Here is a 40,436-nt window from a genome sequence, read left to right on the forward strand (position 1 = left end):
ACGCCGTCGGCGCCGCCTTGACCAAGATCCGCAAGTGAGCTGATGGGGACTTACCGCGCGTGTCATGCGCTGAAAGTCCCCTTCGTCGCGTCCGGTGAGAGGAAAGTCCCCTTCAGCTCAGGCCGAGGTCGTCCTTGCCGAGGACGTAGCGGTATTCGAGGCCTTCCTTCTCGACGGCCTCACGCGCGCCGGTGTCCCGGTCGACGACGGTCGCCACCCCGACGACGGTCGCGCCCGCCTCGCGCAGCGCCTCGACGGCGGTGAGCACGCTGCCGCCGGTCGTGGAGGTGTCCTCGACGGCCAGCACCCGCTGGCCACGCACCTCGACGCCTTCGACGCGGCGCTGCATGCCGTGCTCCTTGACGGCCTTGCGGACGACGAACGCGTCGAGCACGACGTCGTCGTTCGCGGCCGAATGCAGCATCGCCAGCGCGACCGGGTCGGCGCCCAGCGTCAGGCCGCCCGCCGCGACGAAGTCCCAGTCGGCGGTGAGCTGCCGCAGCAGCTTGCCGATCAGCGGGGCGGCGGCGTGGTGCAGGGTCGCCCGGCGCAGATCGACGTAGTAGTCGGCTTCCTTGCCGGACGCCAGGGTCACTTTTCCGTGCACTACGGCCAGTTCGGTGACCAGTCTGGCCAGTTCGAGTTTCGCTGCCTTGTCCAACGCGGGAATCGCCACGGCCGAGAGTCTTACACACGCCGGAGCGTGGCCCGGCCGTCACTCACCGATGGCCGTGGCCTCGGCCGGACGGCCGCGCGTGGCGAACCAGGCCGGGACGAACGTCGCGGCCAGTGCCAGCGCGGCGGCCAGCCCGATCACCACGAGGTAGATCGACACCGGACCGGACGGCACCAGCGAATCGCTCGCCACCAGGCAGAACGGCACGATCGAGCCGGCCGCGACGATGCTCCCGAGCACGATCCCGATGAGCGCGGTCAGCCCGCCCTCGATGCCCGCCATGCGCAGCACCTGCGCCCTGGTGAACCCGGACAGCCGCTGCAGGCCGAACTCGCGGCGCCGCCGCATGGTCGCCATCACGAGCGTGTTCACGACGGAGATCACGGTGTAGGCCATGATCATCCCGACGAGCAGGTAGTTGATCCACGCGCCGACCTCGTTGCCCTTCGCGTGCGCGGCGATCAGCGCGTCGCGGTCGCCGACCCGCACTGGGAAACCCGCGGTCGCTTCCCGCAAGCGCGTGGTCAGCGTGGTCGTGTCGACGCCGGGATCGGCGCGGACAAGCAACTGCGGCGCAAGGCCCGCGGTGGTGTGCGGAGCGACCAGTTCCGCGGGTAGCACGAAGTTCTCGAAGCCCGGCCGCTGCGTCAGCAGGGCCACGATCCGGACGTCGGCGCGGGCGCCGTCGCCCAGCCGCAACGTCATGCTGTCGCCGACACCCCGGCCGAGGTCCGCGGCGAGCTTCGCGGGCACCGCGACGGTGTTGCCCGACAACGCGTCGAGGCTGCCCGCCGTCACTTGCGCCGCGGTGGTCTGCGCGGCGCCCTTCGCGGTCAGTCCGACGACCGGCCAGCCCTCGTCGTGCTGCCCGGACTCGTACGGCTTCTCGACGTACACCGAACTCGTCACGTACTCCGAAGCGCCCGCCACACCGGGGACTTGCTGGACACGCCGCACCAGCTCCGGCGCGACGCCGCCGGGGCCGCTGACGACGGCGTCGGCACGCAGATCCTCGGTGAACGCCTGGTTCGACACGGCTTCCTGCGTGGTCTGCAGGTAGATGTTGGCGGTGGCGATGCCGACCGCGAGCATGATCGGGGTGACCGCGCCGGACACGCGCAGCGCGCCGACGCGGGTGTTGCGCAGCGCCATCCAGCCGTTGACACCGCTGAGCAGCTTCACCGGCGCGTGCAGCAGCGCGGCCGTCACCTTCGTGACGCCGGGGCTGATCATCGCCACCCCGATCGCCCACAACATCACCGCCGGACCGGCCGTGCTCGCCGCCACCGGACCGCTCATCACGGCCACGGTGACGATCGCCAGCGCGGTACCGCCCGCGAAGCACAACGCGCCGAGGATGACGCGCATCGGCGTGACCCACCTGGTCTTCACGGCCGACTCGGCGAGCGCCTCGGTCGGCCGGATCCGGCCCGCCCGGTACCCGGCGACGACCGACGCGAGCACCACCGCCAGCAATGCCGCGCCCGACGCCACGACAGCGGGCAGCCAGCCCTGGTGGAACGCCACCACGGACGGCACGACGTCGTTCGCCACGAGTTGCTCGAACAACTGCCCGCCGGCGAGCGGGCCGAGCACCGCGGCGAGCGCGGTGGCCAGCAGGCCGACGACCAGTGCCTCGCCGAGCACCATCCGCCGCAGCTGACGCGGTGTCGTGCCGATGGCACGCAACAAGGCGAGTTCGCGCTGCCGCTGCTGGGTGGACAGCGCCAACGTGCTCGCGACGACGAAGATAGCGACCGTCACCGACAATCCGCCGGTCACCGCGGAAAGCACGATCAGCTTCTCGCCGCTCGCGTTCGCCTCGGGGAACTCGATCTGGCCGCGGTCGACACCGGTCAGCACCACCGCGTTCGCGTTCCGGACGACGTCGTTGACGCGCGCTGCCACGGCATCGATGTCACCGGTCGCGAACACACCGATCGCGTCGGCACGGCCAGGATGTCCGGAAAGCCGTTCGGCGTCGGTAGGCGCGAAGAACAACGCGGACTGCGTCATCGCACGCGGCGCCGCGGCGATCCCGGCGACCCGGTATCCGCTCGCGCTGCCGTGCGCGGCGATGTCGACACGGTCCCCAATGGACAGTCCCGCGTTGCGTGCCAGACCGGCGTCGAGGACGACCTCGCCGGGTGCGGGCGCATTGCCGGATGTCAGCGCGTACGGGGTGAGCGCGGCGGAATTCCAAGCGTGGCCAAGGACATCGGCCGCCTTGGCGACTGTGACAGGAAAGGAGACCTCGCCGACCGCACCGGTCACGCCGGGGACGGATCGGACGCGGTCGACGAGCCCAGCGTCGAGCCGGACGCGCTCCGGCAGCGTGCCGGTCCGGGTCTTCAGGTCCTTGCCTTTGGTGGCGTCGTACTCGGCGGGGTCCTCACGGGCGATGTCGATGCTCTGCTGCCCGCCGATGACGATCGGCGCGCCAGCGAGACGTTGCGGCTGCGCCTCCGAGCGGATCCCGGTCTCCATCAGCCCGGCACACGCGGAAACCAGCACCGCGCCGAAGAACACCGCGACGAACGTCGCGAGAAAACCACCCTTACGCAGGCGGAGCGTGCGAACTGCGATCCGCAGCATCAGACCTCCACCGCCGCCCAGGCGCCCAGGTGCGTCATGCGCTCGGCAACGGCGTCCGCGGTCGGCCTCGTCAGTTCGCCGGCGATCCGGCCGTCCGCAAGGAAAATCACGCGGTCGGCGTAGGACGCGGCGACCGGGTCGTGCGTCACCATGATCACCGTCTGGTCGCTGGCCTGAACGGATTCCCTCAGCAGCGCAAGGACTTCCGCGGCCGTTCGGGTGTCGAGCGCACCGGTCGGCTCGTCGGCGAACACCACCGCGGGATCGGTGACGAGCGCGCGGGCGATCGCGACCCGCTGCTGCTGACCGCCGGAAAGCTGACCGGGCAAGTGCCTGCGCCGCTCGGCGAGCCCGACGCGCTCCAGGATGTGAGTCACCAGCCTGCGGTCCGGGCGGCGGCCCGCGAGTTGCTGCGGCAGCACGACATTCTGCTCGACCGTGAGCGCCGGGAGCAGGTTGAACGCCTGGAAGACGAACCCGACGCGGTCGCGGCGCAGCTTCGTCAGCCGCGTCTCGCTGAGCCTGCCGAGGTCCTGGCCGTCGAGCGTCACCGTGCCGGAGGTCGGCCGGTCGAGCCCCGCGGCACAGTGCAGGAACGTGCTCTTGCCCGAGCCCGAAGGCCCCATGACCGCGGTGAATTCACCACGCGGGAAGGCGAGGCTGACCCCGCCGAGCGCGACGACACCATTGCCGTAGTCCTTGCGGACGGCCTCCAGCCGCACCGCGTCGCCCGCCTCGTTCCACCCAGTTCTCATGGCTGAAACGCTAGAGACCGCGGTGGGGTTTGACCCTGGTGCCAGCGCGCCTTCGCGGGGTAGGGACGTCCCTACCTCAGGTACGTCCCTTGCCGCCGAAACCGCCGCTGACCCGGCGCAGCACCGCACGCGGCAACAGCCCGCCGATCGCGACGAGGGCCTTGTACTGCAGGCTCGGCACCGAGATCACCTTGCCGCGCCGCAGGTCGGCGAGTGCCTCCGTGACGACCTGCTCGACGTCGAGCCAGAACGCCTTCGGCCCCGGCTTGCCGATCCCGGCACGCTCGTGGAACTCGGTGTTCGTGAAGCCGGGGCACAACGCGATCATGCGTACCCCTGGCGGCAGCGACGCCGCGATACCCTCGGTGAACGACGTGACCCAGTTCTTGCTCGCGGTGTACGTCGAGCCGCGGCCACTGAAGAACCCGGCGACGCTGCTGACGTTGATCACATCCCCGTGGCCGCGCTCGATCATCCCGGGCAGCACGGCCCTGGTCAGCCTGAGCACGGCCGTGACGTTGACGTCGAGCTGGCGTTGCAGCGCGTCCGGCGGAATGGTCCAGAAATCCCCGTTGAGCCCGAACCCGGCGTTGTTGACGAGCAGGTCGACCGGCCCCGTCAGCCGCTCCTCGACCTTCGCCCGTCCGTCCACTTCGGACAGATCGGCGGGCAGGACCTCGACGTTCACGCCGTAGTGTTCGGTGATTTCCCCGGCGAACGCGGTGAGGCGCTCGGCGTCGCGGGCGACGAGCACCAGGTCGTATTTCTCGGCGGCGAGCGTGCGCGCGAACTGCGCGCCGATGCCGGCGGTGGCTCCGGTGATCATGGCGATGGTGGTCATGTGGGTGAACATACCCCCAGGTCAGGCCATAAGGTGCGGGCTTCGGCGTGGCGTCGTATGGTCCGCGCATGGGTAAGCACACCAAGCGGAAAGCGCCCTATCTGCCCAAGGTCGCTGCCGGTGCCGCACCACTCGCTCTCCTGTTCGCAGCCCCGGCCACCACCGCGCTCGTCGCCCCCGCCGAGGCCGCAACCCTTCCCCTCGATCTCCTGCCGTTTCCGCTGGACCACCAGCACGACGGCAGCGTCACCCGCGACCTGAAGTCGAATTCCGACGCCGGGACTTCGGCGTCCCACGGCTCGGTCGACGTCGTCCGCCATGACGTGTACCGCAAGCAGATCGGCGCCGCGAGCATCGTCTCGGACGTCCGGCACGCTGCGGGTAGCAGTCACGAAGACCGCGACACGACCGTCGCCGACCCTCGCGGCGCGCCCGGCACGTCGCGGACTACCGACGACAGCCAGGGCTTCCGGCAGGCCCAGGCCCATACGGCGCGACTCGGCGGACTCGTGACGTCGACGGGCAACGACCAATGGCTGCGCAAAACGGAAACCCGCGCCGGTGACCTTTCGCTCGATCCCGCCGCCGGTGTCGCACGGACGCACGAAGCGGATCGCCGGTTACTCGGCGCCGGCGAGTCCAGCCGCCATGGCGTCTGGCTCCCGGAAAAAACCGATCTCCTGACAGAAAACGCCGAGCAGCTCGACTCCGGCCTCGCGCGTTCGGCCACGCTCGACGCGGGCCCCGCCGGTGAAGGCCGGTTCGCCGGCGACCTCGGCGGCAGTCTCGACGGCGCCCGTTCGTCCGGCCAGGCCGTCGATTTCGGGGATGTCGCGGCGTTCGGCACGACGTCGGCGCAGCACGGGCACGGCCAGTTCAGCGGCACACTGACCGCCGCGAAGTCCGGCACGCTGTCGCAACGCCTCGCCGGAATCACCGACGGCACCTACGAACAGACACACGTGTTCGGCGGCAATGCCGGGCCGGTGTCGGGCAACGTCAGCGCCACCCAGACGGCGAATCTCGCCAACCGGGCCTCGACCGACGAGACCCCGCCCCGCGTCGACAGCGGCCTGGCCGACTCGATCAGCGGTGACCTCGGCGTCGAACACGTCGTGCGGGTGCAGGGCGGGACGACGACGTCGGTGCGTGGCGTGCTGCCGGATCAACCGCACGCGACGCGGACCCAGTCGCTGAACGTCGGCGTCGCCGATCAACCGCCGGTCGACCTCTCACCGCCCGCATTGACCCTCTAGCCCGCTTCACACCGCTGGGCGCCAAGCGCCCAATGAAGTTTCTCAGTAAGGGGTGGGCGTGCGGCTTCGCTGGGGGCGTTCTCTCGAGGTGGTCGGGTGACGCTGGTGGCTGGCAGGGCGGGTTTGTGATGGTGCCCGGTGTCTCGAACGCTCCGTTGGGGACGGTGAACGTCCCGAACGGCGCGTTCAGGGCAAGAGACCCGGCACTGGAGTGTCGCGAAGGGGACATTGACGGCGTCGGACGTCCCCCATGTGCCCTTCACGACATCTGCTGACCAGCGCGAAGCCCGCAACAGCCGTCGCCCGTGCCGAAAGCAACCGACCGCTACCGAGAAAACCTCGATGTGGCATTCGGTGCTTGAGCCGCGGCAGATTGTCGAGCCGCGGCGTCAGGAGCCGGGGCGGTCCTCCGGCGAGCGTGGTTCGGGGGTCTGGAACTGCCGGGTCGCCGCCGGGGGCACCGAGGCCGGGGCCTGCTGCTGCGGCTGCGAGGGGACCGCCGGCTGCTGGCCGGTGTCACCGGGCTGCCAGTGACGGCCGCCGGAGTTGTCGTAGGCCTCCTCGTCGAACGGATCGACGATGTCGGCGATCTCCCCGAGGTCACGCAGCAGCCGCTCCAGCCGCGACGGGCCCGCGTTCGGCACGACGCTGGCGAGCACCCACTCGTTCTCCAGCCACGCCACGCCGACGTCGCCGCCGAGCTGGTCCGCGGCATCGACGAGGTCCTGGGTGATGACCTGGCGGGCGCCCTCGGCATCGTCGGCGAACGCGTAGCGCTGGCCGATCGGGCCGAGCATCTCGGGCATGTCCGCGCGCTGGAACGGCACGCTGGACAGCCACATCTCTATCGGGATCCGGTGGACCTTGTTGCAGCGCACCGCCACCACGACCGCCGGGATCTGCCCCTCGGACTCGATGTCGAAGATGAACACCGGTCGGCGGCCGTCGGAGGTGAAGGTCGAGCCCGCCACGACGTTGACCGCGGCGTCCGCGCCGAAGTAGCCGATCGCACCGCCGGACCACTGCCGCGGCAACCGCTCGTCCTCCTCGACGAACTGCCAGCCGCGCAGCTGGGCCCAGCGCATCCGCTCCCGGTTGCGCGAGCCCTCCTTCGCCCGGTCGGCGGCGAGCAGCCCCAGACCCGCCATCAACGCGACGGCGGCGATGACGAACCAGATCCACGTAGGAATACCCACGAAGGTCAGGGTATCGCCCTCGGCCCGCGAGAGATGATCGCCCGCGCCGTGTCGCACCGCCCCTTTCGAGCCAATCGGCCTCCGCCGGCGCTCCGGAGCGCCGGGCGCACTGCTCCATCCGGCTGAAAACGGGACGGCAGCTCCGGGCCCGCGGGAGGTGGTGACAACGCTGTCAGCGTCTTGGCGTGAGGTGGTGTCCTGAACGACGCCTCTCGGTGCAGTGCCCGCGCGAGTTCCGTGAAGGACTCCTTACCGGCGCTGGATGCCGGTAAGGAGTCCTTCACGGCACGACACCCCAGCACACCGGCGTGAGTGCGGTGCGGGAGCCCTTCACGGACCAATCGAACGGAGTGCGTCAGACCTTGCTGACGGTCAGCGCGTCGGACGCTTCCATGTCCGGCAGGTCGACACGCACGGTGTCGCCGTCCCGGATCTCGCCGGAGAGCAGCTTCCTGGCCAGCTGGTCACCGATCGCCGACTGCACCAGCCGCCGCAGCGGCCGCGCACCGTAGATCGGGTCGAAACCGTTGAGCGCCAGCCATTCGCGGGCCCCGTCGGTGACCTCCAGATGCAGCCGCCGCTGCGCCAGGCGCGACGCCAGCCGCGCGATCTGGATGTCCACAATGGACGTCAGTTGCTCGGTGCCGAGCGCGTGGAACACGACGATGTCGTCCAGCCGGTTCAGGAACTCCGGCTTGAACTGCCGCTGCACCACCGAAAGCACGGCGTCCCGCCGCTGCCGCTCGTCGAGCGACGCGTCGGCGATGGCCTGCGAGCCGAGGTTCGAGGTCAGCACGAGGATCGTGTTGCGGAAGTCCACCGTGCGGCCCTGGCCGTCGGTCAGCCTGCCGTCGTCGAGCACCTGCAGCAGCACGTCGAACACGTCCGGGTGCGCCTTCTCGACCTCGTCGAGCAGAACCACCGAGTACGGACGGCGGCGGACGGACTCGGTCAGCTGCCCGCCCTGGTCGTAGCCGACGTACCCGGGCGGCGCGCCGACGAGCCGGGCCACCGAGTGCTTCTCGGCGTACTCGCTCATGTCGATCCGCAGCATCGCGCGCTCGTCGTCGAACAGGAACTCCGCCAGCGCCTTCGCCAGCTCGGTCTTGCCGACGCCGGTCGGGCCGAGGAACAGGAACGAACCGGTCGGCCGGTCGGGGTCGGCGACCCCGGCGCGGGCACGGCGCACCGCGTCCGACACCGCTTTCACGGCCTCTTCCTGACCGATCACCCGGTGGCCGAGCTCCTCCTCCATGCGCAGGAGCTTGCCCGTCTCGCCCTCCAGCAGCCGCCCGGCCGGGATGCCGGTCCACGCGCTGACGACATCGGCGACGTCGTCCGCGCCGACCTCCTCTTTAAGCATGACGTTCTGCTGACTGACCTCGCTCGCGGCCGTCGCGGCCTCGAACTCCTTCTCCAGCGCGGGAATCCGGCCGTACCGCAGCTCGGCGGCCTTGCCGAGGTCGCCGTCGCGCTCGGCCCGCTCCGACTCGCCGCGCAGCTGTTCCAGCTGCTCCTTCAGCTCACGGACCTTCTCGATCGAGCCCTTCTCGTTCTGCCAGCGCGCGGTCAGCGCCGTCAACGTCTCGCGTTTCTCGGCCAGCTCGGCACGCAACGCGGCGAGCCGCTCACGGGAGGCGGCATCGTCCTCTTTGGACAGTGCCATCTCCTCGATCTCCATCCGCCGCACGGCGCGCTCGACCTCGTCGATCTCCACCGGCCGCGAGTCGATCTCCATGCGCAGCTTCGACGCCGCCTCGTCCACGAGGTCGATCGCCTTGTCCGGCAGGAACCGCGCGGTGATGTAGCGGTCGGACAGCGTCGCGGCCGACACCAGCGCGGCGTCGGTGATCCGGACACCGTGGTGCACCTCGTACCGCTCCTTGAGGCCACGCAGGATGCCGATGGTGTCCTCGACCGACGGCTCGCCGACGAGCACCTGCTGGAACCGCCGCTCCAGCGCGGGGTCCTTCTCGATGTGCTCGCGGTATTCGTCCAGTGTGGTCGCGCCGACCATCCGGAGCTCGCCCCGTGCGAGCATCGGCTTGATCATGTTCCCGGCGTCCATCGCGCCCTCGCCGGTCGCCCCGGCGCCGACGATGGTGTGCAGCTCGTCGATGAACGTGATGACCTCGCCCGCGGAGTCGGTGATCTCCTTGAGCACGGCCTTCAGCCGCTCCTCGAACTCACCGCGGTACTTCGCGCCGGCGACCATCGAACCGAGGTCCAGCGCCACGACCCGCTTGCCACGCAACGACTCCGGCACGTCACCGGCGACGATGCGCTGCGCGAGCCCTTCGACGATGGCCGTCTTGCCGACGCCCGGTTCGCCGATCAGCACCGGGTTGTTCTTGGTACGCCGCGAAAGCACCTGCACGACGCGGCGGATCTCGGTGTCCCGGCCGATCACCGGGTCGAGTTCGCCCGCGCGGGCCCGCGCGGTCAGGTCGACGCCGTACTTCTCCAGCGCCTTGAACGTGCCTTCCGGGTCCGGGCTGGTGATCCGCGCGGAACCGCGGACCTTGGCGAACGCCTCGCGCAGCGCGTCCGGCGTCGCACCGTGACGGCGCAGCAGGTCGGCGACCTGCGCGCCCTCGGTGGCCAGCCCGACGAGCAGGTGCTCCGTCGAGACGTACTCGTCGCCGAGTTCGGTCGCGAGCTGCTGCGCGCGGGACAGCGACTTGACGGCGGGCGCGTCGAACTGCGGGGTCGACACCGTCGCCCCGGTCGCCGAAGGCAGCGCGCCGATGATCGGTTCGAGCTCCTTGTGCACCTGCTCCGGGTCGGCCCCGACCGCGGTCAGCAGCGGCGCGGTGAGCCCTTCACCCTGCGCGAGCAGGGCGCCGAGCAGGTGTGCCGCCGAAACGTGCGGGTTGCCTGCCATCGTGGCCGCCTGCGCCGCGGAGGAAATCGCCTGCTGGGTCTTCGTGGTCGGGTTGAAAGCGTCCATCCCTCACCTCGTGCTCGGGTACTGCTTCTTGCGTAGTCTGGTCAAAAGTCCTGGTCACCGCAGATCGCGATGCCTCTCGACAGGTATAACGTCAGGAAACTTGAGTCTGTTCCGCTCAACTCTGAATTGGTTGTACGGCGTGCGCGGGCAACCGGGGGCCGAGCCTGCCGAGCCCGGCGACGGCGAGGCAGGCGCAGATCCCGACCAGCACCCAGGGTAACCACACCGCGACGGAAAAGAGCGCGACGATGGCCGGGGCCAGCACCTGGGCGACGGTGAACGCGTACTGGAACGCGGCCAGGTAGCGGCCCTTGGCCTCGGGCGGCGCCGCGGCCTCGGCCAGCGCCCCGGACCGCGGTCCGAACACGAGATCGCCCGCCGCGAACACCAGCGTCGCCGCCAGCAGGTACGGCACCTCCCAGCCTGAGGGCAGGAGCAGGACACCGAGACTGACGACGCACCAAGCGGCGAACAACGCCGAACCGAGCCGCATCGCCGCGATCCGGCTCAGGCAGCGGGTCAGGCGCAGTGCGTACGTCCCGCCGACGCTGGTCAGCACGGTCAGCAGGGCGAGGATGGCGCCCGGCAGCCAGACCGGCCCGCGCAGCTGTTCGAGCACGAACACCGGCGTGCCCACGAGGAAGAAGTCCAGCGACAGCCCGAACAACCCGCTGAACACGATCAACGCCAGGTAGGGCCGGTTCCGGCAGACCCGCGCGGACATCCGCCGCCGGGTGCACCGCGGCGGGCTCGTGCGTACGAACGCCGCCAGGATCAACGCCGCGATGCCGAAACTGACGGCGTCGGCGGCGACCACGATCCGGTACCCACCCTGCTCGATGCCGGTGAGCAGCCCGGCCGCGGCCACCCCGCCCAGGCCGAACGCGCCCGCCCGCACCATCCCGGCCTCGGCGAACGGCCGGTCCTTCGGCACGTCACCGGCGACCTGCGCGATCAGCGCGTACAGCGAGCTGTAGAACAGCTGCTGACCCGTCGTGAGGAGCACGGCGGCGAGCACGACCATGCCGAAGCCGCCGGCGAACAGGTAGCACAGCAGCCCCGCGGACTGGACGAGCTGAGCGCCGACGACCACCGAGCGTGGCCCGATCCGGTCGACGAGCCGCCCGGCGACCGGCGGTACGAGAAGGCCGACGAGAGTGCCCGCCGTGACAGCCGTCCCGGCCACCGCGAGCGGCAGTTCGACCACCCGTGTCACATAGACGAGCGCCAGGGGGAGGAAAAGTCCCGAGCCGAAATTGTCGATACCCAGCGCGCACAGCAGCGCCGCCCGGCCACCTGTCACGCGCCAAACGCTACTGCCGGAAAACGTCTCGGAGGCAGGTCCGAAAGCCGCCTTTTTCCAGGGTAAATGACACTCCCGGTAGCACTTCACGTGCTACCGGGAATCCCTTTCGTGTTCAGCCCGCGCGGCGTGCTCCGACACGCGGGAGGAGTGCCAGTTCGACGTCGTACCGGGTCCGGCTCCCGGCCCCGACGGTGAACGCCCCGGCGAGCGGCCGGTGCCCCGGTGCGGCCACCGTGAGCGTGTAGGACCCCGGTGTCAGTCCCGAAATCCCGTACCAGCCGTCGCCACCCGCGTGCGTGGAGTCGACGACCGTGCCCTGACGATCCGTCACGGTCACCACCGCGCCCGCGACCGCCGCGTGCCTGCCCGCGGTGCGGACCCTGCCACCGAGCCCGCCGGTGCGTTCCAGCAGGAAGTCGTGCCGCAGCGGGATTTCGTCGAGCCGCACGGTCGAAACCTGCGGCCGGATCGCGCCCGAGGTCGCGAGCAGTACGTGATCGCCGGGGCCCGGCGCCGTCAGCCGGTACTCGCCACCGGGACCGGTGTGCCCGAGGTCGACCTGGCGTCCGGACGCGTCGGTGAGAGTGAGGACGACGCCCTCCATCGGCCGCCCGTTCGCCCCGAACACCCGGCCGTGCAGATGCGAAACCGAAATCGCGACCGAGGTGCCCAGTGGTGTCTCCTCGACAACTTCGTCGACGACCACCGTCTCGACGTCCAGCGAACGTCGCAGCGGGACCTCCTTCATCAGCAACACGGCGACGAGCGTGACCACCGCGACGCAGCCGGCGATGAAGAAGACGTTGCCGATCGCGTCGCCGTACGCGGTGTGCACGACGTCCCGCATCGGCGCGGACAGCGACTTGATGTCGAGCGTGCCTCCGCCCTTCGCCGCCCCCGCCGGGATGCCCAGCTTCGTCAGCGACTCCGCGATGTTCGTGGAGACGTGCGAGGTGAGCACCGCGCCGAGCGCGGAGACCCCGGCCGCACCGCCGAGCGAGCGGAAGAACGTGACCACCGACGAGGCCGACCCCATGTCCTTCATCCCGACGCCGTTCTGCACGACCAGCACCAGGTTCTGCATGAGCAGCCCGACCCCGACGCCGACCAGCGCGAGATAGCCGCCCATGAGCGTCAGGTTCGTGGCGTGGTCGATCGTCGCGAGCAGGAACAGCCCGGCGACGAGCAGGATCGCGCCCGGCACCATGAACTGCTTCGTCCGGCCGGTGCGCGAGATGATCTGCCCCGCGACCGTCGAGGACACCGCCAGCCCGAGCAGCATCGGCATGGTCATGAGTCCCGCGTGCGTCGGCGTGAATCCGCGCGCGAGCTGGTAGTACTGGCCGAGGAAGACCGAGGCGCCGAACATCCCGGTGCCGACCGCGAGCGAACCCAGCACGGCGAGGGTGAACGTCCGGTTCCGGAACAGCCGCAGCGGGACCACCGGCTCGGCGGCCCGCGTCTCGGCGAACACCGCCAGCCCCAGCGCGAGCACCGCGCCTCCGACGTAAGCCAGCGTCGACCACGAAACCCAGGCGAAGTTCTTGCCCGCCAGCGAAATCCACACCAGCAGCAGGGCGACGCCGCCGACGAGCAGGGTCGCGCCGAACCAGTCGATCTTGACCTCGCGCTTGACCACCGGCAGCCGCAGTGTCCTGCCGAGCACGACGAACGCGATCACCGCGATCGGCACGCAGACCCAGAAGCACCAGCGCCAGCCGAGCGGCGAGTCGACGATCAGGCCGCCGACCAGCGGGCCCGCGACGGTCGCGACGGCGATCACCGCGCCGATGTAGCCGGAGTAGCGGCCGCGTTCCCTTGGCGGGATCATCGCGGCGATGACGATCTGGACCAGCGCCTGGAGGCCGCCGAGCCCGATGCCCTGCAGCGCGCGGTAGGCGATCAGCTCCGGCATCGACTGCGCGATGCCGCCGAGGACCGAGCCGATCGTGAAGATCGCGATCGCCAGCTGGTAGAGCAGTTTCTTGCTGAAGAGGTCGGCGAGTTTGCCCCAGATCGGCGTCGTCGCGGTCGAGGTGAGCAGCATCGCGGTGACGACCCACGTGTACTCGCCCTGCGTGCCGTGCAGGTCGGCGAGGATCGTCGGCAGCGCGTTGGACACGATCGTCGACGACAACATCGCCACCAGCAACGCCAGCAGCAGTCCGGAAAAGGCCTTCATGATCCGCCGGTGGGACATCTCCTGCCCACCGGCCTGCGAATCGGTCGTGCTCACTCCTTGCTCACTTTCTCCTTCTCCGCCGCGGCGAAACAGCCTCCGGGAGCACCGAGCGTCGTCCGCAGGGCGTCGTTCAGCTCCGCAAGGCCGGTGGTGAGGGTGGTGATCCGCTCCTCGTCCCACTCGTCCAGCGCGTTCTTCATGAATTCGAGGTAGGTGGCCCGCCAGCCCGCCAGCTCGGCGTGACCGCGTTCGGAGACGCTGATGAGCGTCGCGCGGCCGTCGTCGGGGGCGGGGCGCCGGTCGATCAGCCCGGCCTCGCGCAGCTGCGCGACCTGCCTGCTGATCACCGAGAGGTCGACGAACCGGCGTTTCGCCAGTTCGGACGGCCGCGCCTCACCGACCTTCGAGAGGTCCGAGAGGAGCATGACGGCGGCGGGGTGCAGGTTGGGCTGGGTCTTCCAGGCCTGGATGATCCAGGCGTGCTGGATCAGGGCGGCGGCCCTGAGCTCGCGCACCAGGTCCAGCCGGACGTCCTCGCCCTCGGTCGTGCTGCCCATCGGCGTCTCCCTACGCTCACTTGGTTGCGCCATACAACTATATCTCCAGAAGGTTGCGTAGCACAACTATCGACCCGGTGAGCTGCCCCACGTCCGTGTCCCGGCGATACACCCGTCCGGAGCAACGATGCAGGCAAAGAGCCGCTTGGCGGCTACTCTGCGGACGAGCCACGAACCGCGATCGGTGTGGCCCGGTTCAATCGAAGAGGTGGCGTAGTGGTCGATTCCTCCGGAGGTCCCTTGGCGTTCGAGTACGGCGAGAATTGCCGTCTTCACCCCCGGGCAGTTCGTGAATAATCGCCGCCCCGCTCACCCGCACTCCCGACCAGTGAATACCTGCCCATGACAGCCGACTCGGTCAGCCCGCTCCCGCGCTCCTCCACCCCCCGGGAGGCCCCGCCAGCCGTCACCGCGATGGTGCGGCTCATCCGGGACACCTGGGAGAAGTCCGAACCGTTCATCCCGGAGATCTCGCAGTTCTTCTACGGGATGCTCTTCACGCTCGCGCCTGCCACCCGCGACTTCTTCCCGATCAACATGGAGGTCCAGCGCGGCAGGCTGGTGCGCGCGCTGGTGCACATCGTGCAGATGGTGGACCGGCCGGACGACCTCGTGCCGTTCCTGCGCCAGCTCGGCCGTGACCACCGCAAGTTCGGCGTCATCCCGCGGCACTACGAGGCGGTCGGCACCGCACTGCTCGCTTCGCTCAAGAACCATCTCGGTCCGGAGTGGACCCCGGAGGTCGAGCGCGCCTGGGCCGAGGCGTTCACCATCGTCGCGCGCGCGATGCAGGAGGCGGCCGCGGCCGACGCGAACCCGGCGTCGTGGCACGCCACCGTGCTCGAACACCGGCGGCTCACCTGGGATCTCGCGCTGGTGCGGGTCATGCCCGAGCACCCGGTGCCCTATCTGCCAGGGCAGTACATGAGCGTCGAGGTGCCGCAACGGCCACGGCTGTGGCGCTACCTGTCCCCGGCGAACGCGCCGCGCGAGGACGGCGGCATCGAGTTCCACGTCCGCGCCGTCGACGGCGGCTGGGTCTCCCGCACGATCGTCAGCCACACCCAGCCCGGCGACGTCTGGCGGCTGGGACCACCACTGGGCAGGCTCGCGGTCGACCGGGAAAGCGGGCGCCCCGTGGTGATGGTCGCGGGCGGCACCGGCGTCGCGCCGCTGCGGTCCATTCTCGACCACCTCGCGTTGTGGGGTGAGAACCCGAAGGTGCGGCTGTTCTACGGCGGACCGACCCGCGACTCCCTCTACGACCTCGACGAGCTTCGCGCGCTTTCCTCGACCAACCCGTGGCTGACCATCACGCCGGTGGTCGAACGCGGCGACGACGCGCCGGGCTGCGAGCAGGGCACGCTCGCCGAGGCCGTCACCCGCTACGGCGCGTGGGAGGGCCACGACATCCTGGTCGCGGGGTCGCCCGCGATGATCCGCGCGACCGTGTCGCGGATGCTCGTCGCCGGGAGCGCGCTGGACCAGATCCAGTACGACCCGTTCACCATCGACTGAGTTCGCACCGCACGCAATTCGCCGGTTCTTACCCGGTGAAAACCTTGTCGTGCCAACAAAAAACCTCGAAAGATCGTTTTCACTCAGCGGCATTCGGGGTTGACGAGGCGTGTCGAAATTGCTCCGTTCGAGCGGAAGTACGCCAATTCCGCGTCTTTTCCGGGGAATGGGCATAGGGTCGGGAAAGCTCGGGGGCGGGCACCGCGGATGCGATGCGTTGGATCGCAGGAATGCCTGTCAGAACTGGAGATACCCGTTCCCGATGATTGAGCCGATGACGTATGCCCGAACACCTCTGCCACCGGTTCCGGCAGCCGAAAGCCAGCGGATGGCAAGACTCGTCCGCGACAGTTTCGCCGCGGTCGAGCCGAAAGCCGACGAAGTAGCACGGTACTTCTACGGTGCGCTGTTCACGATCGCGCCGGAGACCAGGGCGCTGTTCCCGATCACCATGACCGTCCAGCGCGACAGACTGCTGCGGGCGCTGGTCTACATCGTCCAGATGGTCGACCGCCCGGACGAGCTGATCACCTTCCTGCGCCAACTGGGCCGCGACCACCGCAAGTTCGGCGTGCTGGAACGTCACTACGACGCCGTCGGGACCGCGCTCATCGCCGCGTTGAAACGTTTCCTCAAAGACCGCTGGACCGCCGAGATCGAGGCCGCGTGGACCACGGCGTACGGGTTGATCGCGAAGACCATGAGGGAGGCCGCCGCCGCCGAAACGGGACCGCCGTGGTGGGCCGCGACGGTGATCGAACACCGCAGAATCACCCGCGACATCGCACTGGTGCGAGCGCGGACCGCCGAGCCGTTGCCCTATCAGGCCGGCGGCTACGTGAGCGTCGAAACCCCACACCGGCCACGGTTGTGGCGTTACCTTTCCCCGGCGACAGCGCCACGCAACGACGGCATCCTGACGTTCCACGTCCGCGCCGTCCCCGGCGGCTGGGTGAGCGGCGCGATCGTGCAGCGCACGCGACCCGGCGAGGTGTGGCGGATCGGACCGGCGATGGGCTCGCTGTCGGTCCAGCCGTCCGCCCGGCCACGACCGCTGCTGATGATCGGCGGCGGCACCGGCATCACCCCGATACTGTCCATTCTCGACGATCTTTCGCGCTGGAAGCACAACCCGCGGGTGCACCTGTTCTTCGGCGGCCGAAGACCAGAGGACCTGTACGCGCTGGGGGACCTGCGCAAGGTGGCGGCCACGGCGAAGTGGCTGACCGTGACCCCGGTGACCGAGACGGGCGCGGTGCCGGGTGGCGACCGGGGATCACTGGCCACCGCGGTGACCCAGCGCGGCGCGTGGAACACCCACGACATCCTGGTCTCCGGGTCGCCGCCGATGATCCGCGGCACGATCGCCCGGCTGCTGGCGGCGGGCACCGACCTCGAGCGGATCTCCTACGACCCGTTCACCCTGGACTGACGCCCGATCGACGGATTTCGGATACCGAGGGTATGGCGAAACCGGTGGTTTCGGCCTAAGGTTCGCGACATGGAGATCAGCGTCCCCGCACCGGGCGGCCCCATCGACGGTTACCTCGCCGAACCGGCGGGCGACGGCCCGCATCCCGCCGTCGTGATCATCCACGACGTGACGGGTCTTTCCCAGGACGCCAGGAACATCACCGACCGGTTCGCCGCGGAGGGCTACCTCGCGCTGAGCCCCAACCTGTACTCGCGCGGCGGCCTCGTCCGTTGCGTGAAAGGTGTTTTCCAGAACCTTTTCGCGCGGCAAGGACGCGCTTTCGAGGATATCGAGGCGTCGCGGCAACTGCTCGCCGCGAGAGCGGATTGCACCGGCAAGGTCGGCGTCGTGGGTTTCTGCATGGGCGGGGGATTCGCGCTGATCGCGGCGACCCGCGAATTCGACGCGTCGGCACCCTATTACGGAATGCTGCCGAAGGACCTCTCCGTCCTGGACGGCGCCTGCCCGGTCGTCGCGAGTTTCGGCAAGAAGGACGTCAGCCTGCGCGGTGCCGCCGCCAAGCTCGAGGCGAAACTGGCCGAAGCCGGGATTCCGCACGACGTCAAGGAATATCCGGACGCCGGGCACAGCTTCGCGAACCAGTTCCGGCTCGGCCCGCTCAACGCGTTGATCAAGGTGGCCGGGTTCGGCTACCACGAGCCCTCCAGCGAGGACGCTTGGCGCCGGGTGATCACGTTCTTCGGCGAGCACCTCGTCCGAACGGAGTGAGCCGTTCGGACCTGCGCGAACGGCCGTTCAGTGGCTCTTCGTTGACCACTGTATGCGTTTACTTCTATGGTCTAGACCACGTCTTCCGCCAAGAGACGGAAACGCTTCGCCCTCTGGAACAGAGCTGTTCGAGGAGCCGATATGACGTGGAAGCACAAACTCGGGGCGGCCGCGGCCGGTGCCGCACTCGCCCCGCTCATCGTGGTGGCCCTGCCGGCGACCATCGCCAGCGCGCACGGCTACGTCTCCTCGCCGCCGAGCAGGCAGGCGATGTGCGCACAGGGCAAGGTGCCGAACTGCGGCGACATCATCTATGAGCCCCAAAGCGTCGAAGGGCCGAAGGGCCTGCGCAGCTGCAGCGGCGGTGTCGGCCGGTTCTCCGAACTCGACGACGAATCCAAGCCGTGGCCGTCGACTTCGGTCGGCAACTCGGTGTCGTTCAACTGGGTGCTGACCGCACGGCACGCGACCAGCACCTGGGAGTACTACATCGGCGGCACGCGGCTCGCGGTGTTCGACGACCACGGCAGGCAGCCGGGCGCGACCGTGCAGCACACCGTGAGCATGGGCTCGTTCACCGGCAGGCAGAAGCTGCTCGCCATCTGGAACATCGCCGACACGGCCAACGCCTTCTACGCGTGCGTCGACCTGCAGATCGGCGGTGGCGGCCCGACGACACCGCCCACCACCCCACCGACCACCACCCCGACGACACCGCCGAGCACCACGCCCACGACGCCGCCCACCGGTGGCACGTGGACCGCGGGCACGGCGTATCAGCCGGGCGCCGAAGTGACCTACAACGGCGCGAAGTACAAATGCCTCCAGGCCCACACCGCGCTGCCCGGCTGGGAGCCGTCGAGCACGCCCGCGCTGTGGCAGAAACTGTGAGGTTCCGGCTTTTCCTGGGTTTGGCTGTCGCGCTTCTGGTGCTCACCGGATGTTCCGGGGGCGCGGCGGCCCCACCACCGGTACGCACGCCGTCGAGCGCGCCGGAGTTCAACGCCGCCGACGTGATGTTCCTGCAGATGATGATCCCGCATCACGAGCAGGGCGTGGAGATCGTCCGGCTGGCACGAGACCATCCGGTGCGCCCGGCGGTCGCCGAACTCGCCGCGGCGATCGAGGCGACACAACGGTCCGAGGCCGAGGACATGAAGGGCTGGTTGCGTGACTGGGGCCAGCCCGCCACGGCCGACGCGGGCGCGCACGCGGCACACGGTGGTATGCGGATGACCGACCCCGATCTGGTCGGCGCGCTGAAAACCGCTCCCGGCGCGGAATTCGAGCGCCGGTTCCTCGACATCCTCGCCGGGCACCAGCACAACGCCGTCGAAATGGCCCAGACCGAAACTTCGGCCGGCAAGAACCCCGCCGCCCGCGATCTGGCCCACCGCATCGTCGAGTCCCGCACCGCCGAGATCAAGCAACTCCTCGGCTACACCACCTGACACCCCCGCCCCACCACCAAGGCACCCCCCACCCGCCCTGGGGGGACGTCCCTGCAACATTCTATCGCCCGGCACCGACAAAACCCGGGCTTCGGCTGCACAGGGCACTGGTTGTCCACAACGGACGGTTCCCGTGGAAACGGCGCGGCACGGGAATCGTGTCCGTGGAGGCCACATTGAGGGACTCTGATTCCCTCAATGTGGCATTCGCGGACTCCGAGGCGCGCGAACGGTCCGTTCACGCGGAGGCGATGTCCCGAAAGACGCGGTAGTCGTACGCGTCAAGGAGGACATCAGGACCGCCTCACAGCCGCTCTAGGCGTCTGTCGCTTCGGGAACGGACGATGTGGATACCTCGTTCTCGGCACGAGGGCCGCGGAAAATGCCCCATCCCACGAGAATCGCGGACAACAGAGTGAGGGCGAGACCGGCGTAGGTGATCGCGTCCCGGAAGTCGACGGTCTGCTGTGCGCTCCACATCGCCTTCGTCAGCGCGCCGGGGAAGATCGCCGCCAGGATGGTGCCGCTGAGGGCGATGCCGATCCCGGTGGTGACTTCGCTGGCGGTATCGACGAGTGCCGCTCCGATGGTGGTGCGGTTCTCCGGCAGGCCCCGCATCACGTTGGTGCCCGCCACGACACCGACCACGCGCATACCCGCCGCGACGAGGACGAGCGCGGCGGCGACCCAGACGTAACCGAGCCTGCCGAGTGCGGTGTAGACGGCGAGTCCGCACACGACCGCACTGGCGCTGAGCCAGGCGGCTTTGGTGAGGCCGACGCGGGTCATCAGGGGACTGATGAGCGCGCCCCCGGCGATCAGGACGACGACCTGGGGCAGCATCCCGATGGCCGCTTGTGCGGGCGTCCAGCCCAGATCGAGCTGGAGCTCCAGTGTCACGAGGTAGCTGAGCCCGGCCGTGGCCAGTCCCGCCGCCGCCTTGAGCGCCAGACCACTGGACACGAGCGGGCGAGCGACGAGTTTCAGGTCGAGCAGGGGGTACCGGGCGGTCTTCTCGCGGATGACGAAGCAGGTTCCGGCGACGAGGGCCGCCGCGGTCGCGATCCAGGGCAGCGCCGAAGAGGTGCCCGCTTCGACGAAGAACGTGGGCGCGAGCAGCGCGAGGACGATCGTCGCGGTTCCCAGGACAGCGCCCACGACGTCGATCGGATCACGGTGCAGGCCGGCGGGGTCGTCGGCGGGAATGCCGGCGCGGATGCCGACGAACGCGAGCGCGGCGACCGGCGCGTTCGCCAGCAGCAGGACCTGCCACGGCGCGAAGGTGAGCACGAACCCGCCGACGGTGGGACCGACGGCGAGGCCGACCAAACCCACCGTCGAGATCAACGTGGTCGCGCGCACGCGCAGTTTGTCGTCGGTGAACAGGCGGAACGCGAGGGCGAGCGATCCCGGCGTCGTCATCGCGGCCGCGACACCCATGAGCACGCGGACGGCGATCAGCTGCCAGGCGGCGGTGACGAACATGGTGGCCAGGCTCGCCACGCCGAGCAGTGTGAGGCCGACGAGCATGACCTTGCGGCGGCCGGCGCGGTCGGCCAGCGCGCCGAACGCCAGCATCAGCCCGCCGAACACCACCGAATACGCCCCGGTCACCCATTGCAGGGTGGTCGTCGAGGCGTCGAGCCGGCGGCCGATGGTCGGCAACGCGACATTGAGGATCGAGTTGTCGAGCATCTCGAACAGGAACACCGCCGAGAGCCCGGCCAGCGCGGGCCACACTTCGGCCAACGACCGAGGCGTCGCGCGGGATTGTCGATGAACTGGGGGACGCATTGCGCACTCCTTCGAGGTGAAGGAGTGACGGATCGCTCGATACCGCGTATGCGCGTGCTCCCGGGGAGCACGTTTCTACCCCGATATCCGGATACTACAACATCACCAACGGGCCATTCACGACCTTTGCGGCGGACATCACGCTTTGGTCGAGGGGCACAGGGCACGAAAGAATGGGGCGCCCGGCCATGAAGACCGGACGCCCCATCCGCGCTGGAAAGCCGGTGCCTACCGGCGTTTCGTTGGTTTCCACACGACCAGCGAGGTCTGGGGCTGGAACGGCACCAGATCCTTCCGGTACGAAGCGTGCACCGCCGCGACGCTGCGCTCCGCCGCGGCGTAGGCGGCCGCGAGTTCTTCGGTCAGTTCGGCGAGCCGGGAGCGGAGCGCGTCGACCTGGTTCTCCAGTTCGATGATGCGCTTGATGCCCGCGAGGTTGACGCCGTCCTCCTGCGAGAGCCGCTGCACCTCGCGCAGCAGCGCGATGTCCCGCATCGAGTAGCGCCGCCCACCGCCGGAGGTCCGGCCGGGGGAGACGAGACCCTGGCGGTCGTAGGACCGCAGGGTCTGCGCGTGCATGCCGGAAAGCTGTGCCGCCACCGAGATGACGAACACCGGCGTGTCCTCGTCGGCGCCGTGGGGCAGTCCGCCGAACATCGCACTCACCTGCCTTCGAGCAGTTTGGTGATCTCCGGCCGGGGATCGTGCCCGGCCATCGCCTCGGCGTACGTCTCCAGCGCCGCACGCGCCTTGTCGTCCAGTTCGGCGGGGACCGCCGCCTGGAGAGTGACCAGCAGGTCGCCCTGTGAACCGTCACGTTTCGCGATGCCCTTGCCGCGCACCCGCAGCACCCGGCCGCTCGCCGTGCCCGGCGGCACCTTCAGCGACACCTTGCCCTCCAGCGTGGGCACGGTGATCGTGGTGCCGAGCGCGAGCTCGGTGAAGTCCACCGGAACCGCCAGCGTCAGGTCCAGTTCCTTGCGCCCGAACAGTTCGTGCGGCGCGACGTGCACGCGGACGTACAGGTCGCCCGCCTGCGCCCCGCCGCGGCCGGGCTCACCCTGACCGGCCAGCCGGATGCGCTGGTTGTCGTCGACACCCGGCGGGATCCGGACCGTCAGCGTCCGTGTCCGGGTGCTGACGCCTTCGCCGCCGCATTCGGGGCAGGGGTCGTCGATGATCGTCCCGCGGCCGCGGCAGTCACGGCACGGCTCGGAGAACGCGAACGCGCCCTGGCTGCGGCTCACCAGCCCGGATCCCTGACAGGTCGGGCAGGTCCGCGGCGAGGTACCGGGCTTGGCGCCCTGGCCACCACACGTCGAACACGTCGCCGGGCTCGACAGCCGCAGCGGCAGGGTCGCGCCCTTGACCGCCTCGACGAAGTCGATCCGGACGTCGGTCTCGACGTCCGCGCCGCGCTGCGGCCGGTTCGCCGTGGCACCGGCCGAACCGCGACGGCCGAACAGCCCGCCGAGGATGTCGCCGAGCCCGCCGAAACCGCCCTGCTGGCCGCCCGCCTGGCCGAAGATGTCGCCGACGTCGAAGCCGCCCGAGCCACCGCCCGGGAAGTTGAACCCGCCCGCGCCGCCGGAGCCGAAGAGACGCCGCGCCTCGTCGTACTCCTTGCGCTTGGCCGGATCCGACAGCACGCCGTAGGCCTCGGAGACCGCCTTGAACTTCTGCTCGGCCTCCGCGTTGCCCGCGTTGGCGTCGGGGTGGTTCTCCTTGGCGAGCTTGCGATAGGACTTCTTGATCTCGTCGGCCGTGGCGTCGGAGGAGACGCCCAGCTCGCGGTAGAAGTCCTTACCGATCCATTCTCGCGCACTCACCGAACGTCTCCTCCTTCCTCACGTGACGACTTACTGCTGGTTCTGCTCATCGAGGCCGTCCAGCGGCAGCTCGCCGCCGACCGGCGGGTCCACCGGCGCGGCGCCCGGTTCGTGGTCGGTGACCGCGACCAGCGCGGCCCGCAGCACCCGCTCCCCGAAGCGGTACCCGCGGCGCATGACCACGGTGACCGTCGGGCCCGCCACGTCGGGCGAGGTGTTGTGCTGCACCGCCTCGTGCACGCTCGGGTCGAAGGGCTCGCCCTCCGCGCCGAACGATTCGAGGCCGGACCGCTGCAACGAGCCGATCAGCTTGTCCGCCACGGCCTTGAACGCGCCGGTGAGGTCGCCGTGCTGCTCGGCCCGCTCGAGGTCGTCGAGCAGCGGCAGCAGGTCGCCGACCACCGACGCCTTCGCGGACTGCGCCACGGCCTCCCGGTCGCGGTCGACCCGCTTGCGGTAGTTCGCGTACTCGGCCTGCAGGCGCTGCAGGTCCGCGGTGCGCTCGGCCAGCTCCTTCTCGACGTCGGAAGCGACCGACACCGCGTCGTCCACTGTGGACTCGCCGAGCGAGGGGCCCGCCGCATGCTTGGGTTCGCGGGCGGGCTCCTCGGCGGGCTGTTCGCTCTCCGGGGCGGGCTGGCGGACCTGACCGGACTGCGGGTCGATCCGCCGCCGGTCCCTTACGACCACCGGTTCGTCCGGGCCCCGGCCCTCGGTTTCGTCGTAGCTGTGGGTCACTTCTTGGTGTCCTTCGGCTCTTCCTCGACGATCTCGGCGTCAACGACGTCATCGGCCTTGGCCTTGGCGCCCGCGTCGGACGCACCGGCGGCGCCACCCTCGGCACCCGCGCCCGCGGCGCCCTCGGCACCGGCCGCGTTCGCGTTGGCGTAGAGCGCGGTGCCCAGCTCCTGCGAAGCGGCGTTCAGCTTCTCGATGGCCTCGCGGATCTTGGTCGAGTCCGTGCCCTTGAGCGCCTCGTTGGCCTCGTCGATCGCGGTCTTGACCTTGCCCTTGAGCTCCTCGGGCAGCTTGTCCTCGTTGTCCTTGACGAACTTCTCGGTCTGGTAGACCAGCGTCTCCGCCTGGTTGCGGGTCTCCGCCTCCTCGCGGCGCTTCTTGTCCTCCTCGGCGTGCGCCTCGGCGTCCTTGACCATGCGCTCGATGTCGTCCTTCGGCAGCGCCGAGCCGCCGGTGATCGTCATCGACTGTTCCTTGTTCGTGCCGAGGTCCTTCGCGAGGACGTGCACGATGCCGTTGGCGTCGATGTCGAAGGTGACCTCGATCTGCGGCACGCCACGCGGGGCCGGGGGCAGCCCGGTCAGCTCGAACATGCCGAGCTTCTTGTTGTGCGCGGCGATCTCGCGCTCACCCTGGAACACCTGGATCTGCACCGACGGCTGGTTGTCGTCCGCGGTGGAGAAGATCTCCGAACGCTTGGTCGGGATCGTGGTGTTGCGCTCGATGAGCTTGGTGAACACGCCACCCTTGGTCTCGATGCCCAGCGACAGCGGGGTCACGTCCAGCAGCAGGACGTCCTTGACCTCGCCCTTGAGCACACCGGCCTGCAGCGCCGCGCCGACCGCGACGACCTCGTCCGGGTTCACGCCCTTGTTCGGCTCGCGGCCGCCGGTCAGCTCCTTGACCAGGTCGGACACCGCGGGCATCCGGGTGGAACCACCGACGAGCACCACGTGGTCGATGTCGCCGACGGCGATACCGGCGTCACGGATGACGTTGTTGAACGGCTGGCGGGTGCGCTCCAGCAGGTCGGAGGTGATCTTCTGGAACTCGGCGCGCGACAGCTGCTCGTCGAGGAACAGCGGGTTCTTGTCCGCGTCCACGGTGATGTAGGGCAGGTTGATGCTGGCCGAGTTCGAGCTGGACAGCTCGATCTTCGCCTTCTCCGCCGCCTCACGGATGCGCTGCAGCGCCATCTTGTCCTTGGTGAGGTCGATGCCGTTGGCGGCCTTGAACTTGTCGACCAGCCAGGTCACGATGCGCTCGTCCCAGTCGTCACCACCGAGGTGGTTGTCACCGGAGGTCGCGCGGACCTCGACGACGCCCTCGCCGATCTCCAGCAGCGAGACGTCGAAGGTGCCGCCACCGAGGTCGAAGACCAGGATGGTCTGTTCCTTCTCGCCCTTGTCCAGGCCGTACGCCAGCGCGGCCGCGGTCGGCTCGTTGACGATGCGGAGCACGTTCAGGCCCGCGATCTGGCCTGCCTCCTTGGTGGCCTGCCGCTGCGCGTCCTCGAAGTACGCCGGGACGGTGATGACCGCGTCGGTGATGGGCTCGCCCAGGTACGCCTCGGCGTCGCGCTTGAGCTTCATCAGCACGCGCGCGCTGATCTCCTGCGAGGTGTAGTTCTTGCCGTCGATCTCGGTCTTCCAGTCGGTACCGATGTGCCGCTTGACCGACCGGATGGTCCGGTCGACGTTCGTCACGGCCTGGTTCTTCGCCGGCTGGCCGGTCAGCACTTCACCGTTCTTGGCGAAGGCGACGATGGACGGGGTGGTGCGGGAACCTTCCGAGTTGGCGATGACCGTCGGCTCGCCGCCCTCAAGGACGGCGACGACCGAGTTGGTCGTGCCGAGGTCGATGCCGACCGCTCGCGCCATGGTGTGATCCTCCTGAGTAACGCAGCTCTACTGCTTGTTGTTCGTGACCTGCCGCTTCGGCGCCGCCGCTGTTCACATTGAGCGGCCCCGAGTCAAGTTCTATCCGGCCTCCGCGCGCCCCGTCAAGCAGACTTGAGTCGGCTGCGCTCAACCTTCGTACTAGGCTAACGGGCAGGTCTCGGCTCTTGTTCCCGAGATCGCCGAAAAACTGAAGGTAACCCGCCTGACCAGGCTTTTCGCCAGCGGTGTCACCTGAAAGCATGATCATGTCGCCCGCGTGCGGGCAGCGGCACGAACGGGACTAACCGCCCATACCGGGTGCCGGCACTCGCTTCACCGTGACGGTCTTCATACCGGCGCCCGGGTCCGCGCTGTCGATCGGCACGCGCAGCGAAGCGCACTCGGCGCCCGGCTCCTGCGCCGTCGCGCACGGCAACCAGACCGGCTCGGACTCGGCGCGCGCGTGCCCCGCGGCGGACGGCAGCAGCAGGGCGGCCGCCACCGCGGCCACCCCGAGCCAGAGCCTCACGCGGCACGCACCTTGACGCTGCCGCTGTCGGTGGTCAGGTCGAGGGTGTGCGGAGCCGACGCGTCGTTCGACACCCCGATGTCCCGGTGCCCGCTGTCGGTGTTCCCGAGGACGCGGTAGGGGCCGCCGGGCACGTCGACCTCGATGCTCCCGCTGTCCGCGTGCACCTTCACGTCGTTCGACGCGGCCATCTTCAGCTCGACGCGGCCGCTGTCGGCCTTGACGTCGACCTTGCCGCGCAGCCCGGAGCCGGTGACCGACCCCGAATCCGACCGCACGGTGACGTCCTGGCCGATGTTCCGCAGCTCGGTCGCCCCGGAGTCGACGGCGAGCTTGACCGGCCCGGCGACGTCGGTGACCTCGGCCCGCCCGGAATCGACGGTGACATCCACGCTGGCCACCCCCGAGATGCGGACGCCGCCGGAGTCGTTCCTGCCGGTGACGGGCACCCCGGCCGGGACGATCACGTCGTAGTCCACCGAGCAGTTCTTCCCGCAGCCTTGGAGCACGAGCGTGTCACCGTCCACCTTGTAGCTGTCGGACGGCTTGCTCCACCGGTAGGAGAACTCCTGGTGGATCCGCACCGGGCCGCTGCCGGTGCGGATCTTCGTCTCCCCCGAACCGTTGTCCAGCCGCACCTTGGTGATCGGCGTCGTGACCTCGGCGTCGGCCCGTGCCTTCGACGGCCACAGAAACCCGAATCCGGCGGCAACCCCCACGCCGATCAACACGATGCCACCTAATGCCAGAAGCGGGCGCGCCATGCTCTTGTCCCCTCAGTTCCCCTCAGTACGACTCGCGTCCCGATGAGGTTAGGAGCGGCGAACCCCCTCCGACATCCGGGAAGCCCCCCAATCATCCCTGAGGACAACCTCAGGCTGCCCCCGCGCCCCGGCACCACTGGTCCTAGCCTGGCAGCGTCGGTTTTCCGTGATCGGGAGGTTCCATGCCGCAGTCAGCCAACCCGTACGACTTCCTGCCCCAGCTTCCGTCGTTCACCCTGCGCAGCAACGATGTCGCGGAGGGTGAGACGCTCGCGACGCCGCATCTGTCCGGCATCTTCGGCGCGGGTGGCGAGGACCGTTCGCCGCACCTGTCCTGGGAGGGCTTCCCCGCCGGGACCAAGAGCTTCGCGGTGACCTGCTACGACCCGGACGCGCCGACCGCGAGCGGCTTCTGGCACTGGGCTGTTTTCAACATCCCGGCGTCGGTCACCGAACTGGCCTCCGGCGCAGGCGACGCGAGCGGGTCCGGACTGCCCGGGGGCGCGGTCACGCTCAAGGGCGACGGTGGCGTCAAGCAGTTCCTCGGCGCCGCGCCGCCGCCGGGACACGGGCCGCACCGCTACATCTTCGCCGTACACGCTGTCGACGTCGAGAAGCTGGAGGTCGGCGAAGACGCGACGCCGGCGTTCCTCGGCTTCAACCTCTTCAGCCACGGCATCGCGCGAGCCACGATCACCCCGGTCTACGAGAACAAGGGCTGAGCTAGCCCGTTCCGACGCGGTCGACGAGCAGTTCGGGTCCGGGCACCCGGATCGAGTTCGCCTGCACCGCTCCCGGCAGGCCGAAGGCAGGCCGGGGCGGTGCGGTCGCCGCGTCCGGCAGGCCCGGTTGCCGAGGCGGCCGGGGCGCGGACTGACCTCGCGGCGCGTCGACCGCGTCGAGTTGCTCGCCGACGGCTTCCTTACCGCCCGCCGGGCACGGCATCACGAGGTCGCGCGGGACAGTGGTCGCCAGCTGGTTGTCCGCGAGGCAGTTCGCACCACCGGGTTGCTGGCCGGAAGCCGTGTAGGCGACGTCGACACGGTTGCCGCTCAGGAAGTTGCCGACGATCCGGTTGCCCACCGGTCCCAGATTCTCGGTGGAGTCGAGCACGATGCCGGCGGCCGGATTGCCGGTGACCCGGTTGTTCGTGACCAGGTTGTGCCGCCCGCCCGCGAGGACGATGCCCCGCCCGAAGGCCCCGTCGTAGCGGGCGGGGCCCGCCCGCTCGGCGTCGTTGCCCACCACATTGCCCGCGATCATGATCTTGGTGTCCGAAGTGGACTGCAGGCCCACCCGGTTGCCGGTGAAACGGTTGCCGGTGACCCGCAGCCGCGACGACCGGACGCTCTGGAACCCGGTGGCGTCGTGCTCGGCGACGTTGTCGCGGACGACGGTCTCACAAGCCTCACACGCCCCGACGAAGATTCCGGATTCGGCGCTTCCGGATGCGTAATTCTGCTCGATCACGCCGTGCTGCGCCTGGGAAGCAGCAATTCCGTTGTTGGCGTTATTGCTCGCCGTCACATACGAGATACGGAACCCGGTGACCCCGGTGACGAGCACGCCGTTCTCCCGGTGATCACGGACGGTCAGGTTTTCCACGCTCGCCCCCGGCGCCGCGATGACGATTCCGTTGTCCCGCTTGGTTTCGCCGTCGATGACGACGTCGTTGCGATCGACACCGCGCAGCACGACACCCCGTACGCGCATGTACACGCTCTCGCGGTATACGCCCGGCGAGACGAGCACGAGGTCGCCTTCATGGGCTGTCTCAAGGGCTTTGGTGATCGTGGGCGCGGCCTGCGGGACGCGGATGACCGTGGAGTTCGCCGGGCGCGCGGCGGGTACCTCCGAAGCCGAGCAGGATGTGGCGAGCACGCCGAGGAGGAGCAGGACGAGGAGCCTGAGCAGGGACCGCACAGCGGACAGACTTTAGAGAAAAAGAGGCACGACGGACAGCCGGCCCGTCATGAATCATCCTATCGGGGCCTTCTCGGGACTCGCAGGCAACCGAAGCCGGGTTTCGGAAGTGAAACACTTTTGGCGAACCTTGCCCGCCGAGATTGTCATACCCCGGTGCCATGCTTTTCGCCATGGCACACCCCACACCGCACAACACCCGAGAACCGCGCCTGGCTTCGTTCCGCGCACGGCGAGACGGACATGCGGACCCGCCCTTCGCCGGCTCCGGCGTTGGCGGGCAGCTGTCTGGCGGGCCAGACAGAATCCGCCGGATGGGGCTAGGACCAGCGGCCTTCGCTGCCCTTAATGACTCCAGGCACGAACGGCTGGAGGTCCCATGGCGGCAACGGCGCTGGAACAACGCTCGATCGATCCCGTCCCCGCGAGCGAGCGGCACGGACATCCACGCAGCCTGTTCACCCTGTGGTTCGCGGCGAACATGCAGATCACGTCCGCGGTCACCGGCGCGCTCACCGTGCTGGTCGGCGTGCATCCGCTGTGGGCGATCGTCGCGGTCGTCGCGGGCAACGCGCTCGGCGGGATCCCGATGGCGCTGCACGCCGCACAGGGGCCGAAGCTGGGCATCCCGCAGATGATCCAGTCGCGGGCGCAGTTCGGCGTATACGGCGCCGTGCTCCCGCTCGTGCTCGTCGTGGTGATGTACCTCGGGTACTTCGCGAGCGGCAACGTCCTCGGCGGACAGGCGGTCGCGCAGATCACCCATCTGCCCACCGACGTCTCGATCTGCCTGTACGCGGCCTTGTCCGCGCTGATCGCCATCATCGGCTACAAGCTGATCCACCGGTTCGGCTGGATCGCGTCCGCGCTGTCGGTGATCGTGTTCGTGTACCTGAGCATCCGGCTCGTCGGCGGTCACGATCTCGGTGCCGTCCTCGCCATGCCGACGCTCGATTTCCCGAAGTTCCTGCTCGCCCTCTCGCTCACCGCGTCCTGGCAGCTGACCTTCGGCCAGTACGTCGCCGACACCTCGCGCTACCTGCCGTCGACGACATCCGTGCGCGCGACGTTCTGGTGGACCTACGGCGGCACGGTGCTCGGCGCGATCTGGGCGATGTCGTTCGGCGCGCTGGCCTACGCCGTGGCAGGCAAAGCCTTCAAGGGCCACGAGGTCGCGTACGTCGTCGGCCTCGGCGGCGAGGCGCTGCTGATCCCGCTGCTGCTGGCGATCGCGCTCGGCAAGTTCACGGTGAACGTGCTCAACATCTACGGCGGCTACATGACCGTCGCGACCACTCTCACCGCCTTCAGCCGCCGCGCCGCCCTTTCCCAGGGCGCGCGCATCGCCTACATCGCGATCGTCGGCGTGCTCGGCGCCGTGATCGCGGTGCTCGGACGCGGGGAGTTCCTCGGGAATTTCGTGCTCTTCCTGGACTTCCTGCTGTACTTCCTGACGCCGTGGAGCTCGATCAACCTCGTCGACTTCTACTTGGTGCGTAAGGAAACCTACGATCTCGAAGCCGTCTACGACCCGAACGGACGCTACGGGCGGTGGTCGGCGCCCGCGCTGATCGCCTACGTCATCGGGATCGCCGTGCAGATCCCGTTCTCGAACGTCGAGGGCATCTTCGTCGGCCCGATGGCCCCCGTCCTCGGTGGCGCCGACATCTCGTGGCTGCTGGGCCTGATCGTCCCCGGCGCCCTGTACTTCGCCGTCATGCGCCGCCGCACCCGCGTCGCCCTGCCCGTCCCGTAGGTCCGTGGGGGCCACCTTGAGGGACCCTGAGTCCCTCGGGGAGGCCCCCACGGACCGTTGACAACGACCTCAGGTGTCCTTTGTGGAGGGTCACGCGGTGGCGAGAGCGCGGCGGGCCAGGAAGTCCTCCCAGGTTCCCGTGCCCCGGTCGGCTCCTTCCAGGGTCAGGTTGCCGCCCGCCCGGTACGCCCGGCCGACCTTCCCGGGGATCCGCACCGGCAGCATCGGACGGCGCTTTCCCTGCGCCGCCAGATAACCGCGGACCAGCTCGTCCATGCCGTAGACCGCCGGCCCGGCCAGGTCGGGCACCAGACCGGCCGGCTCGCCGAGCGCCAGCTCCACGAGCCGCTCCGCGACGTCCCGCGCCTCGACCGGCTGAAGCCGCAGCCCGCCCGGCTTCGGGACCACCGGCAGTTTCGCCATGCCCGCCACCATCTTCAGCGCCAGGTCGTGGAACTGCGCGGCCCGCACCGTCGTCCACGGCACCCCCGACTCGCTCACCGCGCGCTCGGCGGCGAGCTTCGACCGCATCCACGCCAGCGGCACCCGGTCCGCGCCGATCACCGAGATGTAGACCAGGTGCCGCACCCCGGCCGCCGCCGCGGCACGCGCCAGGTTCCGTGTCGCCACGTCGTCGCCCTTCGGGCCACCGGCCAGGTGCAGCACGATCGAGGCCCCGGCCACCGCGGCCTCGACACCCTCGTCCTTCACCAGGTCACCGGTCACGTACTCGATGCCGTCCTCGGCGGCACGGCTGCTCCGGCTCAGCACCCGGACCCGCTGACCGGCCTCCCGCAGCAGTGGGACGACCAAGCGGCCGAGCGTGCCGGTACCGCCGGTGATCAGGATGGTCGACGTCATGGCTTCCTCCTCGAGGATCGGTTCTACTGCCCTGACGGACCCCCGGGAACCGATGTGACACGACGTGCCCTGCGACACACTCAGGTGCGGGCGGCGGACTCCACCGCGCGGAAACGCGCCTCCGGACAACGCGGCGACATCGACCTCACCGGCGGCGAATTCGCCGCACTCGGGTGACCTCGTGGCGAGGAACCTCGGCCGCGCGCTCGTCGACCGGCTGGGCCCGCCGCTTTCCCTTGCGGCGCACCACAGGAGTGGACGCGGTCGCAGTCGAACGCCTGCCACGACGACGCGTGACCTTCGTGGGCGGGCCCGGCGCCGCCGGTGTTGCCGGTGATTCGTCCGGCTGATTCCCGTCCGTGACCACGTCATCGGACTGGACGCGCGCGAGCTTCGCCTGAAGGAATCGTGCGAGGGCCACGGGTGTCGGCGCCGCCTCGTCCACCACCTCCGGTTCGCGCTCACTCCCGGTGGTGGCGATAGGGGTCTGCGGGATGAGGAGCGCCGGACGTCCTTGGTGGGCGTCACCGCTGTCAGCCGGATCGGCGTGGCGATCGCTGCCCGGCGCACCGCTGTCGAGCCTCGCGTACCAGGCCTGACTCGCACGCGAAAGGTGGCTTGCGAGGTATGGGGCCGAGTCGGGGTGGACTATCCGCCGGATGCGTCGCGGCGGAGCGATCCGGTCGTCCGAGACGTGGCTGACGACGACCTCGAACCTGCCCGCGCGCCGTGTCTGATAGTGCGGGTGCTGCCGCGGCCGCTTGAAGCCGGCGCCGAACGGGCGCAGCCGCATGATCGTGTTCACCGCGGCATCGGCCTCGTCGACGTCCGGGTGATGATCCGGACACACGCCTCGCCACGGGCAGCCGCGCACAGCACAGGGGCGCAGCTCCTGGCCGGAGCACACCTCCGGCTGATCAGTGCTGATGGCTTCTCCCGTCGTCGAGCGCCGATCCGATCCCCAGCCATCGGCAGTGCATCAGATCGCCGGGGTGACCACAAGATTCGCGGAGCACAGGAGGGTGTATCAGGGCAATAGTCGTGCCCCTCTGACAGGGACCGGTTGAGCAATCCGTTTGCCGGGGCCGGTGCTCCGCGCCACACTCAGGTGCAGGAGGCGGGCTCCACCGAGCAGAAGTGCACCTCCGGATAGCGCGGCGACGGCCGATCCAGCAGCGGCTGCGGGCGGCCACGCAGGTGCTCGTCGAAGAAGGCCCGGACGTAGGCGCGGGTGACCTCCATCGTGCGGGCACCGGGTTGCCGGGCACCGAAGTCGATGCCGAGCTGGTCGCCCAGCAGCACGAGGTCGGTGAACGACTGGTGGACCGTACCGGTCACGAGCAGCCAGCGCTTCCACCCGGTCATGTGCTTCCAGTCGTTTTCCCAGCTGATCGCCTCGGGACGCCCGCTGCCCGGCGTGTACGTCACGGGCTTGCCCAGGAACAGGAACGGACGTGCCAACGCGGTGGTGTCCGGGATCGGGTCGTCGGTCGTCCCGTCGATGTCGATCCCGGCGCGGATCCGCGAGTCGGCCAGCATCGCGGGGATGGTGCTCGCGCCGCCGACGGAATGCCCCGCCATCGCGATCCTGGCCGGGTCGATCAGGTCGGCGTTCCGCCACTTCGGCCGGGGCCCGGTCAGTTCGTCCAGCACGAACGAGACGTCCGCGGCCCGGCCCCGCACCACCTTCCGCCAGAACTCGTCATTCCGGGGATTCCCGCAGGCCAGGCACGTGGTGACGCGACCGTCCGGAAAGGACTGTCCGACGTTCTCGTAGGTGTGGTCGAGCACGGCGACGACGTAGCCGTGGCTGGCCAGGTCCTCGACCAGCGCGGTCATCGTGCTGCGCGGTTTGGTGAACCCTGGCGAGAGCACGATCAGCGGCAGGCTATGCCGTCGTCCCACCGCCGGCGCGTCGGTGACGGCGTTGGTCCGCGTCCGGCTCAGGATGTCCGGCGGCAGGGTGGTGATCTTGCCGTCCTTCAGCAGGAGTTCCGACTCGGCGGGCGTCATGTACCGGGCCCGGGTGCTCTCCGCCGATTTCGCCGGATACCACAGGGAAACCATCAGCTCCCGCGCGTTCACCCCCGGAGCCCAGGGATCGGGGCGGGAGGTGTCCTTCAGGTACAGCGAGGTCGTACCGACCGGGGCACGACCGGTCGGCGCGGGCAAGGCGGGGATAGTTTCCGCGACGGCGGCGGGCGCGACGCCCATCGCGAGGGTCAGCAGGGCGGCGACGACCGTCAGCCCGCGAAGCGTTCTCTTCATGTTTTTCCTTTCACTGTCAGGAAAGGCGAGTACGAGACCAGCGGAGGCACAGCAGCGCCAGCAAAGCGGTGAGCGCGAGGTAGAGCGCCGTTTCGATCAGTTGAAGCGGCCAGAAACGGGCTGCGGGCTGATAGGTGATCCGTTGCCGGTAGCCGTCGTCGGCGAGCTTGGCGAAACACTCCTTCGCCGGCATGGGGCGTGCTGCGCCACCCGGTGGTGGAATGCAGCCCGCGAGCCACGACGGCGGCCGCACCGTCTTCCCGGTGCCGTCGACGGTCTCGTTGGAGAGCATCCACGCGCCCTGCGGGCCGGACACGGTCAGCAGTTCGAACTCACCGGCGTCGTTGAGCCCCATCCGCGCGATGTTCGACGCCGTGATCGTCACGGTCTCCTCGGCCGCGGGCAGGAGATGCGGCCGGACCGTGAAGGGCACGGCGAGCTGGACGGCCGCGAAGACCACGAGCGTGACGGCCATGGCGAGCACCGTCCGGCGCAGCAGGATTCCGACCGCGACGCCGAGGACGAAGGCGAAGACCGCGTAGCCGATGGGCGCGATTCCGCGAACGCCGAAGATCACCGGCGAGAGGCGCACCGCGAAGGAGCCGCCCCTGTCGCCAGTGGTGACCGCGTTGTCAACCGCATCCGCCCACCAGGTGACCGCGAGGCTGAGCAGCCCGGCCGCGAGCACGGCAGCCAGCCCGATGAGCGCGAGCTTCACGCTCAGCCACTCCGACCGCGTGACGGTCTGGTTCCACGCCAGGCGATGGGTGCCCGCCTCCAGCTCACGAGCGACCAGCGGGGCGCCCCAGAACACGCCGATGAGCGGGGGAAGGGCATACGTCACGACGATTCCGCCGTGGTAGAGCAGGCCATGACCGGGATCGAGCGGAGCGCGGGAACCGGGCAACGGCCGTCCGGCGAGCACGAGAACAGCGGCGAGCACGAGCAGAAGTCCGTACACCGCAACGGCTTGGACGCGGAACTGGCGCCAGCTCAGCCAGATCATCGGAGCACCTCCAGCGCCGGACGACGGGTGGTGCCGGTGCCGCTCAGGTAGGCGAGCACGAGGTCTTCCAGACCGAGCTCGCCGACTGTCCACTGAGGATCGAGGATCGGTGCCTCGGTGCGGACGAGCAGCGTCGTCTGCCGGTCGGTATGGCTCGCGGAGACGACGCGCTGCTCGGCGGGCAACGTGGCGACGTCGCGGCGCGGGCCGGTCAACCGGCGGTGGGTCGCCAGGATTTCCTCGACGTCGCCCTCCAGCCGCACTTCGCCGCCGACCAGGACGACGAGCCGATCACAGACACGTTCGAGATCGGCCACCAGATGCGAGGACAACACGACGCTGACCCCGTGTTCGGCGACGATCTCCATGAGGTCGGCCAGGAATTCGCGCCGGGCGAGCGGATCGAGCGCGGCGACCGGTTCGTCGAGCAGCACCAGCTCGGGACGTTTGGCGATGCCCAGGGTGAGCGCGAGCTGGGCACGCTGCCCGCCGGACAGCTTCCCGGCGCGCTGCCGGGGATCGAGACCGAGCCGAGCGATGCGGCCGTGAGCCAGTGCGTCGTCCCAGCCCGGGTTGAGCCGGGCGCCGAGGCGCAGGTGGTCGGCGACGCTCAGTCCACTGTAGACGGGCGTTTCCTGCGCGACGAAACCGACTTTGGCCAGCTGCGCGGGCCCGCTGCCCGGTATCCCGCCACACACCTCGATGGTGCCGGTCGTCGGCGTCAGCATCCCCGCCGCGAGATTCAGCAGCGTCGACTTCCCGGCACCGTTCGGGCCGACCAGCCCGACGACGTGCCCGGCCGGGATGTCCAGCGTGCAGCCGGTCAGCGCCTGGTTCCGGCCGTACTTCTTCCCCAGGTTCGTGGCCCCCAGTACCGCGGTCACGCTATGTCCCTCCTGACGGACGCGCGAAACGTGGTCGCGAACAACGCCTCGATGCCTTCGTCGTCGAGGCCGGACAGCCGAGCCGCAGCCAGCCACTTCAGCAGGTCCTGACGCAACCCGCCGAGCACGGCCGGAGGTGGCCCGGCGAGGGTCGTCGTCACGAACGTCCCGACACCGGGGCGGGCCGCGACGAGCCCGTCGTGCTCCAGCTCCCGGTAGGCCTTGAGCACGGTGTTCGGGTTGATGGCCAGCTGCGCGACGACGTCCTTCACCTTCGGCAGCTGGTCGCCCTCGCTCAGCAGGCCGAGGCGCAGCGCGTGCCGCACCTGCTGGACCAGCTGCTGGTACGGCGAGAGCCGGGACCTGGAGTCCAGATGGAACTCGATCATCGGTTCCTCCATTTATCTATCTACCTAGCACTATAGGTAAACAGGAGGCTGCACAGCAACCTACGGCTTCAGGTGACCGATCGTGTGCAGTGTGTCGGCACGCAGGAGCGGGAGCGGCCGCGATGATCTCCACCATGGAGGTTTCCGTGCACTTACGTCGTCTGATCGGCCTGCTCGCGGCGCTCACCGCGATGGCAACGGCTCCGGCGATCCTGGCCACACCGGCGCTGGCCGACTCCCCGCACGAAGTGCCGTACTGCGGAGAGGAATACGACGTCGTCATCCTCAACGACGGCCCTGGCGGCGCCGCGCCCTGCTTCACCACCGACGGCGGAGACTACGAGGACGACGGCGAGATCATTCTGCTCCGGGCGTTCCTCCCGGAGCTCTGACTCAGTGGACGCCTTCGCGTTCCATGTAACGGCCGACGGTGTGCTCGGCGAAGCCGTACTGCCGGTACAGCTCGTGCGCGTCGGAGGTGTGCAGCATCCAGCGGAAGTTCGCGCCGGGACCGTTGTCGACCATCTCGCGGACCAGTTCCTTGCCGAGACCGGTGCCCCGCGCGTCCGGTAGGACGAACACGTCGGCGAGGTAGGCCATCGCGACGCCGTCGGAGAATGCGCGGCCGAAGCCGACCTGACGCCCGCTCGACGTCTCGTACGCGCCGACGATCCGCCACGCGTTCCGTACCTGCGCCTCGACCTGGTCACGGGTCCGCCACCGGGCCCAGTACGCCTCGGTGGAGAGAAACTTCCACACGACGTCGAGGTCGACCCGCGCGGGGTCGTCGTCCAGTTCGTAAGCACCCACTGTCCGCATGGCGGCAACGTAACCCAGCGCCCGCGCGGCGCCCAGTTATTTAGGCAGGCTTGAGCAAGTAGTCCACCACCGGCCTCAGCTCTTCGGCCGAGGGCGGCTCGTCGTCGATCAGGCCCTGGATGAGCAGGCCGTCGATGCCGGCGAGGAACACCCGGAACGCGACCTCGTTATCGTGCCGGACCATCGAGGTCAGCACGTCGAGCCAGCGCCGAGCGGCCGGGCGCAGCTCGGGCTTGCGCGCGGCCAGCAGGTACAGCTCGTACTCCGCCATGGTCCGCCCGCGCTGCGGCCCGAGCGCCTCGGCCAGCAGCCCGGCGACCTCTTCCGCACCGCGGCTGCCGCGCGAACGGGCCCGGTCGATCATCCAGTAGACCTCGGTCGCCATGTCCCGCGCGCACGAGATGAGCGTCGCGATGAGCAGGTCGTCGAGGGTCGAGAAGTGATAGGTCGTCGAAGCGGTCGGGATACCGGCCTCGGCCGCGACCGTCCGGTGCGTGACCCCGGCGACGCCGTCGCGCTCGATCACCCGCAACGTCGCCTCGATGATCTCCGTCCGGCGCTTTTCCCCGCGCGCCTTGCGGCCGTCGACCTGGAGTTTCACTGCGCGCTCCCGACCTCGATCAGTACGACACCGCCGATCACCAGCGCGAGCCCGGCGATCATCGCGGCGTTGACGGGCTCCTTCAAGAACACCACGCCGATGATCGCCACCAGTGCCACCCCCGCCGCGGCCCAGATCGCGTAGGCGACGCCGATCGGCAATCCTGCCTTGAGCACCTGTGACAACGCGACGAACGCCACGACATACCCGACCACGACCAGAATCGACGGCCCGACCTTGGAAAAGCCCTCGGAGAGCTTCAGCGAGATCGTCGCGGTGACCTCGGCGCCGATGGCCAAGGCGAGAAGGAGGTACGCAAGCACATCACAAAAACTACCTGAACGATCGTCTCAATAGCTAGCGAGGCGTACACCACATCGGTGGGACTTAGGCGCCACTCACCGGTTACTCATCAGTAAGCACCACTAGTCTGCTGCACCATCGGCACCGCGGCGTTCACCGGACCACTGCGGCGCTGCACCACCACACCGGACGAAAGGCACCCGAGAAATGGGCGCTGTACAGCTGACGCTGGGCGGACTTTCGGTCCTGCTCGGCATCGTCGCCTGGGGAATGTTCTTCGCGACCATCGCCCGCTTCGTGCGGGTGATCCGGCTCGGCCAGCCCGACTCCACCCGGAACGGGCCGTTCGTGGGGCGCATGAAGACCATGATCAAGGAGTTCGCCGCGCACACGCGGATGAACAAGGTCCGCAGCGTCGGCCCGTGGCACTGGCTGGTCATGTGGGGCTTCCTGATCGGCTCGCTCGCGCTGTTCGAGGCGTACGGCGAGGTCTTCGTCCCGCACTGGGGCTGGCCGATCCTCGACGACTTCCCGCCGTTCCAGCTGCTCATGGAACTGCTCGGCGTCGGGACCATCGTCGGCATCCTGGTGCTGATCGTGGTGCGCCAGCGCAACCACCCGCGCCGTGCCGACCGCCAGTCGCGGTTCGCCGGCTCGAACTTCAAGTGGGCCTACTTCATCGAGGCCGTGGTGCTCATCGAAGGCGTCGGCATCATCGGCGTCCGCGCCGCGAAGGCCGCCCTCGGCGCGCACGAGACGCCGACCTGGGCCGCGTTCGTCTCGAACCCGATCGGCGAGCTGCTGCCCGCGAGCCCGAACCTGGTTTCGGTGTTCGCGTTCGTCAAGCTCATGAGCGCCACGATCTGGCTGATCGTCATCTCGCGCACGATGACCATGGGTATCGCCTGGCACCGGTTCAGCGCGTTCTTCAACATCTACTTCAAGCGCGAGGCCGACGGCGGCGTCGCGCTGGGTGCCCTCAAGCCGATGATGAGCAAGGGCAAGGTGCTCGACCTCGAGGAGGCCGACCCGGACGAGGACACCTTCGGCGTCGGCAAGATCGAGGACTTCAGCTGGAAGGGCTGGCTCGACTTCTCGACCTGTACCGAGTGCGGCCGCTGCCAGTCGCAGTGTCCCGCGTGGAACACCGGGAAGCCGCTGTCGCCGAAGCTCGTCATCACCCAGCTGCGTGACCACGCCTACGCGAAGGCGCCGTACCTGCTCGCGGGCGGCAAGCGCGACATGGCGGGCGACGAGGTCGGTTTGTCCGGCGACAACATGTACGCGGGCATCGACGTCCTCGCGATCGCCGAGTCGCAGAAGGCGCTCGTCGGCGACGACGGCGGCGTCATCGACCCCGACGTCCTGTGGTCCTGCACCTCCTGCGGTGCCTGCGTCGAGCAGTGCCCGGTGGACATCGAGCACGTCGACCACATCGTCGACATGCGCCGCTACCAGGTCATGATCGAATCCTCGTTCCCCAGCGAGCTGAACGGCATGTTCAAGAACCTGGAGAACAAGGGCAACCCGTGGGGCCAGAACGCCAAGGACCGTCTGCAGTGGACGGAGGAGCTCGACTTCGAGGTCCCGGTGTTCGACGGCGACCTCGGCGACGCCGAGTACCTGTTCTGGGTCGGCTGCGCCGGCGCGTTCGAGGACCGCGCGAAGAAGACGACGCGGGCGGTCGCGGAGCTGCTGCACATCGCGGGCGTCAAGTACACCGTGCTCGGCTCCGAGGAGACCTGCACCGGTGACCCGGCGCGCCGCGCGGGCAACGAGTTCCTGTTCCAGATGCTCGCGCAGCAGAACGTCGAGGTGCTGAACTCGGTGTTCGAGGGCCGCGAACGCAAGGCACGCAAGGTCGTCGTGACCTGCGCGCACTGCTTCAACACCCTCGCCAACGAGTACCCGGAACTGGGTGGCCAGTTCGACGTCGTGCACCACACGCAGCTGCTGAACCGCCTGGTGCGTGAGAAGCAGCTGGTGCCGGTCGCGCCGGTCGCGGAGGACGTCACCTATCACGACCCGTGCTATCTGGGCCGCCACAACAAGGTCTACGAAGCGCCGCGGGAGCTCGTCGGCGCGACGGGCGCGACGCTGCGCGAGATGCCGCGGCACGGCGACCGGTCGATGTGCTGTGGTGCCGGCGGCGCGCGGATGTGGATGGAAGAGAAGATCGGCAAGCGGATCAACGTCGAACGCGTCGACGAGGCGCTCGGCACCGCGCCGTCGAAGATCGCGACCGGCTGCCCGTTCTGCAAGGTGATGCTCAACGACGGCCTCACCGCGCGGCAGAGCGACGGGCAGGCGTCCGACAAGGTCGAAATCCTCGACGTCGCGCAGTTGCTGCTGACCGCGGTCAAGCGGCAGCCGGCTCCGGCCCCCGTGGCGCCCGGCGCGCCATCGCTCGACGACGAGAGCTGAAGGGGACGTTCTCCACCCATGCCCCCGCCACCACCCTCAACAGAGACGCTTCGCGTCCAATCTTGATCCGTAAGACGCACTGAAGGGGTCTTTTATACCCAAGGCATAGACGGAAATTCCCCGAAGAGCAATCTGAAAAAACCGTAGAGGCAACCGTAACACCCCGCTATATTATTGGGGAC

Annotated in this window: 36 protein-coding genes; 10 read left to right on the forward strand and 26 right to left on the reverse strand. The window is 69.2% G+C overall.

Features of this window, described 5'->3' with window-relative positions; all coding sequences use genetic code 11:
* Positions 1-112: 112 nt before the first annotated feature.
* From pyrE to ACFWX1_RS06280, 4 genes are all read right to left on the reverse strand, one after another.
* Complete coding sequence (gene pyrE, locus ACFWX1_RS06265; protein ID WP_378384405.1) at positions 113-676, reverse strand: orotate phosphoribosyltransferase; 564 nt, start codon at positions 674-676, stop codon at positions 113-115.
* A 39-nt stretch (positions 677-715) separates the two neighbouring features.
* Positions 716-3,271 (reverse strand): ABC transporter permease, encoded by a 2,556-nt coding sequence (locus ACFWX1_RS06270; RefSeq protein ID WP_378384407.1) that lies wholly within the window; start codon positions 3,269-3,271, stop codon positions 716-718.
* Positions 3,271-4,026 (reverse strand): ABC transporter ATP-binding protein, encoded by a 756-nt coding sequence (locus ACFWX1_RS06275; RefSeq protein WP_378384409.1) that lies wholly within the window; start codon positions 4,024-4,026, stop codon positions 3,271-3,273. The genes ACFWX1_RS06270 and ACFWX1_RS06275 overlap by 1 nt, the downstream gene beginning before the upstream one ends.
* A gap of 76 nt (positions 4,027-4,102) precedes the next feature.
* On the reverse strand, positions 4,103-4,867 hold the full coding sequence (locus ACFWX1_RS06280; protein WP_378384411.1) for an SDR family NAD(P)-dependent oxidoreductase: 765 nt from the start codon (positions 4,865-4,867) through the stop codon (positions 4,103-4,105).
* A gap of 68 nt (positions 4,868-4,935) precedes the next feature.
* Here ACFWX1_RS06280 and ACFWX1_RS06285 point away from each other — a divergent pair, with 68 nt between their 5' ends.
* Positions 4,936-6,123 carry a hypothetical protein gene (locus tag ACFWX1_RS06285; protein ID WP_378384413.1) on the forward strand — a complete coding sequence of 396 codons (1,188 nt, stop codon included), beginning with the start codon at positions 4,936-4,938 and terminating at the stop codon, positions 6,121-6,123.
* A gap of 389 nt (positions 6,124-6,512) precedes the next feature.
* On the opposite strand, the gene ACFWX1_RS06290 is transcribed toward ACFWX1_RS06285, so the two are convergent.
* The 5 genes from ACFWX1_RS06290 to ACFWX1_RS06310 form a co-directional block, all read right to left on the reverse strand.
* Positions 6,513-7,319: a hypothetical protein gene (locus ACFWX1_RS06290; protein WP_378384415.1), complete on the reverse strand. Its 807-nt coding sequence runs from the start codon at positions 7,317-7,319 to the stop codon at positions 6,513-6,515.
* A 355-nt stretch (positions 7,320-7,674) separates the two neighbouring features.
* On the reverse strand, positions 7,675-10,269 hold the full coding sequence (gene clpB / locus ACFWX1_RS06295; protein ID WP_378384417.1) for an ATP-dependent chaperone ClpB: 2,595 nt from the start codon (positions 10,267-10,269) through the stop codon (positions 7,675-7,677).
* 115 nt (positions 10,270-10,384) lie between these two features.
* Positions 10,385-11,572, reverse strand: a complete 1,188-nt coding sequence (locus tag ACFWX1_RS06300) for an MFS transporter (protein ID WP_378384419.1) — start codon at positions 11,570-11,572, stop codon at positions 10,385-10,387.
* A gap of 115 nt (positions 11,573-11,687) precedes the next feature.
* Positions 11,688-13,775: an MFS transporter gene (locus tag ACFWX1_RS06305; protein ID WP_378384481.1), complete on the reverse strand. Its 2,088-nt coding sequence runs from the start codon at positions 13,773-13,775 to the stop codon at positions 11,688-11,690.
* A 32-nt stretch (positions 13,776-13,807) separates the two neighbouring features.
* Positions 13,808-14,314, reverse strand: coding sequence for a MarR family winged helix-turn-helix transcriptional regulator (locus tag ACFWX1_RS06310; protein ID WP_378384421.1), 507 nt, complete (start codon positions 14,312-14,314; stop codon positions 13,808-13,810).
* A gap of 342 nt (positions 14,315-14,656) precedes the next feature.
* Here ACFWX1_RS06310 and ACFWX1_RS06315 point away from each other — a divergent pair, with 342 nt between their 5' ends.
* The 5 genes from ACFWX1_RS06315 (at position 14,657) to ACFWX1_RS06335 (ending at position 19,486) form a co-directional block, all read left to right on the forward strand.
* Complete coding sequence (locus tag ACFWX1_RS06315; RefSeq protein WP_378384423.1) at positions 14,657-15,832, forward strand: globin domain-containing protein; 1,176 nt, start codon at positions 14,657-14,659, stop codon at positions 15,830-15,832.
* A gap of 328 nt (positions 15,833-16,160) precedes the next feature.
* Positions 16,161-17,264, forward strand: a complete 1,104-nt coding sequence (locus ACFWX1_RS06320; RefSeq protein ID WP_378384425.1) for a globin domain-containing protein — start codon at positions 16,161-16,163, stop codon at positions 17,262-17,264.
* Between the two features lie 69 nt (positions 17,265-17,333).
* Complete coding sequence (locus ACFWX1_RS06325) at positions 17,334-18,035, forward strand: dienelactone hydrolase family protein (protein ID WP_378384427.1); 702 nt, start codon at positions 17,334-17,336, stop codon at positions 18,033-18,035.
* 141 nt (positions 18,036-18,176) lie between these two features.
* Entirely contained in the window at positions 18,177-18,926 is a 750-nt protein-coding gene (locus ACFWX1_RS06330; RefSeq protein WP_378384429.1) for a lytic polysaccharide monooxygenase, read from the forward strand.
* 20 nt (positions 18,927-18,946) lie between these two features.
* Positions 18,947-19,486, forward strand: a complete 540-nt coding sequence (locus ACFWX1_RS06335) for a DUF305 domain-containing protein (protein WP_378384431.1) — start codon at positions 18,947-18,949, stop codon at positions 19,484-19,486.
* 315 nt (positions 19,487-19,801) lie between these two features.
* On the opposite strand, the gene ACFWX1_RS06340 is transcribed toward ACFWX1_RS06335, so the two are convergent.
* From ACFWX1_RS06340 to ACFWX1_RS06370, 7 genes are all read right to left on the reverse strand, one after another.
* Positions 19,802-21,280: an MFS transporter gene (locus tag ACFWX1_RS06340; protein ID WP_378384433.1), complete on the reverse strand. Its 1,479-nt coding sequence runs from the start codon at positions 21,278-21,280 to the stop codon at positions 19,802-19,804.
* A gap of 228 nt (positions 21,281-21,508) precedes the next feature.
* Entirely contained in the window at positions 21,509-21,937 is a 429-nt protein-coding gene (locus ACFWX1_RS06345) for a heat shock protein transcriptional repressor HspR (RefSeq protein ID WP_378326299.1), read from the reverse strand.
* Between the two features lie 5 nt (positions 21,938-21,942).
* Positions 21,943-23,109: a molecular chaperone DnaJ gene (dnaJ, locus tag ACFWX1_RS06350; protein WP_378384435.1), complete on the reverse strand. Its 1,167-nt coding sequence runs from the start codon at positions 23,107-23,109 to the stop codon at positions 21,943-21,945.
* Between the two features lie 30 nt (positions 23,110-23,139).
* Positions 23,140-23,847 carry a nucleotide exchange factor GrpE gene (gene grpE, locus ACFWX1_RS06355; RefSeq protein ID WP_378384437.1) on the reverse strand — a complete coding sequence of 236 codons (708 nt, stop codon included), beginning with the start codon at positions 23,845-23,847 and terminating at the stop codon, positions 23,140-23,142.
* Entirely contained in the window at positions 23,844-25,727 is a 1,884-nt protein-coding gene (gene dnaK / locus ACFWX1_RS06360; RefSeq protein ID WP_378384439.1) for a molecular chaperone DnaK, read from the reverse strand. Before dnaK ends, grpE begins: the two co-directional genes overlap by 4 nt.
* Positions 25,728-26,028: 301 nt before the next feature.
* On the reverse strand, positions 26,029-26,256 hold the full coding sequence (locus ACFWX1_RS06365) for a hypothetical protein (protein WP_378384441.1): 228 nt from the start codon (positions 26,254-26,256) through the stop codon (positions 26,029-26,031).
* Positions 26,253-27,020, reverse strand: coding sequence for a DUF4097 family beta strand repeat-containing protein (locus tag ACFWX1_RS06370; RefSeq protein WP_378384443.1), 768 nt, complete (start codon positions 27,018-27,020; stop codon positions 26,253-26,255). The genes ACFWX1_RS06365 and ACFWX1_RS06370 overlap by 4 nt, the downstream gene beginning before the upstream one ends.
* A 182-nt stretch (positions 27,021-27,202) precedes the next feature.
* On the opposite strand from ACFWX1_RS06370, the gene ACFWX1_RS06375 reads away from it, so the two are divergent.
* Positions 27,203-27,742 (forward strand): YbhB/YbcL family Raf kinase inhibitor-like protein, encoded by a 540-nt coding sequence (locus ACFWX1_RS06375; RefSeq protein WP_378384445.1) that lies wholly within the window; start codon positions 27,203-27,205, stop codon positions 27,740-27,742.
* Position 27,743: 1 nt separating this feature from the next.
* Here the strand turns inward: ACFWX1_RS06375 and ACFWX1_RS06380 are convergent, their stop codons facing one another.
* On the reverse strand, positions 27,744-28,943 hold the full coding sequence (locus ACFWX1_RS06380) for a nitrous oxide reductase family maturation protein NosD (protein WP_378384447.1): 1,200 nt from the start codon (positions 28,941-28,943) through the stop codon (positions 27,744-27,746).
* Positions 28,944-29,322: 379 nt separating this feature from the next.
* Here ACFWX1_RS06380 and ACFWX1_RS06385 point away from each other — a divergent pair, with 379 nt between their 5' ends.
* Positions 29,323-30,699 (forward strand): purine-cytosine permease family protein, encoded by a 1,377-nt coding sequence (locus tag ACFWX1_RS06385; RefSeq protein ID WP_378384449.1) that lies wholly within the window; start codon positions 29,323-29,325, stop codon positions 30,697-30,699.
* Between the two features lie 90 nt (positions 30,700-30,789).
* On the opposite strand, the gene ACFWX1_RS06390 is transcribed toward ACFWX1_RS06385, so the two are convergent.
* The 6 genes from ACFWX1_RS06390 to ACFWX1_RS06415 all read right to left on the reverse strand — a co-directional run bounded on the left by ACFWX1_RS06390 (position 30,790) and on the right by ACFWX1_RS06415 (position 36,107).
* Complete coding sequence (locus ACFWX1_RS06390) at positions 30,790-31,560, reverse strand: SDR family oxidoreductase (RefSeq protein WP_378384451.1); 771 nt, start codon at positions 31,558-31,560, stop codon at positions 30,790-30,792.
* A gap of 145 nt (positions 31,561-31,705) precedes the next feature.
* Positions 31,706-32,410: a hypothetical protein gene (locus tag ACFWX1_RS06395; protein WP_378384453.1), complete on the reverse strand. Its 705-nt coding sequence runs from the start codon at positions 32,408-32,410 to the stop codon at positions 31,706-31,708.
* Between the two features lie 254 nt (positions 32,411-32,664).
* Entirely contained in the window at positions 32,665-33,828 is a 1,164-nt protein-coding gene (locus ACFWX1_RS06400) for an alpha/beta hydrolase family protein (RefSeq protein ID WP_378384455.1), read from the reverse strand.
* A gap of 16 nt (positions 33,829-33,844) precedes the next feature.
* A complete protein-coding gene (locus tag ACFWX1_RS06405; protein ID WP_378384457.1) occupies positions 33,845-34,834 on the reverse strand; it encodes an ABC transporter permease subunit in 990 nt (329 codons plus the stop codon).
* Entirely contained in the window at positions 34,831-35,718 is an 888-nt protein-coding gene (locus tag ACFWX1_RS06410) for an ABC transporter ATP-binding protein (protein ID WP_378384459.1), read from the reverse strand. The genes ACFWX1_RS06405 and ACFWX1_RS06410 overlap by 4 nt, the downstream gene beginning before the upstream one ends.
* Entirely contained in the window at positions 35,715-36,107 is a 393-nt protein-coding gene (locus ACFWX1_RS06415) for a GntR family transcriptional regulator (RefSeq protein WP_378384461.1), read from the reverse strand. Before ACFWX1_RS06415 ends, ACFWX1_RS06410 begins: the two co-directional genes overlap by 4 nt.
* Before the next feature lie 122 nt (positions 36,108-36,229).
* On the opposite strand from ACFWX1_RS06415, the gene ACFWX1_RS06420 reads away from it, so the two are divergent.
* Positions 36,230-36,499, forward strand: a complete 270-nt coding sequence (locus ACFWX1_RS06420; RefSeq protein ID WP_378384463.1) for a hypothetical protein — start codon at positions 36,230-36,232, stop codon at positions 36,497-36,499.
* 1 nt (position 36,500) lies between these two features.
* On the opposite strand, the gene ACFWX1_RS06425 is transcribed toward ACFWX1_RS06420, so the two are convergent.
* The 3 genes from ACFWX1_RS06425 to ACFWX1_RS06435 are packed head-to-tail and all read right to left on the reverse strand — an operon-like array spanning position 36,501 to position 37,850.
* Positions 36,501-36,926: a GNAT family N-acetyltransferase gene (locus tag ACFWX1_RS06425; protein WP_378384465.1), complete on the reverse strand. Its 426-nt coding sequence runs from the start codon at positions 36,924-36,926 to the stop codon at positions 36,501-36,503.
* Between the two features lie 40 nt (positions 36,927-36,966).
* The gene (locus tag ACFWX1_RS06430) at positions 36,967-37,527 is read right to left on the reverse strand and encodes a TetR/AcrR family transcriptional regulator (RefSeq protein WP_378384467.1); all 561 of its coding nucleotides are present in this window, start codon (positions 37,525-37,527) and stop codon (positions 36,967-36,969) included.
* Positions 37,524-37,850 carry a DMT family transporter gene (locus tag ACFWX1_RS06435; RefSeq protein ID WP_378384469.1) on the reverse strand — a complete coding sequence of 109 codons (327 nt, stop codon included), beginning with the start codon at positions 37,848-37,850 and terminating at the stop codon, positions 37,524-37,526. Before ACFWX1_RS06435 ends, ACFWX1_RS06430 begins: the two co-directional genes overlap by 4 nt.
* A 187-nt stretch (positions 37,851-38,037) precedes the next feature.
* On the opposite strand from ACFWX1_RS06435, the gene ACFWX1_RS06440 reads away from it, so the two are divergent.
* Positions 38,038-40,254, forward strand: coding sequence for a (Fe-S)-binding protein (locus ACFWX1_RS06440; protein ID WP_378384471.1), 2,217 nt, complete (start codon positions 38,038-38,040; stop codon positions 40,252-40,254).
* Positions 40,255-40,436: the final 182 nt, after the last annotated feature.

This window comes from Amycolatopsis sp. NPDC059021 (genome assembly GCF_042739895.1).
Lineage (GTDB): Bacteria > Actinomycetota > Actinomycetes > Mycobacteriales > Pseudonocardiaceae > Amycolatopsis.

What these genes read in the sequence shown, in the direction of transcription:
- ACFWX1_RS06440 (WP_378384471.1), top strand. Translation starts at nt 38,038, where the DNA reads ATGGGCGCTGTACAGCTGACGCTGGGCGGACTTTCGGTCCTGCTCGGC.
- ACFWX1_RS06330 (WP_378384429.1), top strand. Translation starts at nt 18,177, where the DNA reads ATGACGTGGAAGCACAAACTCGGGGCGGCCGCGGCCGGTGCCGCACTC.
- ACFWX1_RS06320 (WP_378384425.1), top strand. Translation starts at nt 16,161, where the DNA reads ATGGCAAGACTCGTCCGCGACAGTTTCGCCGCGGTCGAGCCGAAAGCC.
- ACFWX1_RS06420 (WP_378384463.1), top strand. Translation starts at nt 36,230, where the DNA reads ATGATCTCCACCATGGAGGTTTCCGTGCACTTACGTCGTCTGATCGGC.
- ACFWX1_RS06310 (WP_378384421.1), bottom strand. Translation starts at nt 14,314, where the DNA reads ATGGGCAGCACGACCGAGGGCGAGGACGTCCGGCTGGACCTGGTGCGC.
- ACFWX1_RS06315 (WP_378384423.1), top strand. Translation starts at nt 14,657, where the DNA reads ATGACAGCCGACTCGGTCAGCCCGCTCCCGCGCTCCTCCACCCCCCGG.
- ACFWX1_RS06405 (WP_378384457.1), bottom strand. Translation starts at nt 34,834, where the DNA reads ATGATCTGGCTGAGCTGGCGCCAGTTCCGCGTCCAAGCCGTTGCGGTG.
- ACFWX1_RS06390 (WP_378384451.1), bottom strand. Translation starts at nt 31,560, where the DNA reads ATGACGTCGACCATCCTGATCACCGGCGGTACCGGCACGCTCGGCCGC.
- ACFWX1_RS06400 (WP_378384455.1), bottom strand. Translation starts at nt 33,828, where the DNA reads ATGAAGAGAACGCTTCGCGGGCTGACGGTCGTCGCCGCCCTGCTGACC.
- ACFWX1_RS06345 (WP_378326299.1), bottom strand. Translation starts at nt 21,937, where the DNA reads ATGTTCGGCGGACTGCCCCACGGCGCCGACGAGGACACGCCGGTGTTC.
- ACFWX1_RS06275 (WP_378384409.1), bottom strand. Translation starts at nt 4,026, where the DNA reads ATGAGAACTGGGTGGAACGAGGCGGGCGACGCGGTGCGGCTGGAGGCC.
- ACFWX1_RS06385 (WP_378384449.1), top strand. Translation starts at nt 29,323, where the DNA reads ATGGCGGCAACGGCGCTGGAACAACGCTCGATCGATCCCGTCCCCGCG.
- ACFWX1_RS06305 (WP_378384481.1), bottom strand. Translation starts at nt 13,775, where the DNA reads ATGTCCCACCGGCGGATCATGAAGGCCTTTTCCGGACTGCTGCTGGCG.
- ACFWX1_RS06425 (WP_378384465.1), bottom strand. Translation starts at nt 36,926, where the DNA reads ATGCGGACAGTGGGTGCTTACGAACTGGACGACGACCCCGCGCGGGTC.
- ACFWX1_RS06375 (WP_378384445.1), top strand. Translation starts at nt 27,203, where the DNA reads ATGCCGCAGTCAGCCAACCCGTACGACTTCCTGCCCCAGCTTCCGTCG.
- dnaK (WP_378384439.1), bottom strand. Translation starts at nt 25,727, where the DNA reads ATGGCGCGAGCGGTCGGCATCGACCTCGGCACGACCAACTCGGTCGTC.
- clpB (WP_378384417.1), bottom strand. Translation starts at nt 10,269, where the DNA reads ATGGACGCTTTCAACCCGACCACGAAGACCCAGCAGGCGATTTCCTCC.
- ACFWX1_RS06325 (WP_378384427.1), top strand. Translation starts at nt 17,334, where the DNA reads ATGGAGATCAGCGTCCCCGCACCGGGCGGCCCCATCGACGGTTACCTC.
- ACFWX1_RS06280 (WP_378384411.1), bottom strand. Translation starts at nt 4,867, where the DNA reads ATGACCACCATCGCCATGATCACCGGAGCCACCGCCGGCATCGGCGCG.
- ACFWX1_RS06270 (WP_378384407.1), bottom strand. Translation starts at nt 3,271, where the DNA reads ATGCTGCGGATCGCAGTTCGCACGCTCCGCCTGCGTAAGGGTGGTTTT.
- ACFWX1_RS06415 (WP_378384461.1), bottom strand. Translation starts at nt 36,107, where the DNA reads ATGATCGAGTTCCATCTGGACTCCAGGTCCCGGCTCTCGCCGTACCAG.
- ACFWX1_RS06340 (WP_378384433.1), bottom strand. Translation starts at nt 21,280, where the DNA reads ATGCGTCCCCCAGTTCATCGACAATCCCGCGCGACGCCTCGGTCGTTG.
- ACFWX1_RS06285 (WP_378384413.1), top strand. Translation starts at nt 4,936, where the DNA reads ATGGGTAAGCACACCAAGCGGAAAGCGCCCTATCTGCCCAAGGTCGCT.
- ACFWX1_RS06370 (WP_378384443.1), bottom strand. Translation starts at nt 27,020, where the DNA reads ATGGCGCGCCCGCTTCTGGCATTAGGTGGCATCGTGTTGATCGGCGTG.